The following is a 57,671-nucleotide window of genomic DNA, read 5'->3' on the forward strand; positions in this document are numbered from 1 at the left end:
CATTAGCAATATCGCCGCTCTCAGATCCGAAATACAACGGCTGATCGAGAGTGTGAAAAATGAGTTTTTGAGAGAATTACTCGATAGTTTGCTGGGAAAAAATGGATCCTGCCAAGAATTTTTCGACTCTCCAGCAGCCAAGACTTATCACCACGCCCTAATAGGTGGTCTCGCCAGTCACAGTCTGCAAGTAGCCAGGTATGCCCTGGGTATATACGAGCTCTCGCCTTCGCGAGATAGTATCGACAGGGATATTCTGGTTGTCGCCGCGCTTCTGCACGATATAGGAAAGGTAAAAACCTATTCAACCGACGATTATGCCTTCGAATACACCGATCGCGGTCAGCTCGAGGAACATATAGCGATAGGAATAAGGATTCTTGAGAGAGCGATCGTGAAGATCGACGGCTTTCCCGAGACTCTGGCCAGCGAGCTGATCCACGCGATTATAAGCCATCACGGTGAATTACAGTACGGTTCTCCCGTCACACCCAAGACCAGAGAGGCGTTCATTCTAGCGCTGTGCGACAACCTCGACGCAAGGCTCGATCATTTCGAGTCCATGGCCGCCGTGACACAGGAAGATTCTTCCTGGACCGAGTATTCGCGAATGTTCCAGAGCAGACTATACAAAGGAAACCACTAAGATGTATGAACCTTTGTCTTAATGGACGACGATTCTTTTTCTTCGTAATCACTACAATTTCGCGGGAGGTTAAAACTACCGCGACCATAGCATGTTACAATTCTTCTTGATCGGTGGGAGGGAATTTCATGTTTGGTAGAGATCTGATAAGAAACATATCGATTATCGCCCATATCGACCACGGAAAGACGACGCTGGTTGACCGTTTTCTAGATATAACAGGCACTGTCGAGCACCGGCGCATGAAGGATCAGTTCATGGATTCGATGGACATCGAGCGTGAGAGAGGAATAACGATCAAGTCCAAACCCGTAAAACTTAATTACACGGCCCGCGACGGGAAGACTTACGAGATAAATATAATAGACACGCCCGGTCACGTTGATTTCAATTACGAAGTTTCGAGGAGTCTGGCAGCCTGCGAGGGGGCGATTCTCCTTGTGGACGCCTCTCAAGGCGTTGAGGCCCAAACGGTGGGAAACACTTATCTGGCAATAGAGAACGACCTCGAGCTGATACCGGTTCTGAACAAGATAGATATTCCTAATGCAAACATCGAGGAAACATTGGCCGAAATAGTCGATCTGATAGGCTACAAAGCCGAAGAATGTCTACTGGCGAGCGCCAAAACGGGAGAAGGTGTCGTGGAGATACTCGAAGCGGTGATTGAGCGCATTCCGCCGCCCTCGGGGGATATTTTGGCTCCGCTCAAGGCATTGATCTTCGATGCGGTTTACGATAAGTACAGGGGCGTGGTTGTTCATGTCAGAGTTTTCGAAGGTTCGGTCAGGGGCGGAGACAGAATCATGATGATGTCCTCTCGCGAAATCTTCGAGGTTATAGAGGTCGGCTACTTCCTTCCGCAGATGGTTCCCACCGATTCTATCGACGCTGGGGAGGTTGGTTACATCATAGCCGTAATAAAAGAAGTGGCAAGCGCCAAAATCGGCGATACAATTACAGGCGCTACTAACTCCACTCCCGAGGCCCTTCCCGGTTATAGAGTCGCCAAACCCATGGTTTACGCTGGTATGTTTCCCGGTATGCCCGAGTACTACGAAGAGCTGCGAAAGGCTCTTGACAAGTTCAAATTGAACGATGCAGCCTTGGTCTTTGAACCTGAGAGCTCGCCGGCGCTGGGCTTCGGTTTCAGGGTGGGCTTTCTCGGCTTGCTCCATATGGATGTGGTCAGGGAGAGACTCGAAAGGGAGTTCGAGATAACCTGCATATTAACGGCGCCGAACGTAGTTTACAGGGTAACCATGAACGACGGGACTGTTCGTGAGATTACTAACCCGGCCAGTTTTCCCGAGCCGGGAGAGTTCGCAAAGGTCGAAGAGCCCTTCGTAGAGCTGTCTATAATCACTCCATCCGATTACATGGGCAACCTAATCGGCTTCATAACCACCGAAAAGAGGGGCGAGTTCAAAGCCGTTGAGAACGCTGGCAAAAACAGAGTGGTCATGAAGTTCGTGACACCACTTTCGGAGATAATGTTCGACTTCTTCGACAGGATGAAGGCACTCTCGAGGGGATATGCCTCGATGGATTACGATATCATCGGTTACAGAGAATCGAACCTGGTCAAGGTGACCATACTCGTCAACAAGGAAACCGTGGATTCACTGTCTTTCATAGTTCATGTGGATAAAGAGTACGCGGTAGCCAAAAAGGTTGTGGACAAACTGAGCGAACTAATACCCCAGCATCAGTTCCAGATACCGATACAGGCCAAGGCCCGTGGCAGGATAATTGCTCGTAGCGATATAAAGGCCCTCAGGAAGGATGTTCTTGCCAAGTGCTATGGAGGGGACGTTACTAGAAAGATGAAACTGCTGGAGAAACAGAAAGAAGGAAAGAAGAGAATGAGAGAGATAGGTCAGGTAACGATTCCTCAGAACGCTTTCCTTGCAATTTTGCGGATCGGCGATGAGGAATGAAAGCGCGGAGTGATATCATGATAAAGCTGGGTGCGCATATGTCTACTTCGAAGGGCTTCGATAAAGTCCCCGAAGACACAATAAAGATAGGCGGAAACACTTTCCAGATCTTTCCACACAGTCCCAGGATGTGGAGAGCCTCTCTACCCGAAGATAAAGTTACCCGGATCTTCAAGAGCGAGATGAAAGACAAAGGCATTGATCCTTATTCCTGCATGGTCCACTCGGGTTATCTCATAAACCTAGCCTCGTCCAACGAGGAGGTCTGGGAAAAGTCGGTAGCGTTGCTTTCGATCGAGATGAAGATCACGGCCTCTCTGGGGCTTAAGTTTTTAAACTTCCATCCGGGGAGTCACCTGGGAGACGGTCTCCAGACCGGAATAGACAGGATTGTGAGGGGAATCGATATCGTTCTGAGCGAAAATCTGGATAGCGATGTGATGCTTCTTCTAGAGAACGTCGCTGCCAAGGGCAACCATATAGGTAGCAGTTTCGAGGAACTGAAGAGCATTATAGATGGATCGTCTGAGCCTTCGAGAATAGGTGTAACCTACGATACCTGTCACGGTTTCGACTCTGGTTTTGATATCAGGACTGTCGATGGGACGGAGTTTCTTATAGAGAGTATCGACTCCACAGTCGGCTACGGGAAATTGAAGATGATACATCTCAACGACAGCAAATTTCCTTTGGGCGCCGGCAAGGACAGACATGAAGTCATAGGCAAAGGTTATATAGGCATGGACGGGGGATTCAGGGAGTTTCTCTCCCGTGAAGAGATACAGCAAAAGCCCTGGCTTCTGGAAACTCCCGGCGGAGACGCCGACCATGAAGAAGAGATCAAGTACATAAAAGAACTATTGAATAGTCGGGAGAACAGTTTATGAAGAAGAAGTATGTGGTAGTGACGGGAGGAGTGCTCAGCGGAATCGGAAAGGGAATACTTTCGGCCTCCATAGCCCGTGTTATGAAGGAGTGCGGGGTGGAGGTTAACACCCTGAAGATAGATCCATACCTCAATATAGATGCCGGTACGATGAATCCAAATCAACACGGTGAAGTTTTCGTAACGGAGGACGGCTACGAGGCCGATTTAGACCTAGGCCATTATGAGAGGTTCCTTGGAAAGGATATGCGACGCGAGAATAACATGACGGCCGGCCAGATCTTCAAAACCATAATTGACAAAGAAAGAGAAGGGAGCTTCCTGGGGGCAACCGTCCAGATGGTACCCCACGTGACCGAGGAGATAAAGGGCAGAATAAGAAGGATACCTGGTGAGCTGATCATGATAGAGATCGGCGGAACCGTGGGCGATATCGAGGGTGAGATCTTTCTCGAGGCTATCAGGGAACTCTGGGTTGAGGAGGGTTCCGAGAACTTTCTCTTCGTTCACGTAACCTACGTACCCTACCTAAGGGTCACGAGTGAGTTCAAAACTAAACCCACTCAACAGTCGGTGCAGCTCTTGAGGAGAATAGGCATACAACCGCAGATGATCGCGGTGAGATCGGAGGAGCCTGTCGAGGAGAACGAGCTGAGAAAGATAGCCCTTTTCGGCGGCGTAGAGAGGGAGATGGTTTTCAATCTGCCAGACTCGAAGAACGTTTACGATGTCCCCTCGATTGTTTACTCTTACGGCATCCACAGAAAGATAGCCACCAGACTTAACCTCGAGATAGAGGAGAGGTTCGAATGGGACTACCCGAGAAACTTCATCCCTTCGAAGATCGCCATAGTCGGTAAGTATCTTGGAACGGATGACGCTTACAAAAGCATATCCGAGAGCATCTGCCTGTGCGGCGCCAGTAAACCGGATGTTCTCGACTCGCAGATCTTTGAGGACATGACGCAGGAGCAGATCAAAAACACCCTGGCCGAATACGAAGGTTTAATAATTCCCGGGGGTTTCGGAAAAAGAGGTATAGAAGGAAAGATAGCTGTGATAAGATACGCTCGAGAGAACAATGTACCCATTATGGGCATCTGTCTGGGTATGCAGCTAATGGTTATAGAGTATGCCAGAAACGTTGCCGGCCTTGTAGGAGCTAACTCCACCGAATTCGATCCGGCGACGCCATATCCGGTGATCGATATAATGGAGGAACAGAAAAAAATACTCAAACTTGGCGGGACCATGAGACTGGGGGCACAGGAAACTCCAATAAAGGAGGGAACTCTTCTCATGGAGGCTTACCGAACCAGTCTGGTTCATGAGAGGCACAGGCACAGATACGAAGTTAACTACGAAGACTTCCGCGATCTCTTCAACGAGCCGGGTGAGGACCTTTCCGGCAGAATGGTGATCTCGTCCAAGGCCACTTTCGTAGAGGCCATAGAGTTGCCAGACAAAGATTTCTTCCTTGGAATTCAGTACCACCCGGAGTTCGGCTCGAAAGTCGGCCGCCCCAGTCCGCTATTCAGACTCTTCGTTGAAAAAATCAGGGGGCGAAAAAGGGATTGACGGTTATGGATTTCAGAAACGGTAGAACGTTGGACCTCTCCTCACCAGTGATAATGGGTATAATCAATACTACACCCGATTCCTTCTACCCCGGAAGCAGGGTCCCCGATACACGAACCGCCGTGAAAAGGGCGATGGAAATGCTCGACAGCGGCGCTTCTATAATCGATATAGGCGGTGAATCTTCAAGACCCGGGGCCGAAGCCATAGACTGGCAGGAGGAAGTCCGCCGAGTCGTTCCTGTCGTTAGGGGCATCAGGGAGCTAAGACCTGAGGCGATCATCTCTGTCGATACATACAATCGCAATACTGCTTTGCAGGCACTTTCGGAGGGAGCCGACATCGTCAACGATATAACAGGGTTGATTGATCCCGCTATGATAGAGGTGGTGGCGAAGAACGAGGCCGCGGTCATAATAATGCATATGAAAGGTACGCCCTCGACTATGAACCAGCTAACCAATTACTCCGATGTAGTATCTCAGGTTAAGGAGCAACTGCTTGAACGTTGCGAAAAGGCCGTGGCGGGAGGAGTGAGGGAGGAAGCAATAATTCTCGATCCCGGCATTGGTTTCGCAAAGAACGCCCTGCAGAGTCTCGAGATTCTCAGGAAAATCACGGATTTCACCTGTTTGAAGTACCCGGTGCTGGTGGGCCATTCCAGAAAAAGCTTCATAGGATACGTCTCCGGCCTGCCCGTAGAGGAAAGGCTCGAGGAAACTCTCGCCGTCTCCACTTATCTCTATCTGAAGGGAGTGAAGATATTGAGAGTCCACGACGTTGAAGAGCACCGGAGAATCTTTGATATACTGAAGTTGATTGATAAATCCACCGGATAATGAATGGGAGGTAAGGTTTTGTCTTACAACAGGCAATCGAAAAAATACTGGAGAGAGACCTGGAAAGCCTATCTGTTTCTCCTTCCTTCACTGGTGATCCTTGGTGTCTTCACTTTATGGCCGATAGTCTTCTCTCTTGTCTTGAGCTTTTTCAAATGGGATTACACTTCGGCCTCGCGCTACTTCATAGGTCTGGATAACTACAAGGAACTCTTCAGAATCTCGTACCCCGTTCAGATGAATCTGTTTTACTCGATCATCAATATGGCCGTCTATGTGGTTACGACTCTGGTTCTGGTTCAGATTGTCCATTACTTTCTCTGCAGTGTGAGTAAATACGATAAGCCGAAAAAAGGCCACGCGACTCTTTATATACTGTTTGCGTCAATTCTTGCCGGTTATGTGATTTTGAGAAATTTGTCTGCCGGTTTGACAGTTGCCGGGATACTTTATGGACTGGCGATGGTTGCCTTCGGCCTTGCGCTATTATTTAAACGCAGAGGTTCGATACAGAGCTTTAAGATGAAGTCGAGCCAGTGGGTAACGCTCATGCTTTTCATAGGGATATACTACCTTCTCTCAAGGGTTCTATTGAAAGAGAGCATAGACTTTTTACAGTACTTCGTGCTGGCCAAAGAGAGCTCGGATTTCTTGAAGTCAATCTTCAACACCATCTATTATGTTGTACTTTCTGTTCCGACACAGATAGCGCTGGCCCTCCTGATAGCCGTACTGCTCAACAAGAACATTAAGCTCCGCTCGCTCTTCAGAACGGCGTATTTCATACCTTTTGTGACATCAGTAGTCGCCGTTTCACTGGTCTGGCAGTGGATGTTTAACGACCAGTTTGGCCTTCTGAACTACATTCTGTCGTGGTTCAACCTGCCGAAGATCGCATGGCTCAAAGAGGAGGTCTGGACGATACCTACAATCGCCATAGTCTCAGTCTGGCAGCACGTGGGCTACACAGCCGTGATCTTTCTGGCCGGTCTTCAAAACATTGACAGATCCTACTACGAGGCGGCCGATGTGGATGGAGCCAGTTCCTGGCAAAAATTCAAGTTCATCACATGGCCTCTTTTATCGGGAACGACCTTCTTCATAATGATAATAACTATGATCGGAGCCTTCAAAGTCTTCTCCCAGATATTCATTCTGTATCAGGGCTTACCCGGCCCGGTCAACAAGAGCGGACTCACACTGGTTTACTATGTCTTCGACGCCTTCTACAATCAGCAGAGGATGGGAGTGGCCAGTGCGGCCGCCTATATTCTCTTTATGATAATCCTTCTTCTCACGATGGTGCAACTATACGTCGGGAAGAAGCGTGTACACTACGAGGGATGAGGTGTCGCTGTGAATACATCATCTGCAAGGAGTATTTCGAAGATTTTCGTATATGTTCTCATCATTGGGGGGGCCTTCCTGATGCTGGTACCATTCGCATGGATGGTTGATACGTCTTTCAAAGCACCGAGCGAAGTGTCTTCCTGGCCGCCTGTATGGACGACCAAAAACGCTGCAAGTTCATTCCAGTTCAATACCAGAATCAGGCAGAAGAGCTCCTCGACGTCCGTGGATCTTTCAACGCTCAGTCTGAGTGAATTCAGAAACTTCGCGGCCCTTCTGGAGAGCGTGGGTAGTTTCGATACGCTCACGGTTAATCTCGACGATGACCCGATCGTGCGCGGCGAGATTGAAATACTGCTTCTCTCGAACAACGGTTCGCCAGCCTCATACGCGGTTAATCTCGACATGGCTCGCTACGGAGAGCTTGTCGGGAAGTTTCTCTCTCTGAAAGGTTCATTTCCACAGACCTTTTCCGGCGAGCTCGAAAAGCTAAGCACGGATGATCCGGGAGCTTTCTTCGACGGCTTTTTCGGGATTTCCATCTATCAGGATAATGGCTTCATCAGGAGAGTCGTACTGGTAAACTCCATGAAATCCCTTTATTCATCCACGATCGATAGACTCCTTCAATCTGCCGAGACAACATTCAAAGACCTCCCGATTGACAATGACTCCACCAAACAGTTGAAGGCCGAACTCCGCGAAGAGATCCGTGATATCTTTAACGATACGGTGTCTGCATTTGAGGCGGCTATGACCGGACTGGATTCCTATAGGACGGGTACTTCGGGTGTGACGTCTCTGCCCGAGCTGGCGACAATAATACGACTCATGCGCGAGAACATCTCGAAGTTAGAAGTGGACGCACAGGAGTCGCTCTCTCTGGCCAGATCGAAAGCATCTTCGGATCCGAGGTTAACAATGCTTGTGAACCAGTTTGAACGCTCCCTGGAAAGCGTCTCCGACGGGCTGATTAGCTGGGCTGACCTCATGGATTTCTACGTAGAGGCAAGAAACTTCTACGATAGTGTTCAGACAGCATCGCTCTCGAGCGGTTCGATAGTGGGGAGGATAAGGACCGATAAACAGGTCCACGGACTGGTGATAAAGGCCCTCGACACCTGGAAGGCCGATCCGGCAACGAAGGAGTATCTAAAGTCAACTCTGACGCCGTCGAACATAAGGAACGCCGTCACCATACTTCTTACTTACCTGGATGAGAATTACAGGAACAGTCTGGCGGGCCACTTTTCCAATCCCCGAGCCGTACTGGAAGCGGTCAACGAAGCCATGAACTTCCTGAGAACGTCGCTCCTTGTGGCCGCCGATCCCTCGCTCGAGGAGAGAGTTCGACAGATCATGACCTCGGAGAGCTCCTATCAGGAGCTGGAATCGATTGTAAGAGAAGTTGCAACTACGGCAGGGCAGAGTATAACTTATGGCAAAGTCTCGGCCGGACTCTCCAGATTTGCCGGCGAGAGCGATCCCGAAATCTTCGCCAGATTCATAAGAAGAAGGTGGGAAGAGACCGAAATGGTTGGCAGTTTCTCGAAGATGCACTCGGACATCTTCACCGAGCTCGACCTCGTTTCTAAACCCGACGAGGTCGAAAAGGTCTTTCTTAGAGGTTTGATTTCCCCCTCCGGTTCAAAATCCTTCGATATAAAGCTTAAAGGTATCCCGGCCGTCTGGTTCAAGGACGATGTCTCCTCGGCGAAAGCGAACTTCACGTTCGCCGAGACAATAAGTAACTTTTTCCAGAACTACGTCACTGCATGGAACGCCGCACCATTCGGAACGTATTACTTCAACACCGTCTTCGTGGCGATAGTCACCACTTTTGCCGAGATAATATTCGCTGCAATGGCAGCCTTCGCCTTCGCAAAAATGGAGTTCTTCGGCAAGAATCTTATCTTCACACTCTTCCTTGCAACGATGATGGTTCCCGGAGAAGTTCTCCTGGTACCGAATTACATAACCCTCACCGCTCTGGGTTGGATCGATTCATATTACGCGCTCATAGTACCCTGGGTCGTCAGCGTCTTCGCCATCTTTCTATTGAGGCAACATTTCATGACGATACCGAACGAGCTTTACGATGCCGCGATGATAGACGGACTCACCAAATGGAGGTTCTTGTGGACAGTCATGGTTCCTCTATCCAAACCGGCCGTGATTACGGGTGCGTTGCTCAAGTTCGTCGGGAGCTGGAACTCTTTCCTCTGGGTGTTGATCGTTACCAAAAGCCCGGAGATCAGAACGCTGCCGGTAGGACTTCAAAACTTCAGTTCAGCCACCGGTAGCGACTACCATCTCCTGATGGCGGCCGCGACTTTCTCGGTTATACCGGTCGTTATTCTCTTCCTGCTGACCCAGAAGTATTTCATAGCGGGAATAGCCAGGAGTGGTTTGAAATAGCCAGGGTAAAGCGCAAGAAAATCTTTCCGCTGGGGATTTTTATCTTCCTGGTTCTTTTGCTTTCACTCCTTCTCATCACTAACTACAACGCGATAGCGAAGCTAAAAGAGGAGAAACATAAGCTGGAGATCATGGAGAAGCTATACAACGAACTGGAGAAACAGATACAGATAAGAGAGGCCGAGCTGGAATTGTTGAGGAAATTGATGCAGGAGAAAGGCACGGGTGTCTATTGATGAATTATATAGTTACAACTTCGTACAAACCTTCGAGGGAGGAAGTGACAAAGGCCAGAGATCTGGCCGAAGAGATGGGGGTCAAATACGTATCACGCAGCAGGTTGAAGGAGTACGAAAAGGAGAAAGTTCTGGACTTCTACTACGTCTTCGACAAGAATGGCCAGCTCGTAATACGCTCGGGTGAGGAAGTCTTTTTCTTCCATCCTGGAATGTCCAAAGTCAGACTGAAAAATATCAAGTTGCAGGATTCCGATTATCTGATCAAAAGCATGGAACTCGCGGGAACTGAACTGGTTCTCGATACCACATTTGGTCTGGGAAACGAAGCCCTTCTGATCGCCAATTTTCTTCCCGACGGAAAAGTCGTGGGGCTTGAGGCTTCAGAACACATCTTCAGGGTTGTTTCGCACGGCTTGAAAAATTACCCCTACGAAGACGACTGGACGAGGGAAGCCGCTGGCAGGATAGAACTGTACAACAGGGACCTGAGAGAATTCGTAAGGAGCTGTGGAGAAGGTTCTTATGATATAGTTTACTGTGATCCAATGTTCGACAGACCTCAGTACAGCTCACACTCGATAAATCCGTTGAGGCCTTTCGCGGTGTATGACAGAATAAACAGAGATGATGTTGACTGGATGATCAGGGCAGCTCGCCGAAAATTCATACTTAAAAGCCGAACCAGGGACACTCTCTTCCAAGAGCTCGGGATCGAATTCGACCGTTTATGGGGAAGCAAGAAGAGCGGCGTGCTATACGGGGTTGTCGATAAGAGATGATACCTGTTATCCTCGGGCCAACGGCCGTAGGAAAGACAGCCCTCCTACTGAAGTTAGCCATGAGACTTCCCATAGAGGTCGTATCGGTTGACTCAAGACAGATCTACCGCCACATGGACGTGGGAACGGCCAAACCTACGAAAAGCGAACGGGAAAGTCTCAGACACTGGCTGATAGATATAAGGGACCCGGATGAGGATTTCGACGTAAAGACATTTAGAGAACTGGCGCTGGAGGCGATCGAAGATATCACATCCAGGGGGAAAATACCGGTCTTGGCCGGTGGTACCGGTCTGTACGCCGAGGTTCTTATGAAAGGACTGGCCAACGTTCCCGGACGTAACGAGAGCGTTCGCGAGGCCCTTGCCGAACTCGAAAGGGCCAGCCCCGGCTCATTGCGTAAGATACTGAAGGCTATCGACAGCAAGGCCTACGGGCGCCTTCACGAGAACGATTTGAAGAGATCTATAAGGTATCTCGAGGCCTTTTTCCTGACAGGAAGGGCACTGAGCGAAGTGCAGAACGAGAAAGTAATTTCAGACAGGTTCAAAGTGATCGTCCTGAACCGATCCCGGAGTGAGCTACATCGGAGAATCGAATCGCGAGTCGAAGAGATGTACAGGCAGGGTCTGATGGAAGAGACGCGGGAACTTTTAGCCATGGGTTACACTGCAAATATCAATGCGTTGAAGACAATAGGCTACGCCGAAATGGTACAATGTATTAGGGGTTTGATTTCTTCACAAGAAGCTCTGGAGAAGATAAAATGTAATACAAGGAGATACGCGCGGCGTCAGATAATCTGGTTCAGAAGGTATTCGGGTCTTGAAATCGATCTTTCGAATCTTACTGAGTCCTGTGCTGTATCGACACTTGAAAGAACAATTCTCTTAGTTTGGGGGGGTAATTATGGCTGAAAAGTTCAATCTGCAGGACCGTTTTTTAAACCTGCTGAGGGTCAACAAGGTTGAAGTGAAGATGTATTTGGAAGGTGGTTTTCAAACTAAAGGTATGGTCAAGTCCTTCGATAATTTCACGGTCCTTCTCGAAGATGGGCAGGAGCAGACGCTTGTTTACAAGCACGCCATAAAGATGATGGTTCCTCAGAAATACGTGAGACTGACCAATACGACCGGCAAGAAGGAGGATTGAAAAAAGCATAGACGCACTGCTTATAGCTGTTTTTTCTCCAGGTGAACAGGAAATCAGGTCGGAAATCGTCGGCGAGCTCAATGAACTAGCGCGGACGGCCAACTACAATATTGTCGAAACGGTGATACAGAATCTCGATTATCCCGACCCCAGGCATTATCTCGGCAAAGGAAAGGTCGATTTTGCCAAGAGAATGTTGGAATCTTGTGGTGCCAAAACCGTTATCACCCGTCACGAACTCTCTCCTTCTCAAGCTTTCAACCTCGAGAAGCATCTAGGCGCTAAAGTAATAGACAGAACCCAGTTGATCCTGAAGATATTCGCGGACCATGCCACAACTAAAGAGGGGAAACTCGAGGTCGAACTCGCCAGTCTTAAGTATCAGTTGCCGAGACTGAAGGGTTACGGTAAAATACTATCGCAGACTGGTGGAGGAATCGGTACCAGAGGACCGGGTGAGAAGAAACTCGAAATCGACAGGCGGCTAGCCCAGGACAGGATAACACGTCTTAAACGTGAGCTCGAGGAATTGAAACGACAGCGAGAAGTCTCCCGAAAAAGACGGGTCGATTCCACCAGTCCCCTTGTTTCCTTCGTGGGTTACACCAACGTGGGAAAGTCTTCCCTAGTCTCTCTCCTGAGCGGGGAGAATCTGCTGATTCAGGACAAGCTCTTCGCCACTCTCGACACTAGAGTCAGGAGAGTAAGATTGACTTCGGGTTTGCAGATACTCGTTTCCGATACGGTGGGTTTCATACGAGAACTTCCGCACGAATTGATGGAGAGTTTCAGGGCAACCCTCGACGAAGTCAGGTTTTCAGATCTGCTAGTGATTGTCTCAGACGCTTCTGACACGGCCGTCAGGGAAAAGCTCGCGGTCGTCGGAAAGACGCTCGAAGAGATCGGCAGTGGAGAGATAGAGAGTATCCATGTGCTCAACAAGATAGACAGATGCACGGCCGAAAGATTGATGGAGCTGCGATGCATCTTCCCAGAGTCAGTTATGGTCAGCGCACTCAAAGGAGAGAATATCGACGAACTCGTCGTGGCCATTCAAAGGGCTCTCGGCGTGGAGAAAAAGATATGGACTCTCAGATTGAAACCAGATGGTTTGGTTTGCTTCATGAAATTCAGAGATTCTCTCGAAATTATATCGCAGGAGTACAGAGAAGATGTGATTGAGATACAGTACTTATCCTCCGATGAGATACATGAAAGGATGATTTCTTCTATTTGTGAGGAGGGAAAATGCTTATGATGAAAAAACTGTTGGCGGTTCTGATAGTTACTCTGGTGGCCGGTCTATCGCTCTCGGCGATCTTGCCCTTTCCTCTCAAAAGAACTCCCGAGATTACCGGATACTTTGGAGAGTTCAGGGGCAATTCGAGAAACATCAATTATCCGGAACACTTCCACATGGGCCTGGATTACTCTACAGGAAGTATAGTCGGCCTCGATCTAGTATCTCCGGACGATTCTTATGTAAACGTTATCTACATCAATCACCCGATATACGGAATGGGCATCGCGATTACCCTGCCGAACGTGACGAACGTTCTCACCAACGAAAAGGGTATAAACGTTATTTACGCCCACCTCAACGAGATCGGAGACACCTCTTCACTGACGGGAAGAAAGTTGAACGATTTATACCACCAGCTCTCTTCTGAATTCGGCGACCAGTACGTAGAGGTGGTTTTCGATCCGAGAGAACTGCCCTTCAAGCGCAACGAAGTGGTGGCCAAATCCGGCAACAGTGGAAATGTTGCTCCGCACCTCCATATTGAAGTCAGGGACAGCACGATGAAGACCATTATCAATCCCGGGCTCTATTTCGATACGGGTCAGCCGTCCTCTGCGATCGAGATACTCGATTTGAGAGTCGGTGGAAAGATATATAGTTTCTCTTCGGGTAAACCGACCGTTGAAATGACCGCATTGACCCCGATAGATCTCCACACCAAAGTGCAACTCAGACATCCTGTCAGCCCCAGAAGTATAGAGCTCTACGTCGAAAACAGTTTGATCTATCAGATAGATTTTATGTTTTTTGACGAGGATGAGGCCACTAGAGTCTATGAAATCTACTCCTCACCCTCGAACGAATCGGATTATTGGTTCAACCTCAACTCCAAAAAATCGTTGAGCGTACTACCCGTGAACATCTGGGACGATATCGACTGGAGCAACCCCAGGGATGCGAAAATCGTGGTACGCGATCACTGGGGGAATGAGGCTTCAAAAGAGTTCAGGATAGTCATGAGGAGGTAGTTGAAATGTTTTTCAAAAAGAAAGAGAGAGATGTTTCGAAAAATCCTTTCTATGACAGCGGCAACACGGTTGTGGTGCATTTTCAGTGCGGGAAATGCGGAGAGAAATTCAGGAGTCATTTACGAAAATACTATGACATAAGTGTGAATTACGGAAAGGGAAAAGGCGCTTACAGACTGGACAAAGAGTTCATTGGGGGCAATTGTCAGAATAAGATCCAGATTTACGCCGACTTTAACAGAGCCTTCAAGCCGCTCTCCTTTGATATAATTGGTGGTAAATTCCTTTCTAAAGAAGAGTACGAAGAATAGATTCAGCTATAAGGAGGCAATTAGATGAAAACTTGGTTGTTCACCAGTGAAAGCGTCACGGAAGGCCATCCCGATAAAATGGCAGATCAGATATCCGATGCGATACTCGACGCGATGCTGACGCAGGACGAGAATTCCAGGGTGGCTGTGGAAACGCTTCTGGCGACGGGAGTAGCAGTGGTAGCTGGGGAAGTCAGCACCAAAGCATATGTAGATATTCCAAGGGTAGTAAGGGATACGATTCTTGAAATCGGCTACAACAGGGCGAAGTTCGGTTTCGACGGTGAGACGTGCGCCGTTCTTACAAGTATAGACGAGCAGTCGCCAGATATCGCTCTGGGAGTCAATAAATCACTCGAAGCCAAAAAGGACGATTCAGATAGATACAATACCATAGGAGCCGGTGATCAGGGTATGATGTTCGGCTACGCGACGAATGAAACTCCAGAGATGATGCCTCTTCCAATCGTGCTTGCCCACAGGCTTGCCCTCAGGCTGGCTCATGTGAGAAAAGAGGGAATAGTGAAGGGCTTCAGACCCGACGGAAAGACACAAGTGACCGTGAAGTACTCCGACGGTCGGCCGGTAGGAGTAACCGCCGTTGTCGTCTCTACCCAGCACGATCCCGACCTGACCAGAGAAGAGATCGAGAGTCTGGTAGTGGAGAATGTTATTTCACCCGTGATAGACGACGAGTTACTTCTGGAAGGGGTAGAGATCTTCGTCAATCCAACCGGTCGCTTTGTCAGGGGTGGCCCAGCGGCCGATACAGGTCTTACCGGAAGAAAGATCATAGTCGATACATACGGCGGATGGATTCCTCATGGTGGGGGAGCCTTCAGTGGAAAGGATCCGACCAAGGTCGATAGATCGGCCCACTACATGGCCAGGTATGCCGCCAAGAACATAGTGGCTGCCGGACTGGCAGAGAAAATAACCCTGCAACTGGCTTACGCCATAGGAGTTGCCAGACCTGTTTCTTTCATGATCGATACATACGGCACCGAGAAAGTCGATCTTGAGAAATTGAGAAAGGCCGTTTTGAAGACCTTCGATTTCCGACCCGGTGCTATCATAGATAAACTCGACCTCAGAAGACCTATATACAGACAAACGGCAGCTTACGGCCATTTTGGAAGGATGGATATCGATCTGCCCTGGGAAAAAGTCGATATGGTCGAGCAATTGAAGAAAGCCTTAGATTAATGATAAAATAATCTGTAAATCCCGAAAGGAGGAGAAGTGCTAAGTGCCTAACAATGCTTCAGCAAAGAAGAGAGTGAGACAGACTGCCAAGAAGACTATGATCAACAAGGCCGTCAAAACCAAGTTCAGAAACGCTTCAAAAAAGCTTTACAAAGCCATCGAGCAGGGCGAGGACGTTTCCTCGGTCGCTACGATGTTGAGTGAAGTATATTCCACCCTCGATAAGGCTGCAAAAGTGGGAACGATCCACAAAAATACAGCTTCACGAAAGAAGGCCAGACTTACCGCAACGGTTAAATCTTACGTGCAAGCCAAGCAGTAATCCGGGAAGAAAAAAAGGTGGCGCAAGCCACCTTTTTTTATGAATAAAACTTCTTCAAACTTTCGGTTGTGCGCTTTCGTGCGTTCCGGCCAGTACATTCTCCTCGGTTTCTGGATCGAAGACATGGAGCATGGTCATGTCGAACACGAGATCGATCATTTGTCCGGCCGCAGCCCTGCTTTTGGGATCGACCTTGGCCACGATGTCGTCCCCGTGGATATTGGCGTGTATCAGCGTTTCGCTTCCCAGTGGCTCAACAACGTCGACATTCCCCTTAACTGTGAACTCGTCTTTCGGAGCCACCGCGTACATCTTGTCGTAGATATCCTCGGGTCTGATGCCGAAAGTGATGTCCTTACCAACCAGATCCTTCAATTTCGCCGCTTTGTCGGTTGGCACGAGTACCTTCATATCCTCTTTTACAACCCAGGTCTTTCCGCCTTCGGAGACCAGCTTTGCGCTTATGAAGTTCATGGCGGGGGTACCGATGAAGCCGGCGACAAATTTGTTTTTCGGCTCGAAGTAAACCGAATATGGATCACCGATCTGCTGAATTATTCCATCCTTCATAATGACGATCTTGTCGGCCATCGTCATGGCTTCTACCTGATCGTGGGTAACGTAGATGATCGTTGCCTGCAGGTTCTGGTGGAGTCTCTTCAACTCTGCTCTCATCTGGACTCTCAACTTGGCGTCGAGGTTGGAAAGCGGTTCGTCGAAGAGGAAGACTTTCGGATTCCTGACTATCGCTCTTCCGACGGCAACCCTTTGTCTCTGACCGCCTGAGAGTTGCTTGGGCTTTCTGTCAAGAAGTTGCTCGATGCCAAGGATTCTGGCCGCTTCCTTCACCCTCTGCTCGATCTCGGGTTTTGGGGTCTTTCTGAGTTTCAAACCGAAGGCCATGTTCTCGTAAACCGTCATGTGGGGATATAGAGCGTAGTTCTGGAAGACCATCGCTATGTCTCTGTCCTTTGGTTCCACGTCGTTTACGACTTTTCCACCGATCTTGATTGTTCCCTCCGTGATCTCCTCCAGACCGGCTATCATTCTTAGAGTGGTGGTCTTTCCACACCCAGAAGGGCCGAGCAGAACCACGAATTCTTTGTCGTCAACTTTCAGATTTGCATCGAGAACGGCCTTGAAACCGTTCGGATAAGTCTTTCCAACTTTCTCAAGGATGACTTCTGCCATAGTTCACCTCCATCATTCATCGTCAACTTCTACAATTAAATCCCTTATCTCAACGTTCATTGCTTCATCGCCGGCATCCATAAGATACAGGTCGTAGACCCTTTCCAAAAACTTGTTCAGCAGCACGTACTTTCCATAGTCCATGAGAACTGCCTTGGGGACTCCATTTTTTGTTATAATTATATCGGCTTCCTCGCAATCATCAACGACTCTGGAAAAATGTGCTTTTGCTTCTGCCAGTGAATAGAAAGAGAGTTCATGCAATCTGGACAAATGAACCACCCCGTTATGATTATACAGTATGACCATAATTATAGTCAAGCATAGCTTTCGGAGGTGCCAAGTATGCAAAAGAAGTTTTTCCAAAAGCAACCCATGATGCGAAAGGTTATTTATTCACTGATTCCCATACTGATCTTCGCAATAGGGAACTTTGGCTGGATTGTCCTCTTAAAAACCTTTCTCTCAACTTTCACGGCGGTATTTATCGAATGGCTTTTCGAAAGAAAGAAGGGAAAACCCGTCAGCGAAGCAGTCATTGTTACGGGTCTTCTGGTCGGGCTCATTCTTCCGCCAGCCGTTCCCTTCTGGATAGTCATCGTGTCAAGTTCCTTCGGTGTCGTCTTTGCAAAGATGGCTTTTGGGGGATTTGCAAAAAACCTGTACAACCCCGCAATGGTTGGAAGGGCTTTCGTTTATGTTAGTTTCCCCGCGGCCGTTCAGCAAAGCTGGACTCCGGCCGTCAGTACGTGGGGACAGGGCTTCGGTCGCTGGATCGCCTCGGACGTAGTCACTATGGCCACACCTCTCAACGTTATAAGGGGTGGGGGTGATATGTCTATGTGGAAGATGTTCTTCGGAAACGTGTCTGGAGCATCCGGCGAGACAGCCAAGTGGCTTATCATAGCGGCTGCGGTATATCTAATAATTACCAAGACTGCGTCCTGGAAGATAATACTCTCAACGATCGCTTCGGCCTTCGTTGTATCGGGATTAATCTTCCTCTTCGATCCGACCCGCCTCAATCCACTGGCGTGGATATTCGGAGGCAGTATCCTCTTCGGAGCGGTATTTATGGCCACCGATCCAATAAGCGCTCCCAAGAGGGAACGTTCGAAGTGGATCTATGGAGGATTGATAGGGACGCTATCGGTCGTTATAGGAACCTTTTCGCTATTTGGTGCCGGATTCATGTTCGCCCTGCTAATTGCCAATACCTTTGCCTCCCTTATCGACTATCTCGACACTCCGGAGAAGGTGAATAAATCATGAAAGACAAGCTGTATTCGGTGTTTTTTGCCTTTGCTCTCACACTCGTCTTCACACTGATTCTGGCCAGTATAAACGCTCTGGCCACCGGTACGATCGAAGTCAACGAGAAACTGGACTTCCAGAAATCCCTCCTTTATGTCTTTGGATTTGTCCAGAAAGACGACAAGCTTTCAAGCAAAGAGATACAGGAGCTCTACGGAGAGAAGATCGTCGAGCTTCGTGGCGAGGTAGATGTTTACCGTGCGCAAGTCGAAGGAGAGACGGGTTATGCCTTCACCGTTCAGAGCCCCGGCCTGTGGGGGACGATCACCGGCCTGATAGCTATAAACGCCAGCGGGACGAGGATGCTGGGGATCGACTTTGTGGAACACTCTGAAACTCCCGGTCTAGGAGGCAGAATCGACGAAAAAGCTTTCCAGCAACAGTTCAGGAACGAAAAGATCTCTAGTGGTCCTTCGGGCAGAATCGCAGTGGTCTCGGGGCAGGACACATCCTCCAGTGAGGATTCGAAGGTAGATGCCATAACCGGTGCTACGAGGACTTCCGAAGCTATCCAGAAGCTGATTGACAAGGCGATGAACGAAGTCTTCCCGAAGGTTCTGAAGGTGGTGAACTGATATGGGTGAATCGAAAAAAGAGACATTCATGGCAAACATCTGGAAAAACAACCCGGTCATCGTACAGATACTTGGAATCTGTTCGGCCCTGGCTGTGACTAATAACATGACTAATACCCTGATTATGGGTATCGGTCTGACATTTGCGACTGGTTTCTCTTCGCTCACGATCTCTGCCCTGCGCAATTACATACCCAAAAACGTCCGCATGATGGTACAGGTGTTAATAATCGCCACATACGTCATTATTCTCGATATTGTACTCAAGGCCTATCTGCCCTCAATAAGTAAAGCACTCGGCCCTTATGTCGGCCTCATAATAACCAACTGTATAATAATGGGTAGGGCCGAGGCCTATGCGCAGTCCCACGGGCCGGCGCTCTCCTTCATAGATGGCATCTCAGCAGGAATCGGCTATTCGCTGATCCTTCTCCTGATAGCCTTTATCAGAGAGCTGCTGGGTTTTGGTAGTATCTTCGGCATGAGAATCCTTCCCGATAGTTTCACGCCATGGGTAATAATGATAACAGCTCCCAGCGCGTTCTTCATCATAGGCACCATAATATGGATTGCCAGATCGCCGCTGGTTAAGAAGAAGTGAAGGGGGGAGTCGTAAATGGGTGTTCCGCTCAATCCTTTTGTCATAATGGTGGCTGCCGCGCTGACCAGCAATATGGTACTGAGCAACTTTCTCGGAATGTGTTCCTTCATATCGGTCTCAAAAGACATTAAGACCGCGAATGGATTGGGGATGGCCGTAACTTTCGTTCTCACTTTGACCTCCGTCCTCAACCACCTGGTTTATTACTACATTCTGGTGCCGCTGGAGCTGGTTTACCTGCGGTACATAGTTTTCATAGTAGTGATCGCGGCCTTCGTCCAGTTTCTGGAGATGGTTATCGACCGGTTCTCTCCATCGCTCTATATGAACCTTGGGATCTTCCTTCCCCTGATTACTGTCAATTGTGCGATCCTTGGTGGTGTTCTTTTCATGATAATACGCGATTACAACCTCATACAGTCACTCTTCTTCGGCTTCGGCTCGGGTGCAGGCTGGTGGCTGGCAATAGTAGCGCTATCGACAATGAGGATGCGTTTACGCGAAAAAGATATCCCACCACAGCTCGTGGGACCGGGCTTGACTATGATAATAATAGGCATAATGGCACTCGCCTTCCTCGGGTTCTCCGGCATGGTACCGGTACAGTGAGGAGGTGGCGCAGTTGCAAATACTTATAACGGCTCTCGTATTGGGTGGAATATCGGCCGTTCTTGCGGCGATTATTTCGGTTGCCGATGCCGTGCTCAACAACTACGGCGATGTAAAACTTACGGTCAACGGTTCGAAAACTTACACGGTTAAGGGTGGCAGCACGTTGTTAACTACTCTAGCTGGCGAAAAGATTTTCATTCCATCGGCCTGCGGCGGGAAAGGCAGTTGCGGGCTCTGTAAAGTCAAAGTTCTCTCGAATATCGGTCCAATTCTTCCGACAGAACTTCCTTACCTCGCAGCCAGGGAGAAGAGCGAAAACATACGTCTTTCCTGTCAGGTAAAGGTTAAGGGAGATATATCGATAGAGATTCCCGATGAGCTTTTTAACATAAGGGAGTATGTATCTACAGTCTCTACCATAAGAGATCTGACGCACGATATAAAAGAAGTCTTCTTCAGTTTCGACGACGAGATAAACTTTAAAGCCGGTCAGTACGTCCAATTGATAGTACCGCCCTACGGGGAGATTAAGGAGAGTACTATGAGGGCCTATTCCATGTCATCGCAGCCTTCGATAAAGAATGGTGTCGAACTTTTAGTAAGGCTTGTGCCAAACGGGATAGTCACGACGTACGTTCACAAGTACCTGAAGGAGAAGGACGAGGTCAGACTTCTGGGACCTTTTGGTGACTTTTTCCTGAGGAATACGGATACCGACATCATTTTTATAGCCGGTGGTTCCGGGATGGCGCCGATCAAGTCTATAATACTGGACATGAAAGAAAAGGGTATAAAGAGAAACGCTTATTACTTCTTCGGAGCCAGAAGCAAAAAGGATCTTTTCTACCTTGATTTGATGGAAGAGATCGAAAGAGAGATGCCGAACTTCCATTTCATACCGGCTCTCTCCAATGCTCTTCCCGAGGATAACTGGGAAGGCGAGTCCGGGCTTATTACCGACGTGGTTGATAGGTACCTGGCACGGCAGGGTGAGATAGAACGGGAAGGTTATCTCTGTGGAAGCCCGGGCATGATAAATGCCTGCATAACCGTACTTGGAAAACACGGAATACCAGAAAACAAGATCTATTTCGACAAATTTGGATAAATCGCGGGGGTGTGATTTCATGAAACAGACTCCAGACCTCGGAAAAGTTCAGGAAAACATGAAAGCCGGACAGATAACCGGTCCAGGCTTCCTAGGCAGTGACGAGAGAAACCTGATAGATATAATTCGGGAAGACGAACAAAAGATCAGCGAATTGGGACTGAGCAACGAAATAATAGCAGACAAACTCGAAATGTTGATGCGGCAGGGTGAAAAGGGTTTTGGCTCCCCGATTATCGTGGACAACCGCTTTGTCGTGATAGTTGACGAGAGCAGGGGGTACGTTCCATGTCCCTTCAGGCACGGGCATCTCTCCAAGAAAGTCAACGTCAACGTACGGAGCATGGCCCTTAAAAAGGAGATTGACTATACGCCCATATCGATCCATCTTATAAGAGAGCACGGCTTCTACCAGGGTAAGGGATCGCTTTACAGACTCGATCCTGAAGAGGTGGCTAAGTTTCTCGAATTGATTTGATTTATCCAACGTCCATCGTGAGAAAGTGAAACGAATTGAGCAAATAACTCTCGACTTTCTCGCTTCCAGCTTCAAACCACTTATCTTCAATTCTCGAAGGGGCTGTGAACGGATACATGGAGGGTACTATTTTGAAGAGAAGACTTCCGAATAAGGCGATATTCACCTTCGTCTTCATAGTCGTGCTGATTTCTTTTGTGGTTTATTTCGCCTTAAAATACGATGTGAATGTGGCCGTTCCAGCCGATGTGTCTCTGGATGAACTGCGCTTTGATGTAGAGCATTTCTCATTTCTCGGGGAAGCCGAGTATCCACCCGACCAGGGATTGGCCAACGGAATCGCTTACGAAGATGGAGATGGAGTAATTCATCAGGTAACTTACCCGGACTACGATAATTCGGTTCGTGGGTATCTTCTCAACTTGAATTCGAGTTCGAGCGTCATCAAGGTTTTTGTATGGAAAAGCGATAGCGTAACACAGGCCAAAGAGACCTGGGAACGTCTTTTCATGATAGAAGGCTCCGTAATGACCAGAGAGAGAGGTAGAATCAAGAAAACCGGGTACTTTTATGCCCGCATAATAAGGTTCGGCGGAAAGGACGAGACACTTCTGTGGCAAAAGGGCAATTGGGTGATTTTGGTAAAGTCGCCGGTGGTTCTAGAAAGAAAGACTGAAGAGATGATTCTGACCGGGCTCTTCGATCCTAAAGCAAGAAATTGATCTCGGATTCCGGATAAACTTCGATACCGTTCTTCAAGAGAAGCTCCGCGGTTATTCCCATTCCGTCTATCGTCACACCGCTGAAGGTACCGTCGTAGATCCCCCTGCATCCGCACGAAGGGCTTTTCGATTTCAGGATTGCCATGCCGGCGCCGCAAAGCCTCGCTATCTTCAGAACCTCTTCGGCGCCCCTGTGAAAGTGAGCGGTTACATCGTGACCGAACTGGTCGACAACTATTTTTCTTGCGGTCCAGTCGTTTGAAACGGTGATCTCAGCCATAGGCCTGGGTGTGGGGAGCCCACCCAGCTGTTCGGGACAAACCGGGAATAAAATAAACCTGTCCACGAGCCTTAGAAGCTCAAGAGACAGGTTGTTATCTCCGCGATAGGTACAGTTTATTCCGACCAGACAGGCACTTACGATTATCCTGTTCATTTGCCTCCCGCTGCTATTCCGTCGTCCTCTCTCCTTATAACGTACATGAGGTCGCGGGTGGGCAACATGGAAAGCGGATCTAGGGTATTCATCTTCGGGTCCTTTACCTCGAAGTGAACATGCGGACCGGTTGACACTCCCGTGCTTCCGACTCTTCCTATCAGAGAGCCGGCATCTACCCTTTGTCCCACATAAACACATATTTTGCTCATGTGCCCGTAGCGGGTGACATAACCGTTATCGTGCTGTATATCCACGGCGTTACCGTATCCTCCGTTGACACCGGCTGCGATGACAACACCTTTTGAAGCTGCAAATATAGGCGTTCCCTGCGGAGCGGCTATGTCCAGCCCGCTATGGAAGGAGGCTCCACCATTCACCGGGTGAGTCCGCCAGCCGTAAGAGGAAGAAATAACCCCGTAAACTGGCCATCTATACGGGGTGCTTTGCGGAACGTATTGATACATGTTTATTAGAGACATAGGAATAAAAACTCGCTGTCCCGGATTTATAAGCGAACTGGAACTGAGGTTGTTCGCCGATAGAAGCTCCTTGACAGGAGCGAAGAAGAGCTTTGCGATACCGTCTATGGTATCTCCCGATTGAACTTCGTAGATTAAACCGTCGGGTTGAGGCAATTTCAACCTGTCGCCGGCTTTGATGTTGTTGGGATCGCTCAGATCGTTGAAATCGATTATAGTTGACATACTCACTCCGAGTTCCCTGGAGATAGTGTGAATCGAATCGCCCGATCTCACCACATAAGTGACGAGAAAATAAGCAAAGCTACGAGTCACCAAAAGCAAAGACACAAAAAGAAAAATTAGAATGACCCGACGGTTCATTCCTTGCCACCTCCAACTCTAAAAAGGCCAAAAGAAAAGAAGAAAACCACAATTATTATACCAAAAAGAATACCAACGGCAAAATGCAAGTCAAAAATTTCTTTGATCAGAATTGACAGGCCTATAAGTACCGACATAGCCGATCCCATGAGGACTATCGAAGCTGCCACGTCCTTCAGGACCTTTACACGTTCATCGTAATACGGGTGAAGAATATCCGCGATCTTTTCTATGACTGTGTTTACGGCTTCCAGTATTACAACCATAAATGTGCAGAACAACAACCACAGGAAATCCTGTCTCTCCAGTTCGATCAGTACTCCGATCGATAGAACGGCGGCTCCGAAGACCAGTTGTATTCTGAAGTTTCTCTCTTTCAGCAAATAACACAGGCCATTTGCCGCGTGGTGCAAACTTTTGAAAAACTTCCTCATTCAAATCCCCGGCCCACAGAGTCGATTCTCTCGCTTCTGAGGTTGTAAGATCTCTCTATAAGCGAATAACCGAAATCTATAGCCTGGGAATTCATATCGACATACTTGGCCTTTATATGTTTTGACATGGCCGTCTTTAGAGCCTGAGTGGTAACAAAATTTCCAGCCTTTGCAATCAATCCAAGCCCAACCATGTTGGCCGGAAGGGATGTTCCGAATTTACTTTCTGTGAGTTCGGTAACAGGTTTGGAAATGATCTTCCTAGTCATCCTCATTCCCTCTTTGGGGATCGACTTGACCTGAGTAGAGTCGATTATCAATATCCCATTCATGTGCAGCAGGGGAACATGCGCGTTGACAGCCATCTGGTGCATCGAATATATGACTTCGAAGGAGTGGGCTTTGGGGTAGTCAATCGGTTCGGTACTGAAAAGAACGTCGCAGTAGGATAGACCACCTCGCACCTGGGCACCGAAAGACTGAGTCTGTACTACCCAACTTCCCTGATCGAGAAGAGCTTCCGCCAGAATAATGCCCATGAGTACGTTACCCTGGCCTCCTATTCCTGAAATTCTTACGGTATGAGGTTGAGAAAATGTCTTCTTCATTCTCTTTCACCTCCCTCGGCAGCGAGCGCTTTCTCTCTCATCTTTTCGTACCTGTCTATATACGTTTCAGTGTCTATGTTCACGAATTCGCCGGCAACGATTTTATCACCTATCTCTTCCGGACTCATGGTTTTGGCTTTGCTGAGCTGTATCGTGTTGGTCTTGAAATAATTCAGAATATCTTGGGGTTTTGAGAGGTTGTTGTACCTTCCGTAATAAGTGTGGCAGTTCGTCATTATTTCGATAACTGCCATTCCCTTGTGTTTCAATCCGTTCCGTATGAACTGAACTGCCTGCGCGTAGTGAAAAACTGTTGAGCGGGCTACATAAGTTGCCCCGGCGGCTATTGCAACTTTTACAAGGTCAAAGGAGTTTTCGACATTCCCATAAGGCGAAGTAGAGGCGATCTTCTCCGTAGGCGTAGTTGGAGAGTACTGACCACCAGTCATTCCGTAGATATTGTTGTTGAATACTATGGTCGTTATATCCATATTTCTCCTACAGGCGTGTATGAAGTGATTTCCGCCTATAGCCATCATATCTCCGTCACCACCCATGACGATAACGTTGAATTCAGGTCTGGCCAGTTTCACACCCGTAGCAAAGGCAATAGCTCTGCCGTGCAGCGTATGCATCGTATTGAAGTTCAGATAACCGGTTACTCTTGAAGAACAACCTATTCCCGAAACGACTGCGATTCTATCGGGGTCGAGCGACTCTCTGTCCACCGCATCGACGAATGCCTTCATTATGACACCATTTCCGCACCCTGGGCACCACACATGGGGCATTCTATCCTGCCTTAAATACTTCGTAAGTCTGGAGATAGCCATGATTTCCTCCCTTTCACATTGAGTAATTTATCATTATTACTCCTGTCCTATCGAACATGAATTCCGTGAGCGGATCGGGGTATCCTTCCGCGAAGACCACTCTCTTTATGCCTGCGTTGATTATCAGTCTTGCGCAGATCGAGCAGGGCCTATGTGTAACGTATATGGTAGAACCGTTGGTGGCTATGCCGAATCGTGCCGCCTGCGAGAGGGCATTCTGCTCGGCGTGAGCGGCGTAGCATAACTCCTGATTCTGCCCGGACGGTATTTTTAGAGCGTCTCTTATACATTCGGTCTCGTCACAGTGAGGAAACCCCGACGGGGGCTGGTTGTAACCCGTTGCCAGTATCCTGTTCTCACGCACTATCAGGGCGCCCACTTTTCTGTGATGGCAGCTCGACCTTTCCCTCACTTGGTAGGCGAGCTTCATGAAATACGCATCCCAGCTTTCCGAAGGTGTTTTCGGTTCATGTGTTTTGAAGTCGTTAAGAAATTTCTCGAGTTCTTCACCAGTCATTGATTCAGCCCTTTCGGTGACGTTAAACATTTTACTTCTCGACTGTCTATTTTCAGGGGAAGAGGGACTCCATCTCTTCCATTATACCGACCAATCTCTCGAAAGCGAGTCTCGACATATCCAGTCCGTAATCGTTCAATTTGATACTGTACCCTTCAATAACCAGAAACTCCCCCAGGACCGATCGGATCCTTTCAACACTTCTTTCCAGAAGGTCGGCCGGAAAGATCTCCGAAGATAGCGTCAATCCTTCGATCAATCTCAATCCCATGAACAGAGTTTCAAAGAGCTCTTCAAGTTGTGTATTCTCCCGTATATAGGCCAAAGGCCGCTTTCCGGCGGCAATGGAGTCGATGTATTGACCAAGAGAGTCGAAGTTCACACTCCTGGTCGCACCTTCGTGACTTCCCGCAGAGACTCCAAACCCTTTGTAGTCTCCGTTTTTCCAGTATTTCAAATTATGTAACGAAATCCTGTCTTTTGACCACGAAGATATTTCGTATCTGGTAAACCCAAGCTCTTTCAGAGATAGAACGATAAAATCATGCAGCTTCTCTACTGTATCTTTATCGGGCAACTCTATGATACCATTCTTGACCGATGCCATCAAATCGGTCTCATGGTCACTGTCGAACATATAATACGAAATATGCGCCGGCTTCAGCCTTTCAATCAATTTAAGATTGTTTTCTACATTTATGCGGTTCTCTCCGGGCAATCCCAGTATGAAATCTAAGTTCACATTATCGAAGAAATCGACCGCTCTTTCAAGTCTTTCAACCAGATCGGGTGGCATCGGTCTATTTACTTTTTTCAGGATCTCTCCGTCGCTCGACTGGAGACCGATCGAAAGTCTGTTCACCCCGAGTTTTTTCCACCTCTCCAGTCTTTCAAGCGTCAATTCCCAAGGGTTGGCTTCAAGCGTGCACTCGCGCAACTCTAGTCTGAACCTTGAATGGAGAGTAAAAAACAACTCCTGCAACAGGTCGAGCGGATAGAGTGAGGGAGAACCGCCGCCGAAATAAAGCGTATCGACTTTGGCGCCATTGGAAAAGAGTTCTATCTCTTTTTTTAAGACTACGTGGTACTTTTTCAGGGAGGTCTCGTCCAGTCGAAACGTGCAAAAATCGCAATAGGTACACCGTCTGGTACAGAAAGGAAGATGGATATACACCCCTGCATGCATCAGAATATGAGCCTCATAAAAACTCCGTTGAGTTTAAAATTAGTGATCGAGATGCCGGCGTACACCGAGTCGTCGCTTCCCAGTTTAGATATCAGCAACTGGGCATCTATCCCTCTGAGGCTGACCATGATCATTGGGGAGAGAACCAGCTTCAAATCACCTGCCGGAACGATGAAATTCCCAGAAAAGGCTGCGCCCAGATCGAAGCTCATGTAATTCATTCCCACTCCAAAACCGTAGCCCATCTCGCCCAACGAATCGCTCGTCTTCAGATCAACGGTCACTACTACGTTAGTTTCAGCGTTTCGAAGGCGGAAGCTTCTTTCGAATTCCTTCGCGTAGAGATAGAGTCCGATATCGTTGAATGCGAAATCGTCGACCCTGTATATAAAAGTGCTGAGACCGCCATTTATCTGGCCCAAAGGTAGTCTGAACCAGTTACGGACCAGATACCTCCTGTCCCCAAGTGATGAGAGCTCGAGTTCCAGAAGACTATGTGAAAAGACAGGGATCTGGTTGGTGTTGGAGACGTATCGCGCCGCCATGTACAATCCTTCGTGGCTGGCGAGGATCGAACCGCGAAAATCACCGTCTCTAATTTTCATTTTAAAGAAACCGCCCGAGAACTCCTCCCAGTGATCTTTGTATGTGATTCCGACGTACGGTATTCCAGAAGCCAGCGCGAGCGTCAGGTGATAGTTCTCGTAAGCTTTTATGTCCGTAGAAAGGTTCCATCCCCTGTTGGTGAACTGTATCTGTGTCTGTGCGAGCGATATTGAGTATATCAGTATCACAATAAGGAAACAAACCGTCTTTTTCAATCTTTGAGCAACCTCCTCGCTATTTCGTTTACCCTCGCGGGGTTGGCTTTTCCCCGGGTCGCCTTCATAACCGCGCCAACGAAGTAACCGAGAACGCCCTCTTTGCCTTCCCTGAACTGCTGAACAGCCTTTGGGTTGCTTTTCATGGCTTCTCTAATTGCCTTTTCGATAATACTGTCGTCGTTTATCTGCTCGAGCCCCTTTTCTTTGACTATAAAAGCTGGCGAACGCTTTCTCTCGATCACCTCGGGGAGTATTTCTTTGGCGACGCTGTTGGATATAATGCCGGAATCGATCATCTCGAAAAGCTCCTTGAAGTGTTCCGGTTTCAGTCCAAGATTCTCGATCGATAGGTCCCTCTCGTTCATTATTCTCATTACTTCGCCCATTATCCAGTTTGAACTCTCTTTGGGCTTTCCGGTGACCAGCGCCACTTCTTCGTAGAAGGAGGCCACATCTCCGCTGGAAGAAAGGACAGAGGCGTCGTATTTGGGCAGTCCATACTGTTCCATGAACCTGCGCACCTTCTGCCAGGGTAGTTCCGGCAGAGATTTTCTGAGCTGTTCAACTCTTTCCTGCGTTATCTTAAGGACCGGGAGGTCAGGCTCTGGGAAGTAACGGTAGTCGTTCTCTTCCTCTTTAGAGCGCATCGAAAAGGTCTCCTTGGTAGCGAAATTCCAGGAACGTGTCTCTTTGGCCACATTGCCGCCGGCATCGAGTACGGCCGATATTCTCTCCTGCTCGGATTCCAGGGCCTTTTCGACGAACTTGAAGGAATTTATGTTTTTGACCTCCACTCTGTTGGAACTCACACCGGAAGCGTCATCTCTCATCGAAATGTTGGCATCGCATCTCAACGCACCCTTCTCCATGTCTCCCGAGCAGATACCCAGAGCCCTCAACGTATCTCTTAGCAATTCCACGAAGACTCTCGCCTGGGCCGGCGTCTCGAGGTCGGGTTCGGTGACTATTTCGATCAGGGGCACTCCACACCTGTTGAGATCGAGGTAGCTGCCTGTAGAGCCGGTTATCGAGTCGGTCCCCTGATGGATCATCTTACCTGCGTCTTCCTCTATGTGGATTCGCCTTATCCTCACTCTTTTTCCGACACCCCCGGCTTCTATATCGAGATAACCGTTTTCGGCAATCGGGAAGAAATACTGGGTAATCTGGTAGCCCTTGGGAAGGTCTGGGTAAAAGTAATTCTTACGGTCGAAGATCGACCGTTCATTGAGGGTGCAATTTAAGGCCAGTCCAGCCATGATCGCATAATTAACCACATTTTCATTGAGAACGGGAAGCGCACCCGGTTGGCCGGTGCAGACGGGACAGATGGCCGTGTTGGGTTCGAGTTCGAATACATCGGCCGGGCAACTGCAAAAAGCCTTTGTCTTTGTTTGTAGTTGCGCATGTATCTCTAATCCAATAACGGTTCTATACATCATTCAACCCACCTTTCGGCAATTCTGGTCAAACCATCTTCGTACGCGGGAGAAAAACCTTCGATGAAGCTGGCCGCCTCCAAAAGTTTAACATCGCTGAACCGCCTCCCAGTAAGAAGCATGCCTGTGGGTAAACCGTCAACAGGGGCTATCGGAACGGATATCGAAGGAAGGCCGGCGACGTTTGCAGGGATCGTATATATATCCATTAAATAGTACGAAAGGGGATCACTTATTTCACCGATCACAGGTGCGACAACTGGAGATGAGGGATTCAATATGAAATCGAACTCCGTAAGCACGGCCTTCAACTCGTTAGCCATCAATTTCCTTGTTCTGAGCGCCTTACGGTAATAAGCATCGTAATAAGCGGCGCTGAGTGTAAAGGTTCCTAGCAATATTCTCCTTTTGACCTCCCTGCCAAAACCCATGTCTCTATTTCTGCTGACCAGCTCGTCATAATTCGTGGCCTCGTGCCTGGGTCCAAACCTGATCCCGTCGAATCTCGAAAGGTTAGAACTGGCCTCGGCCGGTGCGATCAGATAGTAAGTCGCGACGGCGTACTTGACTGAAGGAATTGAGATCTTCTCGATCACGGCGCCAGCCCTTTTCAACTCTTCTACCGCATCCATGAAGGAGGCCTTTACTCCGTCTTCGAGACCGCGGTAATCTAGCATCTCCTCTGGAACGGCCATTTTCAATCCTTTGACCTCACCCTTCAGATCTATATTGAAGGAAAGAGAACTCTTCACAGTCGTCGAATCTTTCACATCGTGACCACTAATAATACTCATAACGTCGGCTGCGTCCTGTACGCACCTTGTCATTGGACCGATTTGATCTAGTGAGGAGGCGAAGGCTACGAGACCGTATCTAGATACTAAACCATAGGTGGGTTTGAAACCAACAATTCCGCACATCGACGCCGGTTGCCTCACAGAACCACCCGTATCGCTACCCAGCGCAAAAGGCGTTAAACCCGCAGCAACGGCCGCCGCACTCCCACCACTGCTTCCTCCGGGTATCCTCGAAAGGTCCCAGGGGTTTCTAGAAGTGAAGAAGGCTGAATTCTCAGTCGAGGAACCCATTGCGAACTCGTCAAGATTCGTCTTGCCGAGTAAATGCCCGCCACTCTCTTTTAACTTACAAGTAACGGTCGCATCGTAGGGAGATTCGTAGTTCTCCAGAATCCTGCTGGAACATGTGGTTCGGGTTCCCAGCGCAAGGATATTGTCCTTGAGGGAGAAGGGAAAGGAACGCTCGGTCTCCTCCGCCGAGGATTGTAGCACCTGGAGAAAGGCCTTCAGATCTTTATCGAACCTTTCTATACGATCCCTGTAAAAGGAAAATGCTCCACGCAAGCCCCTCATCTCTGAAAGTCTCAATTTTAAAGGATTGATATTCAAATCAGCCACCTCTTATAATCGTGATTGGTACCATTTATTCGGTTTGAATCATGCTTGTTTATATAGATAATTCTAGCATCTCCAGGTCCGTAATGACAGTTCGAAGGAACGAAGTAAGAGGTGTTTCTCATTATAGTGCACAGTGTAAGCAGCACTTTCCAGGCAACTCGGCATAGTTTTGCATTATAATAACAATAACCAGTACGTTTTACAGGCTGGAGGGTTTTCTTATGTCTATCCATTCAGGCAAATTGATTTCCAGTATCGAAAAAATAAGCTCTTTGCCGATTCTGGAAGGTGAAGAAATCAACGTGGCCATGGAGATTCTGTCGCTCGCCGGTAGATCAATATCGGCCGACTGTCTTTACTTTTACCGGACAGGGTACATCGAGAAAGGGGAAAAAACCGACTTCCCTTTAGTCGAATGGATCAGCCCATCGATATCGGAGATATGTTCGAGCTTGAGAAAGACTCACGAATATACTGAAGAAGACATTGAAACTCTTTCACGTCTGGAAAAGGGGGAGATTGTTTTCAGCCAGTTGGGATCGCGTGTATCGATACCGGTTATGAAGGACCGTTTTTATGGCGTGATCTGTTGCGAAGATTATTCCGAGAACAGGATATGGTCAGACGATGAAATTGCATTTCTGAGGATAGTTGGTCATTCAGTTGCTTCCCTCTTCATTTTTCACTCGCTGACATCTGCAGAGGACTCCAAAGACTTGCAACTACTGAAGGACACGGAATATCAGCTTATATTACGCGATAGCGTTATTGGGACGATAAACGAAATATCCATGCTATCCCTGAAAGCCAAGACATTGGAGGAGGCGGCTGGGATAATCATCGCAGAAATATCCGGAAAGCCTGGCGTTTACAGATGCCGGCTATCAATTTCAAGGAAGATAAATAATAACATCGATGTTTCAAGCGACGAGAGCTTCGGCATTCCTTCCAGCGTAGGACAGATAGAAGACCAAACAATAGAAGTGGACGGACCGGGATATCTTCTTTCAAGATATCTAAAAAATGGTGCCGCCTACAGAAAACTCTGCATATCTATGGAGCTGGACAGTGACAGCACGGGAACGCTGGAAGTGATCTTCGACGGATCGGGTAAGCTGGATGGCAGTATTAGCTGTCTCCTCGGTTTAGTCGGCAATTTCTTGAAACTCGCGCTCAACAGAGTGAAGTATCTCAGCGAAAACGAAAGGTCCAGAAAGATCTCAGAATCGCTGCGCCGCTCCACGGAGATCATCACCAAGAGTCTCAGAATGGAAAGAACGATAAAAATTATAGTAAAGGAGCTCAGCAAGGTCATCCCCTTCTACAGTGCCTCATTACAGCTTCTTGATGGAAACGAATTGGTGGTGGTAGGTGGTAAGTGGCCAAATCAGCTGGACTTCACCGGAAGGCATTTCAAAATAGAAGAGGGCAGTCCCGGATACGATGTGTTATACAGGTCCAAAGCGATTCTTTCGACACAGGCGCAGAAGGATTACCCGCAATTCAACATCCCCGACTTTCGCTTCATCAAATCGTGGATGGGCGTGCCCTTAATCATTAAAGAGAAACCTATCGGCATTATAGCTGTCGACAGCGATCGCGAAAATGCCTTCGATTGTCTCCACCTTGAAGCACTGAAAGCCTTCGCCGATATCGCGTCTATCGGGATCAACAATTCCAGGCTTCACGAAGAAGTCGAGCAACAGGCGATAAGGGACTATCTGACAGGCATATACAATAGAAGAGGCCTATTCGAGCTGGGAGAGAGTGAGCTAAAAAAGGCTCAAAGGTATCACACCGATACTGGACTCATCATGTTCGATATAGATAACTTCAAAAAACTGAACGACAAATACGGTCATCTGGCTGGTGATTTTGTTTTAAAGGCCGCTACAAAGATATGTGGTTCCGAACTGAGATCGGCCGATATATTTGCCAGATACGGCGGCGACGAGTTCGTGGTGATCCTGCCGATGACGGACCTCGCTAGGACGCGAGAAGCAGCGAAAAGATTATGCAACGCTCTATGTTCCAACACTTTGGAATATAATGAAACTACGTTTAATATATGTGCCAGCTTCGGGGTAACCTCTTACCAGCGCGAAGATACCCTCGAAGGAATGATCAAGAGGGCAGATAGATCGCTGTATATTTCCAAGAATGCAGGTGGAAACCGGGTTAGTGAAGGAGAAAGCAGTGATTGAAAACACCGGAAAGCATTTGGAAATTGATTTTACGGACCGCGACTTCGAGGAACTCATCTGGGAGTACGATCTGGCAAACGGAGTAGTTTCCTTCAACCAGGGATGGCAAAAGCGGCTTGGATACTTAACAGAAGAGATAAAACCGACCATAGACAATTGGAAAAATCTAATTCACCCGGACGATCGTGAACGAACGATCAAATCCCTTACGGATTTTTTTGAAGGGAGATCGAAAAAGTACGAAGCCATATACAGAATGAAGGCAAGCGATGGAAGCGACGTATGGGTTCTATCTTTGGGGAGAGCTCTCCGAACAGATAAGTCCGGTAAGATCTTGAAAGTAGGCGGTATTCAACGGTTGATATCGGACATTGAGACGGTCGAGCTGGACTTACGCGAGAGAAAGAAGGAACTGGAATTCTTCTTCGCTTTTTCGAAATTGATCGACGATTGTGGAGATTCTATTGAAGAAATATGCGCCGGGTTGACCGAACTCTTGCCGAAAGCCTTTTTTGATACCGAACACACAGGTGTCGAGATAGTCTATCGGGACGGAGTGTACAGCTCTAAAAACCTGCTCAAAGACTCAAGATTAATCAGGAAACCTCTCAAGAGAGGGGCCGAGAAAATTGGATCGATCAGCGTCTATTACTCCGGTTACAGAGATGTCCGATTCCTCAGCGAAGAGGATAAGGTTATTTCATCCGTAGCCGAAAGACTCGGGAAGATAGCGATAAGAATCGAGAATTCGAAGGCTTTGAAAAAGAGCGAAGAACTCTTCAGGGTTACTCTCGCGAGTGTGGGGGACGCCGTTCTGGCGATGGATGCGTTTGGAATAGTCACTTTCGTGAACGATACGGCCTGTAAAATGCTCGGTCTGGAAATGCAAAAGATCCTTGGGCAACAAGTGAACTCGGTGATGCATATCTTCAACGAACTCACGGGAGAGCCGGCCGAAATACCCATAGATCTCGTACTCAGCTCCGGTAAGAAAGTCGGACTCGCAAATCACACCTGCCTCAAATCACGAAACGGGAAAATCTACTTCATAGCCGATGCGGCATCCCCTATAGTTATGAAGAACGGCGAAATCGCAGGCGTCGTGATGAACTTCAGGGACGTAACCTCCGAAAAAGAGAGAGAAAGACGTATGCTCGAAAGTGAAGAGAAATTCAGACACCTCATCGAAAACATGATCGGTGGAATGATTATCCTGTACAGCGACAACGGCGGGAAGACTTTTAAGATAAGGGATATCAAGTCGGGAATTAGCGGTCTTCACTTCGACAGAGAATCGCTCGAGGGAAAGGATATCGTGGAAGTCTTACCCGCCATTTCATCAACTCCTCTGCTGGCGGCCATCGAGAGCGTATGGGAAAGCGGCAAACCCATATCCCTGGATCCAATCTATTACGACGATGGTGTATTGAAAGGCTGGTTGGAGAACTACATCTACCGGCTCCCCTTCGGAGACGTAGCGACCCTCAACTACGATGTAACTGAAAGGAAAGAGCTGGAGGAGTTCCAGAGAATCTCACACAGCAAACTGGTCGAATTGTCCAACTCCGTTGCGTCGGGAAACTTTGACATACAGTCTTTCATGGAGAAGGCCGTTGAGACTGTTGGCAGAATTCTAAAGGTTGATCGGGCCGGCATATATATGCTCAACGAAAACAACGAGTTCGATATAAGACTCCTATATGAAGCATCGACCGGTAAAATCTCCTCCAACGCCGGAAGGGCTATGGATCAGAAGTTGGCCGAAAAGTATCTCAACCATATCACAGGTAGAAGAGTTCTTTCTATAGAGAACGTTTTAGGGGAAAATATCGATGATCCTTTCATACTAAGCCTCATAGACGTTCATGTTTACGGAATACTTGACATACCTCTGAACATCAAGGGGGAGGTCGTTGGTTCGCTCTATTGCGACATGCGAAGACCTAGGAATTGGTCATACGAAGAGATATCTTTCGCCGCTTCCGTCGGCGACATACTCACGATGGCCTTCGAAGAGAACAGGCTCGTTAAAAGCGAAATACGTTACCGCAACATGTTTGAAGCAAGCAGTGCCATGATGGTTCTCATCGATCCAGATAGCGGTAGAATAGTCGATTCCAATCCCGTAGCGTGCAACTTTTATGGATATGGCAGAGAAGAGATGAAGCAGCATTACATTTCTCACATAGGGCTCGGAGATCTTGAAATGATGAGAGATCTTAAGAACGGCCGTTCGAGACGTTTCACAACTAGGCATCTCCTCACAGGTGGCGAAGTACGCGACCTGGAAATCTTCGTCGGCCCGGTCGAGATCGATGAAAAGATACTGCTAAACTGCATCGTAAACGACATAACCGATAGAGTCAACGCCGAGAACAAAGTCAGAGAAACCATGGTAGAACTAGAACGTTCCCTGAAAGATACGGTGCTGCTTATAAGCAAAATAGTGGAAGCTCGCGATCCATACACGGCAGGTCACCAGTCGAACGTTAGCAGGCTTGCCGGCGAAATAGCCGAAAAGATGCGGCTGGACAAAAAGAGGGTCCAATGGGTAAAGACGGCCGGAATGTTGCATGATATTGGGAAGGTATCGATACCTGCCGAGATACTTTCCAAGCCAGGAAAGCTGAACGAACTCGAATGGTCGCTCATAAAGAATCATCCTCTGCTGGGCAGAGAGATTCTGAGCGAGGTTCACCTCGGAGGTCCCATCTCAGAGATAGTCCTTCAACACCACGAAAAGATTAATGGATCAGGTTATCCTAACGGTCTTAAAGGTGATGAAATACTCCTGGAAGCCCGTATAATAGCGGTGGCCGATGTTATCGAAGCTATGAGTTCACACAGGCCTTATCGTGCATCGCGCGGGCTCGAGGAAGCTATACGAGAGATAGAGATGAACTCTGGCAAACTGTACGATCCCGCGGTCGTGAAGACCTGCATCAAGATCCTCGAATCGGGATTCGATCTTTCGGGCAAATGAAAAATTGAAAGGAGTGTTCCAGATGTTGCTGACGATTATCGTGATATTCCTGGGGCTCGTGTTTCTGGGTCTGGCGATAAAGCTCGCCTTTTTCGCTCTCACAGTTATCTTCGGACTGGCCGCGTTGGGCTTCGTGGTCTTCGGCGTTTTCTGGTTACTGACCAGAGTACTGTCGATCTTCTGAGGATCAAAAGTCCAACGTACAAAACGACAACGGGGCAATGCTATCGCTGTTGCATGCCACGAGTCCGATGATTCTCTCTGTGATGTTCCGGTTCAGATTTTAAATTTAGGTTGAAACCCCCTCTCGAAAGGCGCGAAGGCCTTTTTGCTTTGCAGTTAACCCAATACTATCTCTTTGAAATTCGGGAGTCTACCGGCCTCTTCATCGCTTCTGACAAGCGTTTCGTAGCCAGTGACTCCTATTATCTCGCCTGCCGGTATGGCCTGCCCTTTGGGAATTATCGGTGAGTCTCCTTGTCTCTATACTGTCTGAATACAGCACCTTTCCCTCCAGGACTACCGCGAAGGAACCGGCGATTTCTTCAAGATCGTAGATTTCGTGCAAGGATATTATCATAGTTTTGTTCCGCTGGAGAACGTAGTCTCTCAACTCACCCATCACCTCTTGTCTGATCAGCGGGTCGAGATTCTGAGTGGGCTCGTCGAGAATGAGCAGGTCGGCTCCGCTGGCGACCGTAAGGGCTATATGAAGAGCGTTTCATTCCAATCGAATGCGTTTCCACCCTCTCGTTGAGATCGACCTGTAATGCACTGCGAGACTGGTGAAGACCTTTTCCTGCCAGCCGGGGTAAAGTATTCTCCACATTCTTGTGTTCGTCCAAGAGCATGTACCCGTCCTTCGTAAGAGCGGAGCCAACAACTGCTCCTATAAGGATCTAAGGCGACTGGTATTGCGAAAGGATTTAGGTTTTGGAGAACCCGTTGCCCTCTAGAAGGTGTATCCCTCTTCGATGAGCTCTATGAGTGCCGAGACCACCGCCGGGTCGTACAGCTTTCCTGAATTTTTCTTTATTTCCTTGAGAGCTTCTTCCAATCCCTGAGCGGGTCGATAAGGCCTGTGGGATGTCATAGCCTCTACCACATCGGCAACCGCTATAATTCTGGCCTCCAAAATGATCTCATCACCGGATAGACCACGTGGATAACCGCTGCCGTCGAGCCTCTCGTGATGCTGGTATATGATCTCGGCGACTGGCCAGGGAAACTCGATGCCTTCGAATAGAGCATGCCCGGCGCCGGGGTGCATCTTTATCATTTCATATTCGAGGGCACTAAGTCTTCTGGGAGAGCTCAATATTTCAGCCGGCACCTGGATCTTCCCCACATCGTGAACCGACGCCGCCAGACGTAATCCGTTGATCGTTTCGCTGTTTAGGTTCATTCTTTCGGCTATGGCCACGGCCAGTGCTGTCACGCGTCGCTGGTGGCCAGACGTGTAAGGATCGCGAAGGTCCACAGCCGAGGCCAGCGCTCTGACCGAACCTTCCATGGTCCGGGTGAGTTTATCCAAACTAGTTTGCAGGTCTTCCGTCCTCTGCTGGACCTCTCTTTGGAGACGATAACTGCGGTTGTTGAGCGAACCGACCACCACTGTCAGAAACAGCGAGATAATCGCTCCGATAGCCAGTGTCATCCAACCTTGCTGAAGAGGATATAACCTTTCGTAATCGAAGCTTGGATGTACAACGATCATAAAGACCTTCCCGAACTCAAAGATCGGCATAACCACGTTCATTTCATCCGAGTGATAGTGACGCAACTCGCTCACCGAGTTGTATATTTCATCGTGTTCACTGGCCGTCGATGCGAGAAAAACCGGTCTGCCTTCATCATCGAGCAAGTAGATACCCACCACGGTCATTCCATCGTTCATAGAGATCGACTCTATCAATTTCATGAAAACTTCGGGCCGGAAAAAAGCCAGCGTGAACCCATGGAAAGCGTCAGAAATTCCTTTGTAGGAGGGATTCAGAATCAAGACTCCCTTTACCTCGCTCGTACTCTCAAATGGAGTCGTAGGATCGGAAGCCGTCATGTAACCGGTTTCAACCGCCTCTTCGATAACCGCCTTCGTTATAGCGTTCGAACCTAAATCGAATCCCAACAATTCTCGTTTATCTTCTAGCGGTTCCAGATAAAGAATCGGATAGTAAAGATCCCTCTCACCGGCTCTGACATGCTTTCCTTGGCCGTCCGTTTCCCAGATCTCGAAACTGCCAGAGAGCTCCGTGGAGACTTTCGACTCGAATTCATATCTTTCAGCGGAAGTGATAGCCGGTACCCAGCCCCAGATGGTCATATCACCCCTAGAAATGATGGGATGCACGAAGGTTTCAAACTCATAGCGCTCAACACTTTCGCTGGACTCGAAAAGCAACGAGAGGCTCTCGAGCTCGTAGGCGCGCATATCGCGAAACGCCTGCAAGACAAAAGTCGCCTTGCTTATCGCCAGGCTTTCGAAGGTTTCATTTCTCGAGCTTTTCTGGCTTTCGTTCACTGAAAAAGCGGCCATAAAGGTTATTGTCAGAGAGATGAAAAAAACCGTTATAGCGTCAAGGTATCTGGCGAAACGACCCTTACGCCTCTCCTGGGGAAGAGCCTTCTTCCACCACATAAGTAAAAGACCGATTACTGAAAGAAGCAGGAGCAGTACAGAGAGAATTACCATAGGGAGAGTCTTTTCCATTATAATGCCGTTCCAATTCTTTATATCCATATCTATACCAAGCGCTGCGATGACCTTGTCGGAGAGTCTGTCAAAAACTGGAATCATCGCGTTTGCCCACGTCCCCCAACTGTCTTTAATTGGTGAAACGATTGTCGATCTTTTCTGCCAAAAGACATTTCGATCGTTTTCCGTGGCCTCCCAATACGGGTCTCCCGGTAGAGATTCATCGGGTGATCCCGGAAGCTCCGAATCCACAAAAAAGAAAACTTCTCCATCCGTTCTTATTCCCATGAGGTAGATGAAACGGTACTGAGGAAAAATCTTTTTGACCTGAATCAGCTGTTGCTTCAACCTCAGATAGGCGGGATTGGCAAGATCGTCGATAGTGCCGTGTAGAGATTCAAGGTGAGCTTTGTTCAACGCAGCTTCTAGAAGCTTGGCCTCGTTCAGCAATTTGTCGCTAAGGCTTTTCCTGGCGCTTTCAGCAGTTATAAAACACAGAGAAATTCCGACAGATGAAACGACCAGAACGATCATGATCATTGTCAAGATTCTTCCGGTTTTCTTTCGAAAAGTCACACTTTCACTCCTGCTAAGACTATTGGAACTGCTCATGGCCAACCGTCCCTTTTTATAGCCCCACAATGTATGATTTTATCATGCCGCCATCGGTCAATTGTATCCTGAATCGATCTGTTCCTCCAGAGCGGTTCAAATGAGACATTTAGAACGATCGAAAAGTTGAGAAAACTGGCAACGCGATGAGGTGAAAATGAATGGAAGTAGAAGACCGATCTGTATCTTCATATGTATGGAGTGTTTTGAAACGATCATCTTCATATCGGGAATTTGGGTATAATTTTCTGGAAGGGAGATGATAACGATGAGTATATCTACCATGACGGGCGACGGGGGTCAGACGAGTCTCTGGAGTGGTGAACGCGTGGATAAGGACAGTCTGAGAGTGGAGGCTTACGGTACTGTCGATGAGCTGAATTCATTTCTTGGAGAGGCAAAACACTACACCAGTGAAGAGGTGAGCCAGCTCATACTTTCTGTGCAGAGGTTCCTTTTCAGAGTCGGAGGTCAGCTGGCATCCAAGGACGTTCAATACATCGAGCCTGTGAGCGAAGAGGATGTTGAAAAGCTTACGGAAGGCGTCCATCGCTTCGAGGAGATCGTTGGCCTCAAAGGATTCGTGATTCCAGGGAGCACGGTCGCCTCTGCGAAGCTGGACATATGCAGAACGATAGCCAGGAGAGCCGAGAGAAGGATAATAGCGCTCTCCAGACTTGAAAAGGTCCCAGATCCAGTCAGAAAGTACATCAACAGACTATCGGATTTCCTTTATATCCTGGCCAGGTACGAGGAATTTAAAGAGAAGAAACTCCTTTATAAGAACGATATAGATTAAAAGAGCAAAAACCGCTTCAAGCATTTCGCAGTTAAAAATGGCCGATCAGTTTCTTGAAATTGATTATAGCCCTTCGAAAGGTTATTCGGCGCGGTTACCTGTAGCTGATTTTGGGTATGCCGTCCTTCATACATGAACCGAAACTGTAAGCTACCGAATCGGTATTCATTCCGGGTAGAAAGAAAACGGTTATCATCTCGTCCACATCTTGACCGTTTTCTTCCCATAGTTGAAGTGTGATATTCTTCAGTTCCTCTTCGGTGACAGAAGGTTTCTTGAGCATTACTCTGGCTGTGCGCCGTTTCCAGGCCTTTCCGAAATCGCGCATCACAACTACAGAATAGTTTCCATCTCGTTCGACTGCCATGATACTCCCTCCATCGTATCAATGCATATATAATACATCATGTTACAAAAAAATTCCAAGAGCCATTAATACTTAATTAATTAAGTAGAGATCAATCTTAGTAAGATATGGAAATTATAATCGTTCCGTTTGTCGCCGACTGAAGAGATAATTATTTCTTCCTTTTCAGTCATTTATTACGAAGATAGCTAAACGAACTATATCAGAATCGGTCAATTCTATACTGACTATGCGTGGCTGCAAATAGGAACTATAAAGTTAATATGTTAAAGAAACTATGTATTACACATGGGGAAGCGAAGCAACAAGAAATCTCAGGCGAGCAGTTGGGAGCGGGAAGAGTCGTCCCTGGTTGTTTCTTTCCAGTTCATGGACCCGTCCTTGGGGACCTGAGGCTAGAGGTAAGAGGCGGGAGGTGTGAAGATCTTGATCTTCTTACCTCTGACCTCATACCTCTTACCTCTGTTTAGAGACGGACGAGAAGAGCGAGATCCCGTATAAAACCATTATGGGATGACAGTCTTACTCCCTTCCCGTCATGCCGGACCACGATCAGGCATTGCGATCTTTTCCACAAACTTACTACAAAATTACTCGACAGTAGTCTGACCATATGAAGCAGCTGTCATTATGAAAGACACTTTCTCTTTCGGTATTAAGGTCAATTTCCCTGACAACATTATTCAAGCACGTGATCTATAAACCTTCATCTTCGTTGAAAAAACATTTAACATATACTGTACTATTTCGTGATAATAATACCGTGTGATATACAGTATAATCATATCAACACAATACCGAGGTGATGATATGGATATAGGAAAGCTTGCCACGGAAATGAACAGGGGATTCATCCAGTTGCTGATGATGGTCATGCTCGATGAGCCGATGTACGGGTACGAAATCGTGAGAACACTTCAGGAACGCAACTTCATCATAGACGAGAACACTCTTTACCCTCTATTAAGACGCCTGGAGGAGAAAGAGATACTGGCGAGCGAGTGGAGAGTCGAGGAAAATAAACCGAGGAAGTACTATTCAATCTCTGATGCTGGTAGAAAAGTTAGAGAGGACTTACTGAAGATCTGGCAAGAGCAGGATAGACTGATAAAAAGCTTCGTTGGGGAGGAATGAAAATGGAAAGACTGAAAAAGTACCTGGACAACATTAGGACTTTTCTACCGGGGAGGCAGCCGGAAAAAGTCGATGAGATCTTGAGAGAGATAGAGAGCCATATACTGGAAAAAGCCGAGCGCGAACGCGGAGAGATAAACGATACCAGCCTCGCAATCGCGATAAAGGAGTACGGTTCACCCGAGCAGGTCGCTGCCAGGTATTACGAGGATGGCCCTATAATAGCCCCTCATCTTAAGAATTATCTATTCATGTACACTGGAATAATCTTCGCGATCCACATTGGACTACATCTTTTGAGCCTGATCTTCGGAGAGAACGGTGCAATCTTCAGATTCAGCAACACTGATTTGCTGGGTGTCCTGTCACAGCTTCCGGTAACTTTTATCTTCGATTTCGGTTTGGTCAGTCTTGTCCTTTACTTTGTCACCAAGGCGGGTGCCACGTCGAGACTCCCGTACTTCACATGGTTTCTGAAGAACGAGAAGGTCCCCTCGCTGGCCCAGAGAATAGCCACTCTTGTGGCATCGATAGTAGGAGTCGCGATCACATATCTGGGCTTCACTTACGGACCGGTTTATTTCGTTGACGGTCAGATGAATACGCTGGCTATCGCAGCGCTCGACACTATGAAATACGGACTTTTCCTCGGCTTTGGAATATTGACGATCTCGTCGATCTTCAACTTTATAAACGTGTTCAACTACTCAAGGATTGTGAAAATAGCCTCCGACATCGCCGGGCTGATTTTTCTTCTGATCGTAGTCTCACCCGATTACTCCGGAAGAATAGCCGATTTCCTCGGCATATCTCCGGAGAGCACTGGCCACCCTCTCCTGATCGGAATACTCGTCTTCATAACTTTGGTGACCATAGTAGAGCTTGTTATCGAGACAATAAGATTCTGGGCAAGTAGGATAGTTGCATCCACCAACACGTAAGAACCCTATTGCCGATAACCTATAGTTTGAGGGTTTCTAACTCTTGCTTCTAATTCTCTCTCTCGAGAGGAAATTAGGAGCAAGAGATGCTGTTAAGTAACAATCGATTTTCGGGAATCACCGTCTCAATCTCTCTTCAACGCTTCCATCGGGAAGAACGAATTCGTAAGAGTAATCGCTGAGGTCTTCGAGCTGAAATCTTTCGCAATCTTTCCATCTATCGTGACAATACATATTGATCCATTCGCTGTCTATCTTTCCCTGTTCGTAAGCCTTCACTATGGGACACTCATGATAATTACTGCAACTGTCGCTTTCCACTAAGGGGACACCTCCACTGAATATTCATTATTAATGTTATCACATGGGGCGGGAAAAACAAGTATCTTAACCTTCTGGCCTGTTTATTTCCTTATGCAATGGCTTTATCTCGTTATAGAATATATCGAATGGGAGACAATAACTTGGGGGTGATTGGATGTCCAGAAGGATTTTTCTGGCGATAATTTTTGTACTCTTACTGATAGCGCTTTCAGGCTGTATCAATATTTTGAAGAGATATCAGGTGACTATCACCAGCACGCCTTTGCTTGAGAGTGTAACCGTGGGAAAGAGGGAGAGAGAGCTTCCCTACCGGACTACTGCCAAGAGAGGTGACAGGATACTTATTAAGGCTCCCCTCGTCCCCGGATACGACTTTGCAGGATGGCTAGTGAACAACGTTCTCAATGAAGAAGCCAACGTTGAGATAGTAATCGAAGAGAACACGGCTATTAAAGCTATCTATATTCCTAAGCTGGTAAATGAAATCACTCTGGGCGGAAATGGTGACGAAACCGGTTTCGGTCTGATAGTGGAGAGTACTTCGAGCCTGGTGTCCGGCGTTACATCCGACTCGACTGATAGTAATCTTATAGTCGGCAACAACGGCGGATTCGACTTCTGGGTTCCTCCACTGGAATATATTTCAAACAGTTTTCTGGTCTCGCCTCGAAAGGCTCACGGCGGTTCGGGCGATGATTTTATCTCAGATACGACTCGAATAACCGGTGGTACCGTTTCGGTCGGCTGGACAGATTCGGAAGATATACCTTTCACAGGTAGTGGCTATCCCTACCATGGAGGAACAGATGCTTATGCGATCATGCTGTTGAATGATGGCACGATTGGCTGGCAGACATACATAGGCGGTAGCGGCGACGATTATGCACATTCGGTGAACGTAACCGTCGGTGAACGTTTGATCCTTACCGGATCGACTGGTTCGAACGATTCCAATTTCGAAGGAACCGGTCAACACGGCGATATAGATGGTTGGGCGTCGATAATGAGTTCTTACGGGACTCTCGTATCGAATTTGAGAAAGTCCTTCGGCGGCAGTGGTACAGATGAACTTTTCTATGGCGTCCAGACACGCGACGGCGGTTATCTTCTCTGCGGCTATTCCAAATCCAGCGACGGCGATCTGAAAAATATCGACCGTTCTCAAGGCGAGGATCTCTGGATTCTCAAGGTCGATAGTGAACTCAACATCCTCTGGCAGGACCTCCTCGGTGGTACGGCAGACGAGAGAGCACATGTGGTTAAAGAGGTCAGTGACGGTTTGATCGTAGCCGGTTACACGGCCTCCACCGGAAGAGATGTGAATGACCATAAGGGTGGAAAAGACATCTGGGTCTTGAAATTCAAGGACAACGGAGAGTTGCTATGGAGCAAAACGTACGGCGGTACGAACGATGAAGAGGCCTTCGATATCATAGAAACTGCCGACGGAGGCTACGCTGTTTGCGGTTATACTAAATCTACCAACCGCGACGTGAGAGCCAACAAAGGTATGAGCGACGTCTGGGTGATAAAGCTAGGAATGGATGGCTACCTAGAATGGGAAGCCACTTTCGGGGGCACTCAGAACGACAGCGGCAGGAGAATCGGGGAGACGGAAAAGAGAGAGCTGATAGTGATCGGCACTACTTCCTCAAACGACAGAGACGTTCTCAGCGGCCTCCATGGCGGAACAGATGCCTGGCTTCTGCGGTTGGGCAAATGAGTGATCGAAGGGGGACAGAGTTGAGAGTAGAAACCGTGGTTGAAAGCGAAGTTGTAGAGCTTTTCGCAGGAACCGGTACCTGTCCAGTCTGTTCGGCCCGTTCAAAAGCCGTGGACGGTTGGATTTACGGTGCCTTCTATAATCTTCTTCACAATGAAGATGCCAGGTTCAGATTGAAATCGGGAGGACTGTGTCGAGAACACTCCAGACGGATCGTGGAAATAGCAAGAGAGAAATCCGATATCGGCAGTCTCCCGGTCTCGGTTGTCTTCAAAGAGTTGCTCATCGGACAGCTCGATTTGATCGGCCAGGGTGAGAGAAAGCTCTTCAAAAAAGCGCCATCATCCAGAAGCACCGGTAGCTGCCATCTCTGCGAAGTATCCAGAGAGAGCGGAAAGAGGTATGTGATAGCCATAGCGAAGTTCTTCGATTCGGAGAAGATCAGAAAGCTATATGAAGAGTCCTCTTCCATTCTGTGTATTGACCACGCAAGAGAAATTGTCGTTTCCATGAGAACGGCCACTGCCGAATGGTTTGTGGCTCTTCAGAAAAGCAAGGTCGAATCGGTGGTCAAAATGCTCGAAAGGTACATCGGTAAACATGACTACAGGAACACTTCGCCCATAGGCGATGATAGAAACGCCTGGCTCACCGCATCCAGGATAATCGGAGAGGCGCGGGTCACTGGACATAACGAATAACGTATTCGCCCGTATTTACCAGTTCGAAGATCAGGAGATCCAGATATACCTTCTCAGAGATGGCCACACCCAGATATGGCTGGTCTTTGAGCATGGACACGAGGTTCTCTTCTAGAAACCTCAGCTCCTCCGGAAGTTTTTTCTCGTTGTCGGAATCATAAAATCTCAACCCGATATCTCTGTAATAAAGCAACCGTTCCCCATCGATTACGATCGGTGAGAAATACGAGTCGCGATGAACGAGTCTCTTTTCCGGTATATAGTACAGGGAGAGGAGTCTTGGTTCGGGAGCCGTTCCTGTGTCTATAATCAAGACATCTTTCCACAGACCCATGAAGAAGTTAGGGCCGTCCTCCACGACTAAGATCGGTCTGGAAAAGAATCCGATTTTGAGCCCTGTGGTGGGGCCGGTCTGGACGACCTTCACCTCAAAACCCGCCATGTCAGTTTGCATGAGTTCGTACACCACATAGTCGGAAAAGACGTGAGCACGCAGGAAACGCCAATCCGAGAATGACTCTGGCACATGCGAGCCGACAACAAGTGCCATTGAAAAGGAAACGAAAAATACCGTTATCGCCACAGTGGATATGACTTTTTTCAAGAGAGACACCCCCTTTTTTTGATTCAGAAAATAGACGCTCAAAACTGGTAATTAGTTCTCTGAAAGAAATTGAGAAGGCCCCTTGCGGGGCCGTAGAAGAAAGGTCTTAATATGAAGTGTCCGGGGTGTTCAAGAAGATTATTGCATTCCGTTCAGGGTGATATCTCCGTTGGATGTTCTGAGAGATAGGTCCAGATCCCCCCAGCTATTTATTTCGGCTCTCAGATCGTTCTTGTCGATCTTTTTGAAAGAAACCGATCTGAAACCCTGAACATCAACGTTTCCGTTGGATGTAGTGGCTGTCAAAAAGGCTCCAGCGGTCCAGGGGAACTTGAAATCTATCTTTCCGTTGCTTGTGTAGATCTCCAGTCTTCCGGTCGGAGCGGTGAGCAACTTAACGGCTACCGATCCGTTGCTCGTTTTGAAATGATTGTTACCATACAATCTGCAATGACTGATCTTATAACCACCGTTCGAAGTCACTGAATGGATGCTGCCCTCGAAACCGGTGATGTTTATATTGCCGTTGCTCGACTCTATGACGCATTCTCCGGATATCCCCGAAATACTCACAGAACCGTTAGAAGTCTTATAAAAGTGAGATTCGTACAGTTCCCTCGGAACATAAACGGTCATTGAAACTCCGTAATTTATTCCGTTGGGTCGATCTGTTCTACTGAGCCCTATCTCGAGGGTCTCTCCCAGATTGCTCCAAATAACGTCGAGTGAGTTGTTGAAGGCCTTTACTTGCGAACTGCTCAATCCTGACACGAACTTCGTCCCAGTCACTCTTACATAGTCCTTCTCCCAGACCAGAATGGTGAGCGAGCCATTTATACCGATGACTCTAATGGCTTTCGTCTCAAGGATATCGATTTCCTTCTCGTACTGGCTGCTGATTCTCGTCGTGAAAATCAACGAGCAGCCCGTTGAAAGAAATATCAAAAAAACCAGTGGAATCAAAACCAGCGTTTTCTTCATCGATCTACCTCATATTCCCATAGTAATTCTGTACATCTTCGAATGAATATCGAAAGTAATTTTATCTAAACTCTCGTAATTGCGGAAATTACTCCTCTTTTTCATAATAATCCTCTCCTTTTTTGGTTTTATTTTCGAATCATTGATAATATAATTCATAATATTCAATTTGTCAACCCTAGTATTCATATTTATTTTTTTGTAGCCAAATAATTCTAATCTATGTGTGTATAGTTTGAAGAAGACCTATGAAAATGAAAGATCGCAATCGAGAGGTTCACTACGCTTTCGATATGACGAGAATCGTCTTAAGGGTTTCTGTGAGTCATGAGTAGTGGGTTGTGCGTTTTATTTTCATGGCGAAAACACGTGCGAAAGATCGTATTCGATAGTTCGCTACGCTTACTAGTAAGCAAAATTGAAAATTGAGAGTGATGACTCTCCTCACGCCTGCCTATTTTTCGCGTGTCTCCGTTTCTCTCCTCTTCTCGCTCTTTCCAAGGACGGTTTCACGCTCCTGGGCGAAGGGCTAAGGACGGCTCTCTCTTCCGAGAAGCCAGATATAGAGCAGTACTACGGGAAGAACCAGCAATCCCGTTATTCCCAGGGCGATGGTAGTTGAACTCAAAGCTATCAGGCCGATTATCGGGCCTCCGATTATCTGGCCGAGCGAATCGAACTGTCTGGCCACGGAGATGACTGTCGCTCTTACGCCAGAAATTTCTATCTGTCTGTTGGTAAAACTGGCGTAGAGAGGATAATCGTTGCGCCTTGCTACGAAGCCAGCCCAGTAAAAGGCCAATGCCAGCGGGAAGTTATCGCTGAGGGCGAATCCGATGAAAGCCACGGCCAGAATGGTGTTCAAGATGACCAAGTAGGATAGCAGGAGCTTTGAAGAGTTGCGGGAAGACAGTCTTTTAAGGAAAGATAGAACGGCGATGCTTAAAACCAACGCACCGGAGTTTATCACCCCGAACCACAGCACGTAGCGTAATCCAAATTCCTCGGTTATCCTCAGATCTGCAAGAAACTTCAGTATCCAGAGTCTGTCGAACCCTTCGCTGTAGAGACCTATCCCCAGACTGATGAAGAGGATTATTATAAGGTTCGCTGAAGCCCTTACCTGTCCAAGACCGTCGGCAAGAGTGGAAAGAAAGTCTTTAAAAGGCTTACCAAAGTGCCTAGGACTGAACTTGTCCTCCTTCATTATTCGTCTCAGGATCAGTGCGAGGAAGAACATGGAAACTCCCGAAAGAACTATGGGAAAGTTCAGTGCAAACAGTCCGAGGAGAACGCTGGCCCATATTCCCGCTAGCGAACCGATCTGTTCGAACTGGACTCCTTTCAAAAGCACTGGATCCAGGTTTTTCGTTTCGCTTTCGTCGGCGACCCAAGCAATGTCGGCACCACTCAGGAACGTATATCCGGCGCCGGCGATTATCTGTGCCAGAAGGATGATCCAGAAAAATGGTAGGCTCCCCTCGAGGATGAAGCTGACACCAAGTATGGTCAGCCCTATGATAATCGACTTTCTCCTGCCATACATATCGGCGAAGACACCCGTGGGTATTTCGAAGAGAAGTGCCGAGGTTTCGACCACAGTTCCAACGAGAACCAGCTGGAGAGGATTGAGCCCTACCGATTCGACGAAGTAGATACCGTTGATGGTGAATACTAAATTGAAGAAAAAATATACGGAACCGCTGTACAGATAATATAATTTTTCTGGCTTCATCGAACCACCGGTCTCTGGGAAATCAGCCGTGAAAGATCCTCAGAGAATTCAGAACTGCGAGTAGTGCCACACCAACATCTGCGAAGACTGCTCCCCACATATTGACCAGCCCGAAAGCTCCAAGAATTATAAAAAGCGCCTTTGTTCCTATGGCCAAACTTATGTTCTGGAAAACTATACTCCGTGTTCTCCTGGCAATAGCTATCGCCCTCGATACCTGCAGGGGCGAATCGTCGGAGATCACTATATCGGCCGTTTCTATCGCCGCGTCGGAGCCTGCCCTCCCCATCGCTATACCTACGTCAGATCTGACTATGACTGGTGCGTCGTTTATACCGTCCCCCACGAACGCTATCTTACAGCCCGCACTGGATGATTTCTCAAGTATTTCGAGCTTCCCTTCAGGACTCAGTCCTCCCTGGTACCAGTCCAGACCAAGCTCGCTCGAAATTGCTGCAGCTACATCGGGGGAATCACCGGTGAGCATTGCGATGCTTGCCAAGCCCTGTCCACGGAGAGATTCGATTGCCTTTTTTGAGTCTTCTTTCAATTTATCGGAGATGTCTATCGTTCCCGACAGCTTTCCGCCAACTGTAAGATAAATCTTCGACCTACCCTTCGGAGACGAGGAAAGTGACAGACCTCTAAGTATTCTTTCATTTCCAAGCGCTACCTCGTTACCCTCGACGATTGCGTAAACTCCCTCACCCGGTATCTCCCTGTAGTTTCTAACGGCGAGAAAATCTTCTTTTTTGAAACCGATCGAGAAAGCGTAATCGACAATCGATCTGGCGATCGGGTGATTAGAGTTGCTCTCCACACTCGCCGCTATCAATATCGCTTCTGCCTGTGCCATTCCGTTGTGGCCGGAGATTTCGCTTATCCCAAATTTGCCCTCTGTGAGAGTGCCCGTCTTGTCGAAAAGGACCATGTCTATCCCTGCCAGTACCTCCAGATAGTTGCTTCCTTTTATCAACACGCCGGTTCTTGAAGCCTTTCCGATACCGGCAAAATACCCGAGCGGCACCGATATAACCAGGGCACACGGACAGGAAATAACGAGCAGTATAAGAGCTCTGTGGAGCCATTCGCTATAATTGCCTCCGGTGAAAAAGGGCGGTACCGTGGCAAGAAAGACGGCGATCAAAACTACTATGGGCGTGTAGATCCGCGAGAATTTCGTGATGAAGCGTTCGGTTCTGGATTTTCTGGAAGAGGCCTCTTCGACCATCTGGAGCATTCTGCTGGTGTATGACCGTTCTAGAATGGCAGTGGCCTCCACCTCTATAAGGCCGGTACTATTGATTGTCCCGGCGACTACTCTATAACCTTCGCCGGCCTTCACCGGTTTGCTCTCACCAGTTAGAAGCGAAAGGTCGAGCCAGGTCTCCCCGGAAACGATTGAACCGTCCAGGGGGATCCTCTCACCCGATTTCACGATAAACCTCTCTCCTACGGTCATGGACGACGCCGGAACTGTCACGATCCCTTCTGGAGCGATTTTGTTTACCGTCTCGGCCTTTAGGTTGACTAGCGAAGAAATCGATTTTCTCGATCTTGCTAGCGCCATTCCCTCAAGAATCTCTCCAGCGTTGTAGAAAAGCATTACGGCCACGGCTTCCGGTAGCTCGTGAATCAGAAAAGCCCCAACGGTGGCCAGGGTCATGAGAAAGTTTTCATCGAAGAACCTTCCATGAAGAATGTTTTTTCCTGCTTTCAGAAGCACGCCATTTCCTGCCAAAATATAGGCCAGTATGTATATTCCGTACTCGAGCGGTTCATAACTTCCATGAAGATACCGGCCGGTGATCAGTGCAAAAATATAGACGATACAGGATAATAAAAGAATTTTTAGTTTTCTCCCAACCGGCGAAACATTTGAATTTTCTGCGATTCCGGCACCCGGCTCGACACTAGAAATGATTCTGTTTATCTCTTCAATGTCACCATCTTCAATTATCAGCGATTGTGAGGGGAGATCTATTCTTGCATTGTAACCCATCTTCTTTATCCTGTCCTCGATTTTTGCTGCGCAGACAGGACAGTCGAGTCCCTTGATTCTATGTCTTGTCTTCAACGCTACACCTCTTCGAAATGTTCTCTCGCCGTCTTGACAAGTATAAGTATATGTTCATCGGCCAATGCATAGTAAACGACTTTTCCCTCTCTTCTGCTCCTTACCAGTCTCATTTCCTTCAGAAGCTTAAGGTGGTGGGAGATCGTGGGTAACGTAAGATTTAGGACCCTGGCCAGGTCGCAGGTGCAGAGTTCGGTGATCGACAAGAGATGCACGATCCTGGTTCTGGTTTCGTCTCCCAATATCTTGAACAGCTTCGAAAGTCCGGAGACTTCACTTGCCTTGAGCCTAAAAAAAGCCGTATCTGTTTTAGTTTCATGTTCAAAGCAACAATCAACCATAGAATTTATTCCTTTCAATTAGATATTTATCTAATCGATTATAGTCTCTCTTACCACCAGCCGTCAAGCCGACCCTCACGTAAATCGGTTGTATAATCGTATTGATTGGGAAGGGAGGTAATATCGATGGGTGAAAACGGGAACAGAGTCGAAGGTTTTATCGAAGTAGAAGGTGGAAAAATCTGGTACTATGTCGAAGGGGCCGATAAGAGCGGAATACCTCTAATAACTCTACATGGAGGCCCCGGTGTACCTCATGATTACCTTGAACCGCTTTCGATTTTGTCTGATGAAAGGCCGGTTGTCTTCTACGATCAGCTAGGTTGCGGAAGGTCCGACAGGCCTTCAGATAAAGGTCTCTGGACCGTGGAACGTTTCGTCCGTGAGTTGAATCTGCTTAAAGAACGTTTAGGGATGGGGAAAGTACATATCTTGGGCCAATCATGGGGAACTATCTTGGCCTGCGAATACTTTTTCTCCAAACCTGAAGATGTAGTCAGCATGGTACTGTCCGGACCGGCTATGAGCATTCCACAATTCGAAAAGGACGTTAGAAAACTGCTTGCCTTCCTGCCTAAAGAAAAACAAAACGCCATACACAGGGCCGAAGCGAGTGGTCGCTTCGACTCTCGTGAATACGCCGACGCGATGAGGACCTTTTATAGCCGCCATGTTTGCCGCCTAGATCCGTGGCCCGATTGCTTGAACAGGGCTCTCGAAGGCATGGGCACGGCCGTTTATGAACACATGTACGGGCCGAGCGAGTTCACGGTCACGGGTACGCTTAGAAATTATAGTTGCGTTCACAGATTGCGGGAAATAGATGTTCCTGTCCTCCTGACATGTGGCAGATTCGACGAAGCGACACCCGCCACGACAGAACTTTACCGTAGAGAGATAGTCAACTGTGAAATGAAAATCATCGAAGATGCTTCTCACGAACACCACCTGGAAAAACCCGAAGAATACATGGAGATCGTAAGAAATTTTCTGAAAAAAGTCGAGGGGCACGGGCCGAGAAAATACTTCGAATGAAGAAATACAATTGACCATACCAGTCGGGAGACACTGAACTTCTCCATTGACTAGAAACGAATGGTGAAAGGTTGCCGGTCTCAGTTTTCCTCAGTTGGCTAAGAAGCAAAAAAAGGGCGGATCTCTCCGCCCTTTTTCGGTTTCGAGCTCACATCACCGGCACTTCTTCGAGCGCTGGTTTATAGATGATAATTTTCGTTCCGGCGGGGATTCTCTCGACCCTCTTCAAATCGGGGTTGTATTTCATGATATCAGAAGCGTCGATTCCGTACATTTCCGAGATCGTCCTGAGCGTTTCATTCCAGCCGACTGTGTGGATGAAACCGGTGCCCACCGACCAGTTGTGATCGAGAGTGGCACTAACGGCTACTCTTTCAAGTACATAATTGGCGATTATTTCGGAAACTTCGAGCATTACCTCCCTTACGACCGGTTTCCCCTGGAACATGGTATATCCGCCGCCGCCACCGGCACGGTAGTTGTTCAGAACTACTTCGTATTCGCCATCCATTTCCAGAGGTTTTCCCATGAAACGGATGCTCAACACCCTCTCTCCAACGGGTCTATCAGCGGCCACTATGTACTCTATACCTTCCCACATGTCGTAGTTGTAATGCAAGGGCTTTGGATTGATCCAGCTGTTTGTGACCACTATCTCGCCGTCTTCATAGGTGAAGTATTCGGCGCTCTTTTCGAGCGCGGCCTTGATATCTGCTCCGGTGACCTTTATTACCTTCAGAGTGTTCGGATAGATATAAACCGCGTTTATATCCCTTATCGTTATAGGCCCGGTCTTCCATCCCTTTATATCGTTTGTGAAGAGCGCGACGGAAGATATCGGAGCCCCGGTTACGGAGCTCTGAACCCTGTTTACGAACTCTATCAACGTGTTGTCGGCCAGTCTGGCGACGAGCGGGTCGTCGATGTAGAAGTCGCCTATCGCTATACCGACAGGCTGGTCAAGCCATTTCTGTACACGGTCTTCAAAGCTCTGGAACATTGCCATTAATGCAGAATCAGCCTCGTAACCGGCCATAGAAACCTGGACAATGCTTCTATCCACTATTTCCCATTTCCCATTATTCTTTTCTAGTACGAGATCTATCTTACCTGCGACCTTTCCCCAGTTGGAAGGCTGAGAGATCACAGTGCCATCGATAACCTCGGCGATAGTCCTGTGCTGGTGGCCGGTGAGAAGTACATCGATGCCTTTCACTTCTTTTAGAATCTGATAACCTACATTCTCTCCAAGCAGTTCCTCGGTTGGTGCACCGGTCTTCAGATCTCTTTCGAAGCCGCCATGATAGGCAACCACTAGAACATCTACCTTCTCCCTGAGCTGGGGAACGTATTCTAAAGCGGTTGACACGGGATCCAGAAAGCTCAGCCCGGCTATGTTCTTGGGTTCCTCCCAGTTGGGGATGAAGCTAGTCGTAAGACCGAGAACCCCGACCCTGACTGTGTCGCCTTCAACTGGCACTTCCACGATTATGTATGGCGTGAAAGCGGCCTCACCGCTGCTTTCGAAGACTATGTTAGCGCTCAACACAGGGAAATCGGCTTCATCGATGGCCCTTTCGAGTATCGAAGGACCGTAGTTGAATTCATGATTTCCTATCACGCTTGCGATGAAACCCATATGGTTCAATGCCGCTATCATTGGATTTTCGCCAGAGCTATCCACTTTCGCATAGTAATATGCTAACGGTGTACCCTGAATAAGATCTCCAGTATCTATGGCGAGTGTGTAGGGATTGCTTTTTCTCATTTCTTTCAGAAGTGTCGATACTTTCGCAAGACCGACGGCTGAAGACTTGCCGGTCGCATAGTCCACCGGGAAGACATTGCCGTGAATATCGCTCGTATGCATAATAGACAGATTTACTTGCGTGGCCAAAACCAGAACGGCTAAGGATATCACCACAAGGACCGTCAGAAACAACTTGCGCATCGCTAACCCCTCCTCTCAGTTGAACTTGTTTATCTAACTCATCAAAAAATGGGGATGTCGTCAAACAACATCCCCGGTGTTTTTTATCTCTCTCCCAGTTTGGAATCGATCATCATTATTCCATTAGCTTGATCGCCCACCTTTTTAAGGAGCTTGACGATGTCCCTGAAGTTTCTCTCTTCCTCGACCTGTTCTTTAACGTACCACTGAAGGAAATCGTTAGTGGCGTAATCGCCTTCTTCGTCGGAAACGGTCACGAGGTTGTGAATCCTCGATGTTATGTACTTCTCGTGCTCGAGGCCCTTCTCGAAAATATCCAGCAGAGACTTAAACTCTCCTTCGGGTTTTTCGAGTCCGGGGATCTCTATAGTTCCATCCACATCCTTCAGGTAATCGACAAACTTCATTGCGTGTTCTTCCTCTTCTTTTGCCTGTTTCCACATGAAATTCGCCGTCCCGTAATACGCATTCTTGTGAGCCCAGGCAGCCATGGCCATATAGATGAAGGCCGATTCGTACTCAGCCTTTATCTGGGCGTTCAGTTCCTTTTCCATTCTCGTAGTTATCATAGACTGGACCTCCTTAGTTATTGTGATATGTACTTCCAGAATATTTTACCACCGGTATAACACCAGTCAAAGAATAGATATGACTGTTAAACAAGCGGTAGTATAATGTTCCTGTACCTCTGTTCGTATGTCTTGAGCACAGCGGGTGGAGGTTTTTTCGTTTAGAGACGCTTTTTCGAATTTTGGATAAGCGATAGTGTAAGGGTATAATTCTTACATCGGAAGAACCAACTTCTCACAAAGGGGGTAAGACAGTGAAAAGATTCCTGTTCATTCTCACGCTCTTGCTAGTTACTACCGCAATGCTTGCCGCTCCACTCAAGGTTGCCTTCGTTTTTGTTGCACCGATTGGAGACGGTGGCTGGAGCTTCATGCACAATCAGGGAAGACTATATCTGGAGAAAGTCTTTGGTAGCGATATTGTAACGGACTTCATCGAAAACGTACCCGAGGGCGCCGAGGCCGAAAGTGTTTTCAGAGGCTATGCCCAAAGAGGTTACGATATCGTTTTCGGAACAAGTTTCGGCTACATGGACAGCATGGTGAAGGTATCCAAATCCTTCCCGAAGACCACTTTCATGCATTGTTCCGGTTACCAGGTTACGGATAACCTTGGGACCTATTTCGGGAGAATGTACGAACCTAGGTTCCTCAGTGGTCTGGTGGCCGGTGCAATGACCAAGACAAACATCATCGGTTATGTTGCCGCCTTCCCAATTCCCGAAGTTATAAGGGGAATAAACGCCTTCGCGATGGGTGTTCAGTACGTGAATCCACAGGCAAAAGTACACGTTGTCTGGTCGAACACCTGGTTTGATCCGGCAAGAGAGAAGGAAGCTGCGGTGTCTCTGCTCGACATCGGAGCCGACGTGATCGCACAGCATCAGGATTCCCCAGCACCACAACAGGCGGCCCAGGACAGGGGTGTCTATTCGATCGGTTACAACAGCGATATGAGTGCCTTCGCTCCAAAGGCCTTCCTTGCGGCACCGGTTTGGAACTGGGGCCCCTACTACGAAAAAGTTGTGAGAAGTGTCATGGAAGGCACCTGGACTAACGCGCAGTACTGGGGTGGCATAAAAGACGGAACCGTCGATATTGTTCTCAGCGATCTGGTTCCAAGTGGTGTTGCCAAGCTCGTGATGTCTATGAGAATCGCAATCATCAAAGGTGACATGCATCCATTCGTCGGACCCATATACGACCAGGCCGGCAATTTGAAATATGCCGAGGGCGAAATACCTTCCGATGGCGATCTTCTTAGTATGGACTGGTTCATAAACAATGTAGTAGGTAAGATACAGTAATCTCCGGGGGCCGTTAGGCCCCCTTATTTCCTCTCGCTGGAGTGATTTCCTTGGAAGACTTTCCCGTTCTTGAGATGAAACATATTTCCAAATCCTTTCCCGGAGTTGTGGCCAACGACGACATATCTCTGCAGTTGAAGAAGGGAGAGGTTCATGCCCTCCTGGGCGAAAACGGTGCCGGCAAGACTACCTTGATGAATATTCTCTTCGGCATCTACCATGCCGACCGGGGCGAAGTTTTCATAAACAATAGCAAAGTGTCTATCGCATCGCCCAGTCACGCACTCAAACACGGTATCGGTATGGTTCAACAGCACTTTACCCTGGTTCCATCGTTTACAGTGGCTGAAAATGTGATTCTCGGTTTGAAGGATTTCGGGTTTGTCATAAAGACGAAAACGGTAGAATCGAAAATAAATGAACTTTCGGAGGCCTATGGACTTCCGGTGAACCCGCGCGCACGGGTCTGGACGCTCTCCGTCGGTGAAAGACAGCGAATCGAAATCCTGAAGCTGTTGTACACTGGCGCCAGTATAATCATACTCGACGAGCCGACGGCAGTTTTAACTCCTCAAGAGAGCGATACGCTTTTCAAGGCCATTAGGAAACTCGTAAGCGAAGGCTCCTCAGTGATTTTCATAAGCCATAAACTTGACGAAGTTCTCTCGATAAGCGACAGGATAACCGTCCTGCGTGGCGGTAAAGTGGTTGGTACAGTCGAAAGAGAAAATATAGACCGACGCGGTCTGATAAGAATGATGGTCGGTAGAGATGTGCTCCTCGATCAGGAAAAACCGGTGGTGGAAACGGGTAGAGTTATTCTCAAGATAGAGAATCTCAATGTCAAAAACGACAAAGATCTCATGTCGGTCAGGAATCTCAGTCTGGAGGTCAGATCGGGCGAAATTCTCGGAATAGCCGGTGTTGCCGGTAACGGTCAGCGCGAATTGGCTGAAGCGATCTATGGCCTCAGGAAGAAGGTTTCCGGAAGGATAGAACTCGATGGGCATGAGCTGAAGCAAGGCAATGTGGCTGAAAGGATCAGAGCCGGCCTTAGTTTCATCCCCCAGGACAGGAAGACCGTGGCCACGTGCCCTAACCTGTCGGTGATGAGCAATCTCTTCATGAAGAACTCGATCTGTGAACTGGTACACTGCTCACCTTGGAAACTCGACGGCAGACGTATGCACTCGAAGGCCGACGAGCTGATCGACGAATTCTCTATATCGACACCTTCGGCGAAAACCGAGGTCAGGTATCTTTCCGGTGGAAATTTGCAAAAGGTCGTTCTGGCCAGAGAGCTTTCAGCCGAGCCCAAAGTTATTATTGCAGAGCACCCCACTCGAGGCCTGGATATAGGTGCTATGGAGTTCGTTTACAAATCTTTGCTCCTGCAAAAGAAAAGAGGAGCGGCTATACTCCTTCTGGCCGGAGAACTTTACGAAATCTTCAGACTTTCTGACAGAGTGGCGGTGATTTATGAAGGACAGATAATGGGCTACACTCCACCTGA

57 protein-coding genes (2 of these 57 only partly in view) are annotated in these 57,671 nt (G+C 48.0%); 34 read left to right on the top strand and 23 right to left on the bottom strand.

The genetic code is table 11. The features are described from left to right. The 16 genes from MESINF_RS11030 to rpsT all read left to right on the top strand — a co-directional run. Positions 1-646 carry the 3' portion of a 3'-5' exoribonuclease YhaM family protein gene (locus tag MESINF_RS11030; protein ID WP_169699863.1) on the top strand. The gene continues 368 nt to the left of window position 1, outside the view, so 646 of the gene's 1,014 nt are visible here — the last part of the coding sequence; the start codon falls outside the window, past its left edge; it ends in the stop codon at positions 644-646. Between the two features lie 128 nt (positions 647-774). Then, a complete protein-coding gene (gene lepA, locus MESINF_RS11035) occupies positions 775-2,586 on the top strand; it encodes a translation elongation factor 4 (RefSeq protein WP_169699864.1) in 1,812 nt (603 codons plus the stop codon). A gap of 17 nt (positions 2,587-2,603) precedes the next feature. After that, a complete protein-coding gene (locus tag MESINF_RS11040) occupies positions 2,604-3,473 on the top strand; it encodes a deoxyribonuclease IV (RefSeq protein WP_169699865.1) in 870 nt (289 codons plus the stop codon). Further along, positions 3,470-5,050, top strand: coding sequence for a CTP synthase (locus tag MESINF_RS11045; RefSeq protein ID WP_169699866.1), 1,581 nt, complete (start codon positions 3,470-3,472; stop codon positions 5,048-5,050). Before MESINF_RS11040 ends, MESINF_RS11045 begins: the two co-directional genes overlap by 4 nt. Before the next feature lie 5 nt (positions 5,051-5,055). Next, positions 5,056-5,889 carry a dihydropteroate synthase gene (folP, locus tag MESINF_RS11050; protein ID WP_169699867.1) on the top strand — a complete coding sequence of 278 codons (834 nt, stop codon included), beginning with the start codon at positions 5,056-5,058 and terminating at the stop codon, positions 5,887-5,889. Positions 5,890-5,907: 18 nt separating this feature from the next. Next, on the top strand, positions 5,908-7,236 hold the full coding sequence (locus tag MESINF_RS11055; protein WP_197712670.1) for a carbohydrate ABC transporter permease: 1,329 nt from the start codon (positions 5,908-5,910) through the stop codon (positions 7,234-7,236). Between the two features lie 81 nt (positions 7,237-7,317). Further along, positions 7,318-9,657 carry a carbohydrate ABC transporter permease gene (locus tag MESINF_RS11060; RefSeq protein ID WP_169699869.1) on the top strand — a complete coding sequence of 780 codons (2,340 nt, stop codon included), beginning with the start codon at positions 7,318-7,320 and terminating at the stop codon, positions 9,655-9,657. A 56-nt stretch (positions 9,658-9,713) separates the two neighbouring features. Beyond that, positions 9,714-9,893 (top strand): hypothetical protein, encoded by a 180-nt coding sequence (locus MESINF_RS11065; protein ID WP_231936738.1) that lies wholly within the window; start codon positions 9,714-9,716, stop codon positions 9,891-9,893. Continuing rightward, complete coding sequence (locus MESINF_RS11070; RefSeq protein ID WP_169699870.1) at positions 9,893-10,675, top strand: class I SAM-dependent methyltransferase; 783 nt, start codon at positions 9,893-9,895, stop codon at positions 10,673-10,675. Before MESINF_RS11065 ends, MESINF_RS11070 begins: the two co-directional genes overlap by 1 nt. Beyond that, entirely contained in the window at positions 10,672-11,592 is a 921-nt protein-coding gene (gene miaA / locus MESINF_RS11075) for a tRNA (adenosine(37)-N6)-dimethylallyltransferase MiaA (protein ID WP_169699871.1), read from the top strand. Before MESINF_RS11070 ends, miaA begins: the two co-directional genes overlap by 4 nt. Then, complete coding sequence (gene hfq / locus MESINF_RS11080; protein WP_169699872.1) at positions 11,585-11,827, top strand: RNA chaperone Hfq; 243 nt, start codon at positions 11,585-11,587, stop codon at positions 11,825-11,827. The genes miaA and hfq overlap by 8 nt, the downstream gene beginning before the upstream one ends. A 64-nt stretch (positions 11,828-11,891) precedes the next feature. Further along, positions 11,892-13,085 (top strand): GTPase HflX, encoded by a 1,194-nt coding sequence (gene hflX, locus MESINF_RS11085; protein WP_231936921.1) that lies wholly within the window; start codon positions 11,892-11,894, stop codon positions 13,083-13,085. Next, complete coding sequence (locus tag MESINF_RS11090; protein ID WP_231936739.1) at positions 13,082-14,098, top strand: M23 family metallopeptidase; 1,017 nt, start codon at positions 13,082-13,084, stop codon at positions 14,096-14,098. Before hflX ends, MESINF_RS11090 begins: the two co-directional genes overlap by 4 nt. Before the next feature lie 5 nt (positions 14,099-14,103). Beyond that, positions 14,104-14,409 carry a hypothetical protein gene (locus tag MESINF_RS11095; protein WP_169699873.1) on the top strand — a complete coding sequence of 102 codons (306 nt, stop codon included), beginning with the start codon at positions 14,104-14,106 and terminating at the stop codon, positions 14,407-14,409. Positions 14,410-14,433: 24 nt separating this feature from the next. Then, positions 14,434-15,615 carry a methionine adenosyltransferase gene (gene metK, locus MESINF_RS11100; protein WP_169699874.1) on the top strand — a complete coding sequence of 394 codons (1,182 nt, stop codon included), beginning with the start codon at positions 14,434-14,436 and terminating at the stop codon, positions 15,613-15,615. 43 nt (positions 15,616-15,658) lie between these two features. Next, positions 15,659-15,937, top strand: a complete 279-nt coding sequence (gene rpsT, locus MESINF_RS11105) for a 30S ribosomal protein S20 (RefSeq protein ID WP_169699875.1) — start codon at positions 15,659-15,661, stop codon at positions 15,935-15,937. A 54-nt stretch (positions 15,938-15,991) separates the two neighbouring features. Here the strand turns inward: rpsT and MESINF_RS11110 are convergent, their stop codons facing one another. Continuing rightward, positions 15,992-17,128, bottom strand: coding sequence for an ABC transporter ATP-binding protein (locus MESINF_RS11110; RefSeq protein ID WP_169699876.1), 1,137 nt, complete (start codon positions 17,126-17,128; stop codon positions 15,992-15,994). 12 nt (positions 17,129-17,140) lie between these two features. Next, positions 17,141-17,401 (bottom strand): type II toxin-antitoxin system Phd/YefM family antitoxin, encoded by a 261-nt coding sequence (locus MESINF_RS11115; protein ID WP_169699877.1) that lies wholly within the window; start codon positions 17,399-17,401, stop codon positions 17,141-17,143. Between the two features lie 72 nt (positions 17,402-17,473). Between MESINF_RS11115 and MESINF_RS11120 the strand changes: the two genes are divergently transcribed. The 7 genes from MESINF_RS11120 to MESINF_RS11150 all read left to right on the top strand — a co-directional run bounded on the left by MESINF_RS11120 (position 17,474) and on the right by MESINF_RS11150 (position 22,538). After that, positions 17,474-18,400 carry an RnfABCDGE type electron transport complex subunit D gene (locus MESINF_RS11120; RefSeq protein ID WP_169699878.1) on the top strand — a complete coding sequence of 309 codons (927 nt, stop codon included), beginning with the start codon at positions 17,474-17,476 and terminating at the stop codon, positions 18,398-18,400. After that, positions 18,397-19,017 carry an FMN-binding protein gene (locus MESINF_RS11125; RefSeq protein WP_169699879.1) on the top strand — a complete coding sequence of 207 codons (621 nt, stop codon included), beginning with the start codon at positions 18,397-18,399 and terminating at the stop codon, positions 19,015-19,017. The genes MESINF_RS11120 and MESINF_RS11125 overlap by 4 nt, the downstream gene beginning before the upstream one ends. 1 nt (position 19,018) lies before the next feature. Further along, complete coding sequence (locus tag MESINF_RS11130) at positions 19,019-19,618, top strand: NADH:ubiquinone reductase (Na(+)-transporting) subunit D (RefSeq protein ID WP_169699880.1); 600 nt, start codon at positions 19,019-19,021, stop codon at positions 19,616-19,618. 15 nt (positions 19,619-19,633) lie between these two features. After that, positions 19,634-20,227, top strand: a complete 594-nt coding sequence (locus MESINF_RS11135) for an NADH:ubiquinone reductase (Na(+)-transporting) subunit E (RefSeq protein WP_169699881.1) — start codon at positions 19,634-19,636, stop codon at positions 20,225-20,227. Positions 20,228-20,240: 13 nt separating this feature from the next. Then, the gene (locus tag MESINF_RS11140; protein WP_169699882.1) at positions 20,241-21,338 is read left to right on the top strand and encodes an NADH:ubiquinone reductase (Na(+)-transporting) subunit F; all 1,098 of its coding nucleotides are present in this window, start codon (positions 20,241-20,243) and stop codon (positions 21,336-21,338) included. Positions 21,339-21,357: 19 nt separating this feature from the next. Next, a complete protein-coding gene (locus MESINF_RS11145) occupies positions 21,358-21,816 on the top strand; it encodes a hypothetical protein (protein ID WP_169699883.1) in 459 nt (152 codons plus the stop codon). A 131-nt stretch (positions 21,817-21,947) separates the two neighbouring features. Then, the gene (locus tag MESINF_RS11150) at positions 21,948-22,538 is read left to right on the top strand and encodes a hypothetical protein (protein ID WP_231936741.1); all 591 of its coding nucleotides are present in this window, start codon (positions 21,948-21,950) and stop codon (positions 22,536-22,538) included. Here MESINF_RS11150 and MESINF_RS11155 read toward each other — a convergent pair. From MESINF_RS11155 to gatA, 10 genes are read right to left on the bottom strand one after another with little or no spacing between them, the layout of a single operon-like run. Next, a complete protein-coding gene (locus tag MESINF_RS11155; RefSeq protein ID WP_169699884.1) occupies positions 22,522-22,974 on the bottom strand; it encodes a DUF523 domain-containing protein in 453 nt (150 codons plus the stop codon). The two genes, MESINF_RS11150 and MESINF_RS11155, sit on opposite strands and share 17 nt — an antisense overlap. After that, the gene (locus MESINF_RS11160; RefSeq protein ID WP_169699885.1) at positions 22,971-23,819 is read right to left on the bottom strand and encodes a peptidoglycan DD-metalloendopeptidase family protein; all 849 of its coding nucleotides are present in this window, start codon (positions 23,817-23,819) and stop codon (positions 22,971-22,973) included. The genes MESINF_RS11155 and MESINF_RS11160 overlap by 4 nt, the downstream gene beginning before the upstream one ends. Beyond that, positions 23,816-24,253, bottom strand: coding sequence for a diacylglycerol kinase family protein (locus tag MESINF_RS11165; protein WP_169699886.1), 438 nt, complete (start codon positions 24,251-24,253; stop codon positions 23,816-23,818). The genes MESINF_RS11160 and MESINF_RS11165 overlap by 4 nt, the downstream gene beginning before the upstream one ends. Continuing rightward, the gene (locus MESINF_RS11170) at positions 24,250-24,861 is read right to left on the bottom strand and encodes a 2-oxoacid:acceptor oxidoreductase family protein (RefSeq protein ID WP_169699887.1); all 612 of its coding nucleotides are present in this window, start codon (positions 24,859-24,861) and stop codon (positions 24,250-24,252) included. The genes MESINF_RS11165 and MESINF_RS11170 overlap by 4 nt, the downstream gene beginning before the upstream one ends. Beyond that, the gene (locus MESINF_RS11175) at positions 24,858-25,694 is read right to left on the bottom strand and encodes a 2-oxoacid:ferredoxin oxidoreductase subunit beta (protein WP_169699888.1); all 837 of its coding nucleotides are present in this window, start codon (positions 25,692-25,694) and stop codon (positions 24,858-24,860) included. The genes MESINF_RS11170 and MESINF_RS11175 overlap by 4 nt, the downstream gene beginning before the upstream one ends. Before the next feature lie 13 nt (positions 25,695-25,707). Further along, on the bottom strand, positions 25,708-26,241 hold the full coding sequence (locus MESINF_RS11180; protein WP_231936742.1) for a deoxycytidylate deaminase: 534 nt from the start codon (positions 26,239-26,241) through the stop codon (positions 25,708-25,710). A gap of 22 nt (positions 26,242-26,263) precedes the next feature. Beyond that, the gene (locus tag MESINF_RS11185; RefSeq protein WP_169699889.1) at positions 26,264-27,397 is read right to left on the bottom strand and encodes a coproporphyrinogen-III oxidase family protein; all 1,134 of its coding nucleotides are present in this window, start codon (positions 27,395-27,397) and stop codon (positions 26,264-26,266) included. Next, the gene (locus MESINF_RS11190) at positions 27,397-28,218 is read right to left on the bottom strand and encodes a hypothetical protein (RefSeq protein ID WP_169699890.1); all 822 of its coding nucleotides are present in this window, start codon (positions 28,216-28,218) and stop codon (positions 27,397-27,399) included. The genes MESINF_RS11185 and MESINF_RS11190 overlap by 1 nt, the downstream gene beginning before the upstream one ends. Further along, positions 28,215-29,663, bottom strand: coding sequence for an Asp-tRNA(Asn)/Glu-tRNA(Gln) amidotransferase subunit GatB (gatB, locus tag MESINF_RS11195; protein ID WP_169699891.1), 1,449 nt, complete (start codon positions 29,661-29,663; stop codon positions 28,215-28,217). Before gatB ends, MESINF_RS11190 begins: the two co-directional genes overlap by 4 nt. Beyond that, on the bottom strand, positions 29,660-31,030 hold the full coding sequence (gene gatA, locus MESINF_RS11200) for an Asp-tRNA(Asn)/Glu-tRNA(Gln) amidotransferase subunit GatA (protein WP_231936922.1): 1,371 nt from the start codon (positions 31,028-31,030) through the stop codon (positions 29,660-29,662). Before gatA ends, gatB begins: the two co-directional genes overlap by 4 nt. Positions 31,031-31,296: 266 nt before the next feature. Here gatA and MESINF_RS11205 point away from each other — a divergent pair, with 266 nt between their 5' ends. From MESINF_RS11205 to MESINF_RS11215, 3 genes are read left to right on the top strand one after another with little or no spacing between them, the layout of a single operon-like run. After that, positions 31,297-33,279 carry a sensor domain-containing diguanylate cyclase gene (locus tag MESINF_RS11205; RefSeq protein ID WP_169699893.1) on the top strand — a complete coding sequence of 661 codons (1,983 nt, stop codon included), beginning with the start codon at positions 31,297-31,299 and terminating at the stop codon, positions 33,277-33,279. Further along, on the top strand, positions 33,257-36,262 hold the full coding sequence (locus MESINF_RS11210; RefSeq protein WP_169699894.1) for a PAS domain S-box protein: 3,006 nt from the start codon (positions 33,257-33,259) through the stop codon (positions 36,260-36,262). The genes MESINF_RS11205 and MESINF_RS11210 overlap by 23 nt, the downstream gene beginning before the upstream one ends. Positions 36,263-36,284: 22 nt before the next feature. Beyond that, on the top strand, positions 36,285-36,446 hold the full coding sequence (locus tag MESINF_RS11215; RefSeq protein WP_169699895.1) for a hypothetical protein: 162 nt from the start codon (positions 36,285-36,287) through the stop codon (positions 36,444-36,446). A gap of 201 nt (positions 36,447-36,647) precedes the next feature. Here MESINF_RS11215 and MESINF_RS13705 read toward each other — a convergent pair whose 3' ends face one another. Both MESINF_RS13705 and MESINF_RS11225 read right to left on the bottom strand, forming a co-directional pair. Then, the gene (locus MESINF_RS13705; RefSeq protein WP_231936743.1) at positions 36,648-36,884 is read right to left on the bottom strand and encodes a hypothetical protein; all 237 of its coding nucleotides are present in this window, start codon (positions 36,882-36,884) and stop codon (positions 36,648-36,650) included. A 330-nt stretch (positions 36,885-37,214) separates the two neighbouring features. Beyond that, positions 37,215-39,533 carry an HD domain-containing phosphohydrolase gene (locus MESINF_RS11225; RefSeq protein ID WP_169699896.1) on the bottom strand — a complete coding sequence of 773 codons (2,319 nt, stop codon included), beginning with the start codon at positions 39,531-39,533 and terminating at the stop codon, positions 37,215-37,217. A 304-nt stretch (positions 39,534-39,837) separates the two neighbouring features. Between MESINF_RS11225 and MESINF_RS11230 the strand changes: the two genes are divergently transcribed. Beyond that, positions 39,838-40,368 (top strand): cob(I)yrinic acid a,c-diamide adenosyltransferase, encoded by a 531-nt coding sequence (locus MESINF_RS11230; protein ID WP_169699897.1) that lies wholly within the window; start codon positions 39,838-39,840, stop codon positions 40,366-40,368. A 94-nt stretch (positions 40,369-40,462) separates the two neighbouring features. On the opposite strand, the gene MESINF_RS11235 is transcribed toward MESINF_RS11230, so the two are convergent. Then, positions 40,463-40,735, bottom strand: coding sequence for a hypothetical protein (locus tag MESINF_RS11235; RefSeq protein ID WP_169699898.1), 273 nt, complete (start codon positions 40,733-40,735; stop codon positions 40,463-40,465). 810 nt (positions 40,736-41,545) lie between these two features. Between MESINF_RS11235 and MESINF_RS11240 the strand changes: the two genes are divergently transcribed. Together MESINF_RS11240 and MESINF_RS11245 are read left to right on the top strand one after the other, a co-directional pair. Then, positions 41,546-41,869 (top strand): PadR family transcriptional regulator, encoded by a 324-nt coding sequence (locus tag MESINF_RS11240; protein WP_169699900.1) that lies wholly within the window; start codon positions 41,546-41,548, stop codon positions 41,867-41,869. 2 nt (positions 41,870-41,871) lie between these two features. Further along, positions 41,872-42,810: an HAAS signaling domain-containing protein gene (locus MESINF_RS11245; protein WP_231936744.1), complete on the top strand. Its 939-nt coding sequence runs from the start codon at positions 41,872-41,874 to the stop codon at positions 42,808-42,810. Positions 42,811-42,927: 117 nt separating this feature from the next. On the opposite strand, the gene MESINF_RS11250 is transcribed toward MESINF_RS11245, so the two are convergent. Then, a complete protein-coding gene (locus MESINF_RS11250; RefSeq protein WP_169699904.1) occupies positions 42,928-43,131 on the bottom strand; it encodes a hypothetical protein in 204 nt (67 codons plus the stop codon). Positions 43,132-43,288: 157 nt separating this feature from the next. Here MESINF_RS11250 and MESINF_RS11255 point away from each other — a divergent pair, with 157 nt between their 5' ends. Both MESINF_RS11255 and MESINF_RS11260 read left to right on the top strand, forming a co-directional pair. Beyond that, positions 43,289-44,857, top strand: a complete 1,569-nt coding sequence (locus MESINF_RS11255) for a hypothetical protein (protein ID WP_169699906.1) — start codon at positions 43,289-43,291, stop codon at positions 44,855-44,857. Between the two features lie 20 nt (positions 44,858-44,877). After that, positions 44,878-45,558, top strand: a complete 681-nt coding sequence (locus tag MESINF_RS11260) for a DUF6062 family protein (protein ID WP_169699908.1) — start codon at positions 44,878-44,880, stop codon at positions 45,556-45,558. Here the strand turns inward: MESINF_RS11260 and MESINF_RS11265 are convergent. The 5 genes from MESINF_RS11265 to MESINF_RS11285 form a co-directional block, all read right to left on the bottom strand. Next, positions 45,539-46,162 carry a hypothetical protein gene (locus tag MESINF_RS11265; RefSeq protein ID WP_169699910.1) on the bottom strand — a complete coding sequence of 208 codons (624 nt, stop codon included), beginning with the start codon at positions 46,160-46,162 and terminating at the stop codon, positions 45,539-45,541. The two genes, MESINF_RS11260 and MESINF_RS11265, sit on opposite strands and share 20 nt — an antisense overlap. 138 nt (positions 46,163-46,300) lie before the next feature. Then, positions 46,301-47,143: a DUF4097 family beta strand repeat-containing protein gene (locus tag MESINF_RS11270; RefSeq protein WP_169699912.1), complete on the bottom strand. Its 843-nt coding sequence runs from the start codon at positions 47,141-47,143 to the stop codon at positions 46,301-46,303. A 529-nt stretch (positions 47,144-47,672) separates the two neighbouring features. Continuing rightward, positions 47,673-48,878, bottom strand: a complete 1,206-nt coding sequence (locus MESINF_RS11275; protein WP_169699914.1) for an MFS transporter — start codon at positions 48,876-48,878, stop codon at positions 47,673-47,675. A 22-nt stretch (positions 48,879-48,900) separates the two neighbouring features. Continuing rightward, positions 48,901-50,955: a heavy metal translocating P-type ATPase gene (locus MESINF_RS11280; RefSeq protein ID WP_231936745.1), complete on the bottom strand. Its 2,055-nt coding sequence runs from the start codon at positions 50,953-50,955 to the stop codon at positions 48,901-48,903. A gap of 2 nt (positions 50,956-50,957) precedes the next feature. Then, entirely contained in the window at positions 50,958-51,296 is a 339-nt protein-coding gene (locus tag MESINF_RS11285) for an ArsR/SmtB family transcription factor (protein WP_169699916.1), read from the bottom strand. A gap of 126 nt (positions 51,297-51,422) precedes the next feature. Here MESINF_RS11285 and MESINF_RS11290 point away from each other — a divergent pair, with 126 nt between their 5' ends. After that, positions 51,423-52,331, top strand: coding sequence for a proline iminopeptidase-family hydrolase (locus MESINF_RS11290; RefSeq protein WP_169699918.1), 909 nt, complete (start codon positions 51,423-51,425; stop codon positions 52,329-52,331). A 148-nt stretch (positions 52,332-52,479) separates the two neighbouring features. Here the strand turns inward: MESINF_RS11290 and MESINF_RS11295 are convergent, their stop codons facing one another. After that, the gene (locus MESINF_RS11295; protein ID WP_169699920.1) at positions 52,480-54,282 is read right to left on the bottom strand and encodes a 5'-nucleotidase C-terminal domain-containing protein; all 1,803 of its coding nucleotides are present in this window, start codon (positions 54,280-54,282) and stop codon (positions 52,480-52,482) included. 83 nt (positions 54,283-54,365) lie between these two features. Beyond that, positions 54,366-54,851, bottom strand: coding sequence for a ferritin (locus MESINF_RS11300; protein WP_169699922.1), 486 nt, complete (start codon positions 54,849-54,851; stop codon positions 54,366-54,368). 254 nt (positions 54,852-55,105) lie between these two features. Here MESINF_RS11300 and MESINF_RS11305 point away from each other — a divergent pair, with 254 nt between their 5' ends. After that, complete coding sequence (locus MESINF_RS11305) at positions 55,106-56,158, top strand: BMP family ABC transporter substrate-binding protein (protein WP_231936746.1); 1,053 nt, start codon at positions 55,106-55,108, stop codon at positions 56,156-56,158. Between the two features lie 50 nt (positions 56,159-56,208). Further along, a protein-coding gene (locus MESINF_RS11310; protein WP_169699924.1) for an ABC transporter ATP-binding protein crosses the window boundary here: on the top strand, positions 56,209-57,671 show its 5' portion. It continues 61 nt past the right edge of the window; only the first 1,463 of its 1,524 coding nucleotides appear in the window; its start codon is at positions 56,209-56,211; the stop codon falls past the right edge of the window.

This window comes from Mesotoga infera (assembly GCF_900157305.1).
Lineage (GTDB): Bacteria > Thermotogota > Thermotogae > Petrotogales > Kosmotogaceae > Mesotoga > Mesotoga infera.

Coding starts and splice junctions, on each gene's coding strand:
- MESINF_RS11245 (WP_231936744.1), top strand. CDS start 41,872: ATGGAAAGACTGAAAAAGTACCTGGACAACATTAGGACTTTTCTACCG.
- lepA (WP_169699864.1), top strand. CDS start 775: ATGTTTGGTAGAGATCTGATAAGAAACATATCGATTATCGCCCATATC.
- MESINF_RS13705 (WP_231936743.1), bottom strand. CDS start 36,884: ATGGGTGAGTTGAGAGACTACGTTCTCCAGCGGAACAAAACTATGATA.
- MESINF_RS11285 (WP_169699916.1), bottom strand. CDS start 51,296: ATGGTTGATTGTTGCTTTGAACATGAAACTAAAACAGATACGGCTTTT.
- MESINF_RS11045 (WP_169699866.1), top strand. CDS start 3,470: ATGAAGAAGAAGTATGTGGTAGTGACGGGAGGAGTGCTCAGCGGAATC.
- miaA (WP_169699871.1), top strand. CDS start 10,672: ATGATACCTGTTATCCTCGGGCCAACGGCCGTAGGAAAGACAGCCCTC.
- MESINF_RS11300 (WP_169699922.1), bottom strand. CDS start 54,851: ATGATAACTACGAGAATGGAAAAGGAACTGAACGCCCAGATAAAGGCT.
- MESINF_RS11130 (WP_169699880.1), top strand. CDS start 19,019: ATGGGTGAATCGAAAAAAGAGACATTCATGGCAAACATCTGGAAAAAC.
- MESINF_RS11160 (WP_169699885.1), bottom strand. CDS start 23,819: ATGAACCGTCGGGTCATTCTAATTTTTCTTTTTGTGTCTTTGCTTTTG.
- MESINF_RS11235 (WP_169699898.1), bottom strand. CDS start 40,735: ATGGCAGTCGAACGAGATGGAAACTATTCTGTAGTTGTGATGCGCGAT.
- MESINF_RS11275 (WP_169699914.1), bottom strand. CDS start 48,878: ATGAAGCCAGAAAAATTATATTATCTGTACAGCGGTTCCGTATATTTT.
- MESINF_RS11215 (WP_169699895.1), top strand. CDS start 36,285: ATGTTGCTGACGATTATCGTGATATTCCTGGGGCTCGTGTTTCTGGGT.
- MESINF_RS11295 (WP_169699920.1), bottom strand. CDS start 54,282: ATGCGCAAGTTGTTTCTGACGGTCCTTGTGGTGATATCCTTAGCCGTT.
- MESINF_RS11070 (WP_169699870.1), top strand. CDS start 9,893: ATGAATTATATAGTTACAACTTCGTACAAACCTTCGAGGGAGGAAGTG.
- MESINF_RS11205 (WP_169699893.1), top strand. CDS start 31,297: ATGTCTATCCATTCAGGCAAATTGATTTCCAGTATCGAAAAAATAAGC.
- MESINF_RS11175 (WP_169699888.1), bottom strand. CDS start 25,694: ATGGCTATCTCCAGACTTACGAAGTATTTAAGGCAGGATAGAATGCCC.
- MESINF_RS11290 (WP_169699918.1), top strand. CDS start 51,423: ATGGGTGAAAACGGGAACAGAGTCGAAGGTTTTATCGAAGTAGAAGGT.
- metK (WP_169699874.1), top strand. CDS start 14,434: ATGAAAACTTGGTTGTTCACCAGTGAAAGCGTCACGGAAGGCCATCCC.
- MESINF_RS11145 (WP_169699883.1), top strand. CDS start 21,358: ATGAAACAGACTCCAGACCTCGGAAAAGTTCAGGAAAACATGAAAGCC.
- MESINF_RS11230 (WP_169699897.1), top strand. CDS start 39,838: ATGAGTATATCTACCATGACGGGCGACGGGGGTCAGACGAGTCTCTGG.
- MESINF_RS11165 (WP_169699886.1), bottom strand. CDS start 24,253: ATGAGGAAGTTTTTCAAAAGTTTGCACCACGCGGCAAATGGCCTGTGT.
- MESINF_RS11180 (WP_231936742.1), bottom strand. CDS start 26,241: ATGTTTAACGTCACCGAAAGGGCTGAATCAATGACTGGTGAAGAACTC.
- MESINF_RS11090 (WP_231936739.1), top strand. CDS start 13,082: ATGATGAAAAAACTGTTGGCGGTTCTGATAGTTACTCTGGTGGCCGGT.
- MESINF_RS11155 (WP_169699884.1), bottom strand. CDS start 22,974: ATGAACAGGATAATCGTAAGTGCCTGTCTGGTCGGAATAAACTGTACC.
- MESINF_RS11060 (WP_169699869.1), top strand. CDS start 7,318: ATGCTGGTACCATTCGCATGGATGGTTGATACGTCTTTCAAAGCACCG.
- hfq (WP_169699872.1), top strand. CDS start 11,585: ATGGCTGAAAAGTTCAATCTGCAGGACCGTTTTTTAAACCTGCTGAGG.
- MESINF_RS11135 (WP_169699881.1), top strand. CDS start 19,634: ATGGGTGTTCCGCTCAATCCTTTTGTCATAATGGTGGCTGCCGCGCTG.
- MESINF_RS11095 (WP_169699873.1), top strand. CDS start 14,104: ATGTTTTTCAAAAAGAAAGAGAGAGATGTTTCGAAAAATCCTTTCTAT.
- MESINF_RS11185 (WP_169699889.1), bottom strand. CDS start 27,397: ATGCATGCAGGGGTGTATATCCATCTTCCTTTCTGTACCAGACGGTGT.
- MESINF_RS11110 (WP_169699876.1), bottom strand. CDS start 17,128: ATGGCAGAAGTCATCCTTGAGAAAGTTGGAAAGACTTATCCGAACGGT.
- MESINF_RS11270 (WP_169699912.1), bottom strand. CDS start 47,143: ATGAAGAAAACGCTGGTTTTGATTCCACTGGTTTTTTTGATATTTCTT.
- gatA (WP_231936922.1), bottom strand. CDS start 31,030: ATGAGGGGCTTGCGTGGAGCATTTTCCTTTTACAGGGATCGTATAGAA.
- gatB (WP_169699891.1), bottom strand. CDS start 29,663: ATGATGTATAGAACCGTTATTGGATTAGAGATACATGCGCAACTACAA.
- MESINF_RS11240 (WP_169699900.1), top strand. CDS start 41,546: ATGGATATAGGAAAGCTTGCCACGGAAATGAACAGGGGATTCATCCAG.
- MESINF_RS11255 (WP_169699906.1), top strand. CDS start 43,289: ATGTCCAGAAGGATTTTTCTGGCGATAATTTTTGTACTCTTACTGATA.
- MESINF_RS11170 (WP_169699887.1), bottom strand. CDS start 24,861: ATGAAGAAGACATTTTCTCAACCTCATACCGTAAGAATTTCAGGAATA.
- folP (WP_169699867.1), top strand. CDS start 5,056: ATGGATTTCAGAAACGGTAGAACGTTGGACCTCTCCTCACCAGTGATA.
- MESINF_RS11120 (WP_169699878.1), top strand. CDS start 17,474: ATGCAAAAGAAGTTTTTCCAAAAGCAACCCATGATGCGAAAGGTTATT.
- MESINF_RS11125 (WP_169699879.1), top strand. CDS start 18,397: ATGAAAGACAAGCTGTATTCGGTGTTTTTTGCCTTTGCTCTCACACTC.
- MESINF_RS11040 (WP_169699865.1), top strand. CDS start 2,604: ATGATAAAGCTGGGTGCGCATATGTCTACTTCGAAGGGCTTCGATAAA.